The sequence below is a fragment of the Sciscionella marina DSM 45152 genome (genome assembly GCF_000379465.1).
In the GTDB taxonomy this organism is placed as follows: domain Bacteria; phylum Actinomycetota; class Actinomycetes; order Mycobacteriales; family Pseudonocardiaceae; genus Sciscionella; species Sciscionella marina.
Genome location: NZ_KB905386.1, coordinates 57,672 through 113,654, shown reverse-complemented (window position 1 = coordinate 113,654; position 55,983 = coordinate 57,672). Strand labels below are relative to the sequence as shown.

The 55,983-nt window shown below is 68.9% G+C and carries 56 protein-coding genes and 1 tRNA gene (2 of these 57 running past the window's edge); 27 read left to right on the top strand and 30 right to left on the bottom strand.

Annotated features, from left to right (window positions below; translation table 11 throughout):
• The 4 genes from A37U_RS0113980 to otsB all read left to right on the top strand — a co-directional run.
• A protein-coding gene (locus tag A37U_RS0113980) for a glycosyltransferase family 39 protein (RefSeq protein ID WP_051111636.1) crosses the window boundary here: on the top strand, window positions 1-125 show its 3' portion. 1,321 nt of this gene lie to the left of the window's left edge; the window shows 125 of its 1,446 coding nt (coding positions 1,322-1,446); the start codon falls outside the window, past its left edge; the stop codon is at window positions 123-125.
• Window positions 126-549: 424 nt separating this feature from the next.
• Window positions 550-1,086, top strand: coding sequence for a GNAT family N-acetyltransferase (locus A37U_RS0113975; RefSeq protein WP_020497266.1), 537 nt, complete (start codon window positions 550-552; stop codon window positions 1,084-1,086).
• 138 nt (window positions 1,087-1,224) lie between these two features.
• Complete coding sequence (gene edd / locus A37U_RS0113970) at window positions 1,225-3,075, top strand: phosphogluconate dehydratase (RefSeq protein ID WP_026197210.1); 1,851 nt, start codon at window positions 1,225-1,227, stop codon at window positions 3,073-3,075.
• Window positions 3,072-3,827: a trehalose-phosphatase gene (gene otsB, locus A37U_RS43650; protein WP_020497264.1), complete on the top strand. Its 756-nt coding sequence runs from the start codon at window positions 3,072-3,074 to the stop codon at window positions 3,825-3,827. The genes edd and otsB overlap by 4 nt, the downstream gene beginning before the upstream one ends.
• Before the next feature lie 3 nt (window positions 3,828-3,830).
• Here the strand turns inward: otsB and A37U_RS0113960 are convergent, their stop codons facing one another.
• Entirely contained in the window at window positions 3,831-4,493 is a 663-nt protein-coding gene (locus A37U_RS0113960) for a TetR/AcrR family transcriptional regulator (protein WP_020497263.1), read from the bottom strand.
• A 131-nt stretch (window positions 4,494-4,624) separates the two neighbouring features.
• Here A37U_RS0113960 and A37U_RS0113955 point away from each other — a divergent pair, with 131 nt between their 5' ends.
• Entirely contained in the window at window positions 4,625-6,652 is a 2,028-nt protein-coding gene (locus tag A37U_RS0113955) for a CocE/NonD family hydrolase (protein WP_020497262.1), read from the top strand.
• A gap of 1 nt (window position 6,653) precedes the next feature.
• Here A37U_RS0113955 and A37U_RS0113950 read toward each other — a convergent pair whose 3' ends face one another.
• Window positions 6,654-8,267, bottom strand: coding sequence for a peptide chain release factor 3 (locus A37U_RS0113950; RefSeq protein ID WP_020497261.1), 1,614 nt, complete (start codon window positions 8,265-8,267; stop codon window positions 6,654-6,656).
• Between the two features lie 184 nt (window positions 8,268-8,451).
• On the opposite strand from A37U_RS0113950, the gene A37U_RS0113945 reads away from it, so the two are divergent.
• From A37U_RS0113945 to A37U_RS0113935, 3 genes are all read left to right on the top strand, one after another.
• Entirely contained in the window at window positions 8,452-9,138 is a 687-nt protein-coding gene (locus A37U_RS0113945; protein ID WP_020497260.1) for a hypothetical protein, read from the top strand.
• A gap of 64 nt (window positions 9,139-9,202) precedes the next feature.
• Window positions 9,203-10,147: an esterase/lipase family protein gene (locus A37U_RS0113940; RefSeq protein WP_020497259.1), complete on the top strand. Its 945-nt coding sequence runs from the start codon at window positions 9,203-9,205 to the stop codon at window positions 10,145-10,147.
• A gap of 58 nt (window positions 10,148-10,205) precedes the next feature.
• Entirely contained in the window at window positions 10,206-10,682 is a 477-nt protein-coding gene (locus A37U_RS0113935) for a GNAT family N-acetyltransferase (protein WP_020497258.1), read from the top strand.
• A gap of 71 nt (window positions 10,683-10,753) precedes the next feature.
• Here the strand turns inward: A37U_RS0113935 and A37U_RS0113930 are convergent, their stop codons facing one another.
• On the bottom strand, window positions 10,754-11,383 hold the full coding sequence (locus A37U_RS0113930; RefSeq protein WP_020497257.1) for a DUF4232 domain-containing protein: 630 nt from the start codon (window positions 11,381-11,383) through the stop codon (window positions 10,754-10,756).
• Window positions 11,384-11,628: 245 nt separating this feature from the next.
• Between A37U_RS0113930 and A37U_RS0113925 the strand changes: the two genes are divergently transcribed.
• Genes A37U_RS0113925 through A37U_RS0113915 form a run of 3 tightly spaced genes read left to right on the top strand, consistent with a single transcriptional unit; the run spans window position 11,629 to window position 16,678 of the window.
• A complete protein-coding gene (locus tag A37U_RS0113925) occupies window positions 11,629-13,002 on the top strand; it encodes a hypothetical protein (RefSeq protein WP_020497256.1) in 1,374 nt (457 codons plus the stop codon).
• A complete protein-coding gene (locus A37U_RS0113920; RefSeq protein WP_020497255.1) occupies window positions 12,999-14,021 on the top strand; it encodes a glutamate ABC transporter substrate-binding protein in 1,023 nt (340 codons plus the stop codon). Before A37U_RS0113925 ends, A37U_RS0113920 begins: the two co-directional genes overlap by 4 nt.
• Complete coding sequence (locus tag A37U_RS0113915; RefSeq protein WP_020497254.1) at window positions 14,021-16,678, top strand: serine/threonine-protein kinase; 2,658 nt, start codon at window positions 14,021-14,023, stop codon at window positions 16,676-16,678. Before A37U_RS0113920 ends, A37U_RS0113915 begins: the two co-directional genes overlap by 1 nt.
• Before the next feature lie 123 nt (window positions 16,679-16,801).
• Here A37U_RS0113915 and A37U_RS0113910 read toward each other — a convergent pair whose 3' ends face one another.
• From A37U_RS0113910 to A37U_RS0113870, 9 genes are all read right to left on the bottom strand, one after another.
• Window positions 16,802-17,077, bottom strand: coding sequence for a DUF2277 domain-containing protein (locus A37U_RS0113910; protein WP_020497253.1), 276 nt, complete (start codon window positions 17,075-17,077; stop codon window positions 16,802-16,804).
• Between the two features lie 7 nt (window positions 17,078-17,084).
• On the bottom strand, window positions 17,085-18,026 hold the full coding sequence (locus A37U_RS43645) for an ROK family protein (RefSeq protein ID WP_020497252.1): 942 nt from the start codon (window positions 18,024-18,026) through the stop codon (window positions 17,085-17,087).
• The gene (locus A37U_RS0113900; protein ID WP_020497251.1) at window positions 18,001-19,437 is read right to left on the bottom strand and encodes an APC family permease; all 1,437 of its coding nucleotides are present in this window, start codon (window positions 19,435-19,437) and stop codon (window positions 18,001-18,003) included. Before A37U_RS0113900 ends, A37U_RS43645 begins: the two co-directional genes overlap by 26 nt.
• 22 nt (window positions 19,438-19,459) lie before the next feature.
• Complete coding sequence (locus A37U_RS0113895) at window positions 19,460-20,656, bottom strand: alanine racemase (RefSeq protein WP_020497250.1); 1,197 nt, start codon at window positions 20,654-20,656, stop codon at window positions 19,460-19,462.
• Entirely contained in the window at window positions 20,647-21,846 is a 1,200-nt protein-coding gene (locus A37U_RS43640) for an ROK family protein (protein WP_040587620.1), read from the bottom strand. The genes A37U_RS0113895 and A37U_RS43640 overlap by 10 nt, the downstream gene beginning before the upstream one ends.
• 83 nt (window positions 21,847-21,929) lie before the next feature.
• Window positions 21,930-23,117, bottom strand: a complete 1,188-nt coding sequence (locus A37U_RS0113885) for a macrolide family glycosyltransferase (protein WP_020497248.1) — start codon at window positions 23,115-23,117, stop codon at window positions 21,930-21,932.
• A 116-nt stretch (window positions 23,118-23,233) separates the two neighbouring features.
• Entirely contained in the window at window positions 23,234-24,790 is a 1,557-nt protein-coding gene (locus tag A37U_RS0113880; RefSeq protein ID WP_020497247.1) for an alkaline phosphatase D family protein, read from the bottom strand.
• 104 nt (window positions 24,791-24,894) lie between these two features.
• The gene (locus tag A37U_RS0113875; RefSeq protein ID WP_020497246.1) at window positions 24,895-26,058 is read right to left on the bottom strand and encodes a glutathionylspermidine synthase family protein; all 1,164 of its coding nucleotides are present in this window, start codon (window positions 26,056-26,058) and stop codon (window positions 24,895-24,897) included.
• Window positions 26,059-26,682, bottom strand: coding sequence for a hypothetical protein (locus A37U_RS0113870; protein ID WP_020497245.1), 624 nt, complete (start codon window positions 26,680-26,682; stop codon window positions 26,059-26,061).
• Between the two features lie 84 nt (window positions 26,683-26,766).
• Here A37U_RS0113870 and A37U_RS43635 point away from each other — a divergent pair, with 84 nt between their 5' ends.
• Together A37U_RS43635 and A37U_RS0113860 are read left to right on the top strand one after the other, a co-directional pair.
• On the top strand, window positions 26,767-27,645 hold the full coding sequence (locus tag A37U_RS43635) for a septum formation family protein (RefSeq protein WP_020497244.1): 879 nt from the start codon (window positions 26,767-26,769) through the stop codon (window positions 27,643-27,645).
• Window positions 27,646-27,650: 5 nt separating this feature from the next.
• Window positions 27,651-27,995: a metallopeptidase family protein gene (locus A37U_RS0113860; protein ID WP_026197206.1), complete on the top strand. Its 345-nt coding sequence runs from the start codon at window positions 27,651-27,653 to the stop codon at window positions 27,993-27,995.
• A gap of 55 nt (window positions 27,996-28,050) precedes the next feature.
• On the opposite strand, the gene A37U_RS0113855 is transcribed toward A37U_RS0113860, so the two are convergent.
• Complete coding sequence (locus tag A37U_RS0113855; protein ID WP_020497242.1) at window positions 28,051-29,469, bottom strand: alpha/beta hydrolase fold domain-containing protein; 1,419 nt, start codon at window positions 29,467-29,469, stop codon at window positions 28,051-28,053.
• Window positions 29,470-29,540: 71 nt separating this feature from the next.
• On the opposite strand from A37U_RS0113855, the gene A37U_RS0113850 reads away from it, so the two are divergent.
• Both A37U_RS0113850 and A37U_RS0113845 read left to right on the top strand, forming a co-directional pair.
• Window positions 29,541-30,101 carry an NADPH-dependent FMN reductase gene (locus A37U_RS0113850; RefSeq protein WP_020497241.1) on the top strand — a complete coding sequence of 187 codons (561 nt, stop codon included), beginning with the start codon at window positions 29,541-29,543 and terminating at the stop codon, window positions 30,099-30,101.
• 52 nt (window positions 30,102-30,153) lie between these two features.
• Window positions 30,154-30,597: an organic hydroperoxide resistance protein gene (locus A37U_RS0113845; RefSeq protein WP_020497240.1), complete on the top strand. Its 444-nt coding sequence runs from the start codon at window positions 30,154-30,156 to the stop codon at window positions 30,595-30,597.
• 3 nt (window positions 30,598-30,600) lie between these two features.
• On the opposite strand, the gene A37U_RS0113840 is transcribed toward A37U_RS0113845, so the two are convergent.
• Entirely contained in the window at window positions 30,601-32,442 is a 1,842-nt protein-coding gene (locus A37U_RS0113840) for a prolyl oligopeptidase family serine peptidase (RefSeq protein WP_020497239.1), read from the bottom strand.
• A 25-nt stretch (window positions 32,443-32,467) separates the two neighbouring features.
• On the opposite strand from A37U_RS0113840, the gene A37U_RS0113835 reads away from it, so the two are divergent.
• Complete coding sequence (locus tag A37U_RS0113835; protein WP_020497238.1) at window positions 32,468-33,121, top strand: vitamin K epoxide reductase family protein; 654 nt, start codon at window positions 32,468-32,470, stop codon at window positions 33,119-33,121.
• Here the strand turns inward: A37U_RS0113835 and A37U_RS0113830 are convergent.
• The 5 genes from A37U_RS0113830 to A37U_RS43630 form a co-directional block, all read right to left on the bottom strand.
• Window positions 33,118-33,444: a hypothetical protein gene (locus A37U_RS0113830; protein ID WP_020497237.1), complete on the bottom strand. Its 327-nt coding sequence runs from the start codon at window positions 33,442-33,444 to the stop codon at window positions 33,118-33,120. The two genes, A37U_RS0113835 and A37U_RS0113830, sit on opposite strands and share 4 nt — an antisense overlap.
• A 9-nt stretch (window positions 33,445-33,453) precedes the next feature.
• Complete coding sequence (locus A37U_RS0113825) at window positions 33,454-33,927, bottom strand: GNAT family N-acetyltransferase (protein WP_020497236.1); 474 nt, start codon at window positions 33,925-33,927, stop codon at window positions 33,454-33,456.
• Window positions 33,928-34,065: 138 nt separating this feature from the next.
• Window positions 34,066-34,139, bottom strand: a tRNA-Pro gene (locus tag A37U_RS0113820).
• A gap of 19 nt (window positions 34,140-34,158) precedes the next feature.
• Complete coding sequence (locus A37U_RS0113815; protein WP_020497235.1) at window positions 34,159-35,109, bottom strand: metallophosphoesterase; 951 nt, start codon at window positions 35,107-35,109, stop codon at window positions 34,159-34,161.
• Window positions 35,110-35,199: 90 nt separating this feature from the next.
• Complete coding sequence (locus tag A37U_RS43630) at window positions 35,200-37,524, bottom strand: transglycosylase domain-containing protein (protein WP_020497234.1); 2,325 nt, start codon at window positions 37,522-37,524, stop codon at window positions 35,200-35,202.
• Between the two features lie 279 nt (window positions 37,525-37,803).
• On the opposite strand from A37U_RS43630, the gene A37U_RS0113805 reads away from it, so the two are divergent.
• Complete coding sequence (locus A37U_RS0113805) at window positions 37,804-38,103, top strand: WhiB family transcriptional regulator (RefSeq protein WP_020497233.1); 300 nt, start codon at window positions 37,804-37,806, stop codon at window positions 38,101-38,103.
• 14 nt (window positions 38,104-38,117) lie between these two features.
• Here A37U_RS0113805 and bagB read toward each other — a convergent pair whose 3' ends face one another.
• The gene (bagB, locus tag A37U_RS0113800; protein WP_026197203.1) at window positions 38,118-39,248 is read right to left on the bottom strand and encodes an ATPase BagB; all 1,131 of its coding nucleotides are present in this window, start codon (window positions 39,246-39,248) and stop codon (window positions 38,118-38,120) included.
• Window positions 39,238-40,254 (bottom strand): ATPase BagA, encoded by a 1,017-nt coding sequence (gene bagA / locus A37U_RS0113795; RefSeq protein ID WP_040587658.1) that lies wholly within the window; start codon window positions 40,252-40,254, stop codon window positions 39,238-39,240. The genes bagB and bagA overlap by 11 nt, the downstream gene beginning before the upstream one ends.
• 128 nt (window positions 40,255-40,382) lie before the next feature.
• On the opposite strand from bagA, the gene A37U_RS49655 reads away from it, so the two are divergent.
• Both A37U_RS49655 and A37U_RS0113785 read left to right on the top strand, forming a co-directional pair.
• Window positions 40,383-40,538, top strand: coding sequence for a Sp36 family protein (locus tag A37U_RS49655; RefSeq protein WP_020497230.1), 156 nt, complete (start codon window positions 40,383-40,385; stop codon window positions 40,536-40,538).
• Window positions 40,539-40,608: 70 nt separating this feature from the next.
• Entirely contained in the window at window positions 40,609-41,067 is a 459-nt protein-coding gene (locus A37U_RS0113785) for a RidA family protein (RefSeq protein WP_020497229.1), read from the top strand.
• A gap of 21 nt (window positions 41,068-41,088) precedes the next feature.
• Here A37U_RS0113785 and A37U_RS0113780 read toward each other — a convergent pair whose 3' ends face one another.
• Window positions 41,089-41,976, bottom strand: a complete 888-nt coding sequence (locus A37U_RS0113780; RefSeq protein WP_020497228.1) for a Gfo/Idh/MocA family protein — start codon at window positions 41,974-41,976, stop codon at window positions 41,089-41,091.
• Window positions 41,977-42,026: 50 nt separating this feature from the next.
• Between A37U_RS0113780 and A37U_RS0113775 the strand changes: the two genes are divergently transcribed.
• Both A37U_RS0113775 and A37U_RS0113770 read left to right on the top strand, forming a co-directional pair.
• The gene (locus A37U_RS0113775; RefSeq protein ID WP_240437585.1) at window positions 42,027-42,908 is read left to right on the top strand and encodes an NUDIX hydrolase; all 882 of its coding nucleotides are present in this window, start codon (window positions 42,027-42,029) and stop codon (window positions 42,906-42,908) included.
• Complete coding sequence (locus tag A37U_RS0113770; RefSeq protein ID WP_020497226.1) at window positions 42,905-43,702, top strand: MBL fold metallo-hydrolase; 798 nt, start codon at window positions 42,905-42,907, stop codon at window positions 43,700-43,702. The genes A37U_RS0113775 and A37U_RS0113770 overlap by 4 nt, the downstream gene beginning before the upstream one ends.
• Here A37U_RS0113770 and dnaN read toward each other — a convergent pair whose 3' ends face one another.
• Window positions 43,703-44,803, bottom strand: a complete 1,101-nt coding sequence (gene dnaN, locus A37U_RS0113765) for a DNA polymerase III subunit beta (RefSeq protein WP_020497225.1) — start codon at window positions 44,801-44,803, stop codon at window positions 43,703-43,705.
• 102 nt (window positions 44,804-44,905) lie between these two features.
• Here dnaN and A37U_RS0113760 point away from each other — a divergent pair, with 102 nt between their 5' ends.
• The gene (locus A37U_RS0113760; RefSeq protein WP_020497224.1) at window positions 44,906-46,333 is read left to right on the top strand and encodes a CehA/McbA family metallohydrolase; all 1,428 of its coding nucleotides are present in this window, start codon (window positions 44,906-44,908) and stop codon (window positions 46,331-46,333) included.
• Here A37U_RS0113760 and A37U_RS43625 read toward each other — a convergent pair.
• The 3 genes from A37U_RS43625 to A37U_RS0113745 all read right to left on the bottom strand — a co-directional run bounded on the left by A37U_RS43625 (window position 46,249) and on the right by A37U_RS0113745 (window position 49,091).
• Window positions 46,249-47,565: an MFS transporter gene (locus tag A37U_RS43625; RefSeq protein ID WP_338055011.1), complete on the bottom strand. Its 1,317-nt coding sequence runs from the start codon at window positions 47,563-47,565 to the stop codon at window positions 46,249-46,251. The genes A37U_RS0113760 and A37U_RS43625 overlap by 85 nt on opposite strands.
• Window positions 47,566-48,101: 536 nt before the next feature.
• Complete coding sequence (locus tag A37U_RS0113750) at window positions 48,102-48,776, bottom strand: Crp/Fnr family transcriptional regulator (RefSeq protein ID WP_020497223.1); 675 nt, start codon at window positions 48,774-48,776, stop codon at window positions 48,102-48,104.
• A gap of 63 nt (window positions 48,777-48,839) precedes the next feature.
• A complete protein-coding gene (locus A37U_RS0113745; RefSeq protein WP_026197202.1) occupies window positions 48,840-49,091 on the bottom strand; it encodes a hypothetical protein in 252 nt (83 codons plus the stop codon).
• A gap of 284 nt (window positions 49,092-49,375) precedes the next feature.
• Here A37U_RS0113745 and nth point away from each other — a divergent pair, with 284 nt between their 5' ends.
• From nth to A37U_RS0113725, 4 genes are read left to right on the top strand one after another with little or no spacing between them, the layout of a single operon-like run.
• Window positions 49,376-50,062 (top strand): endonuclease III, encoded by a 687-nt coding sequence (nth, locus tag A37U_RS0113740; RefSeq protein WP_083933491.1) that lies wholly within the window; start codon window positions 49,376-49,378, stop codon window positions 50,060-50,062.
• The gene (locus A37U_RS0113735; protein ID WP_020497220.1) at window positions 50,062-50,682 is read left to right on the top strand and encodes a TlpA family protein disulfide reductase; all 621 of its coding nucleotides are present in this window, start codon (window positions 50,062-50,064) and stop codon (window positions 50,680-50,682) included. The genes nth and A37U_RS0113735 overlap by 1 nt, the downstream gene beginning before the upstream one ends.
• Window positions 50,683-51,426, top strand: coding sequence for an NUDIX hydrolase (locus tag A37U_RS0113730; RefSeq protein ID WP_020497219.1), 744 nt, complete (start codon window positions 50,683-50,685; stop codon window positions 51,424-51,426).
• Entirely contained in the window at window positions 51,423-52,607 is a 1,185-nt protein-coding gene (locus A37U_RS0113725; protein ID WP_020497218.1) for a MarP family serine protease, read from the top strand. The genes A37U_RS0113730 and A37U_RS0113725 overlap by 4 nt, the downstream gene beginning before the upstream one ends.
• Window positions 52,608-52,611: 4 nt before the next feature.
• Here the strand turns inward: A37U_RS0113725 and A37U_RS43620 are convergent, their stop codons facing one another.
• The 3 genes from A37U_RS43620 to A37U_RS0113710 are packed head-to-tail and all read right to left on the bottom strand — an operon-like array spanning window position 52,612 to window position 54,911.
• The gene (locus A37U_RS43620) at window positions 52,612-53,142 is read right to left on the bottom strand and encodes a phage holin family protein (protein WP_040587613.1); all 531 of its coding nucleotides are present in this window, start codon (window positions 53,140-53,142) and stop codon (window positions 52,612-52,614) included.
• Window positions 53,143-53,172: 30 nt separating this feature from the next.
• Window positions 53,173-54,375, bottom strand: coding sequence for a Na+/H+ antiporter NhaA (gene nhaA, locus A37U_RS0113715; RefSeq protein WP_020497216.1), 1,203 nt, complete (start codon window positions 54,373-54,375; stop codon window positions 53,173-53,175).
• Window positions 54,376-54,425: 50 nt separating this feature from the next.
• The gene (locus tag A37U_RS0113710) at window positions 54,426-54,911 is read right to left on the bottom strand and encodes a DUF6319 family protein (protein ID WP_020497215.1); all 486 of its coding nucleotides are present in this window, start codon (window positions 54,909-54,911) and stop codon (window positions 54,426-54,428) included.
• 116 nt (window positions 54,912-55,027) lie between these two features.
• Here A37U_RS0113710 and A37U_RS0113705 point away from each other — a divergent pair, with 116 nt between their 5' ends.
• Window positions 55,028-55,339, top strand: a complete 312-nt coding sequence (locus A37U_RS0113705) for a hypothetical protein (protein ID WP_020497214.1) — start codon at window positions 55,028-55,030, stop codon at window positions 55,337-55,339.
• A 51-nt stretch (window positions 55,340-55,390) separates the two neighbouring features.
• Here the strand turns inward: A37U_RS0113705 and acs are convergent, their stop codons facing one another.
• Window positions 55,391-55,983 carry the final stretch of an acetate--CoA ligase gene (acs, locus tag A37U_RS0113700; RefSeq protein ID WP_020497213.1) on the bottom strand. 1,396 nt of this gene lie beyond the right edge of the window, so 593 of the gene's 1,989 nt are visible here — the last part of the coding sequence; the start codon falls outside the window, past its right edge — the gene reads right to left on this strand; it ends in the stop codon at window positions 55,391-55,393.

The window sequence follows — 55,983 nt, the reverse complement described above, 5'->3', positions numbered from 1 at the left end:
GGCCGGAGGCACTGCGGCCCTACTTCGGCCAGGTGCGCCGGCTGGGCCCGGATCTGTGGCTGTGCACCGAAAAGCGGGACAGCTGGGCCTCGATCTGGCCGAAGATTCGCACCCTGGAGGTGTGACCCGGGGTGGCAGGACAGCGCGGAATCGGGCTCATCGCCCCGATCCGCACACATATCCTGCCGGGCTTCCCGTGAATGTGCGCGGCTACCGGCCCGCCGGGACCGCACTACGGCCTCTCGGGATCGGGGCGGTCCGGCTCCTGCCTAGCAACCGGACAAGGGCACGGCACCGGCCACCGCGGGCAGCACGGTGACCGGACGGGTGCCGTTGCTCATCGCGGCGAACGACGGGAATCTCGCCTGTCTGCAATCTCGCCTTTCTGCGCGCCGAACGTGACCGGCTCGGCCACGATCTGCCGCAACTCCGGCTGTGTCGGTAGATACCAATCCGGTCGAAAGGTGTTTCCGCTACCGAATGCCGTTTCGAGGCCGCTCTTTTCGGCCTTCCTGGTAATTCGTTCGACACCGGTGCTTGAGTGGGAGCATGCCGCCACCCGAACGTATCGAACTGCCCGGGCGCGTGCTGCTGCGCGCCCGTCCCGCCCACGCCGAACAGACCGCCCAGGCGGTGGCCGCGAGCATGGACGAGCTCATGGAATGGATGCCGTGGGCCGGTCCCGAGGCCGCGAAGCCGGAGAACCAACGCGTCCGGTTCACCGAGGCGGACGCCACCTGGGACAGTGGGGAGGTACTGGAGTTCGTCCTGTTCGACGCGGAGGAACGGGCCCTGCTCGGGGTGCTCGGCCTGCACCGGCGGATCGGGCCCGGCGCGATCGAGCTCGGCTACTGGTCGCACAGCGCGTACGCGGGCAAGGGCAACATCACTGCCGCGGCCGGGGCACTGACCGAGACCGCGCTCGCCATGCCGGACATCCAGCGCGTCGAGATCCACTGCGATGCGGCCAACCACGCGAGCGCGGCCATCCCGCGCAAGCTCGGGTACCGGCAGGTGCGTACCGAGGACCGCGCACCGCAGGCACGTGCGGAGACCGGCAAGCACCAGATCTGGGTGCGGCCCTGACCGGGTGCCCGAGTACACGCGGGGTATCAGCGGTCTTCATCAATCGATAAAGAAGTGATGCTGTCTTCAACCCCGCTGATTAGGTATACTTTTTCCCTGAATCGATCTCGTGACCGATCGAGGCAGAGGAGAGCTGACGTGACGGATCAGCCCGCAATACACCCCGTGGTCGCCCAGGTGACCGAACGGATCATCGCCAGGAGCGCGCCGGGCCGCGCTGCCTACCTCGACCGCATGGCCCGTGCGGCGAGTGACCGGCCGAGCAGGGCCAACCTCGGCTGCGGCAATCTCGCGCACGCCTTCGCCGCCTGCGCGGGCACCGACCGCAGCGCGTTGCGCGGCACGACGGTGCCCTGTGTCGGCATCGTGTCCGCCTACAACGACATGCTTTCCGCGCATCAGCCCTACGAGGAGTTCCCCGCCTGGATCAAGGACACCGTGCGCGAGCACGGCGGGGTCGCCCGGTTCGCCGGCGGGGTGCCCGCGATGTGCGACGGGATCACCCAGGGCCGGCCGGGGATGGAACTGTCGCTGTTCTCCCGCGAGGTGATCGCGATGGCCACCGGGGTGGCGCTGGCACACGAGGTGTTCGATGCCTCGCTGCTGCTCGGGGTGTGCGACAAGATCGTGCCCGGCTTGCTGATCGGCGCGCTGTCCTTCGGGCACCTGCCCGCGATGCTGGTCCCCGCTGGCCCGATGCCCTCCGGGATCCCGAACGATGAGAAAGCCACGGTGCGCCAGGCCTTCGCCGAAGGGCGTGCGGACCGCGAGGAGCTGCTCGCCGCGGAGTCCGCTTCCTACCACTCGCCGGGCACCTGCACCTTCTTCGGAACGGCGAACTCGAACCAGCTGGTCGTCGAAATGATGGGGCTGCACCTGCCGGGGTCGAGCTTCATCCCGCCGGGCACCCCGCTGCGCCGCGCGCTCACCGAATTCGCCGCGCGGCGGGTACTCGAAATCGGCGCGGGCCGACCGGAGCACACCCCGCTCGCCCGGATCATCGATGAGCGCGCCGTGGTCAACGGGCTGCTGGCGCTGCTGGCCACCGGCGGCTCGACCAATCACACGCTGCACCTCGTGGCGATCGCCGCCGCCGCGGGCATCCGGATCACCTGGGACGATTTCGCCGATCTCTCCGCGGTCACCCCGCTGCTGGCGAGCATCTACCCGAACGGGATCGCCGACATCAACCACTTCGCCGCCGCGGGCGGGGTGCCGTTCCTGGTCGGGGAACTGCTCGATGCGGGGCTGCTGCACCCGGATGTGCACACGGTGGCCGGGTACGGGCTGCATCGGTACCGCGAGGAGCCCTACCTGAGCGAGGGGGAGCTGTACTGGCGCCCGGTGGCCCGCGAGTCCGGGAACCCCGCGGTGCTGCGCCCGGTTGCCGAACCGTTCGCCGCGGAAGGCGGGCTGCGGATGCTGTCCGGGAACCTCGGGCGTGCGGTGATCAAGGTGTCCGCGGTCGCCGAACAGCACCGGGTGATCGCCGCGCCCGCGCGGGTGTTCACCACTCAGGAGGCGTTCACCGAGGCGTACCGGGCGGGCGAACTCGACCGGGATGTGGTCGTGGTGCTGCGCCATCAGGGCCCGCGCGCCAACGGGATGCCCGAACTGCACGGGCTCACCCCGGCGCTCGGTTCGCTGATGGGCAAGGGACACCGGGTCGCCCTGGTCACCGACGGCCGGATGTCCGGGGCCTCGGGCAAGGTGCCCGCGGCGATCCACTGCACCCCCGAAGCCGGTGACGCGGGCCCGATCTCGCTGGTGCGCGACGGCGATCTGGTCCGGCTGAACGCGGAGCTGGGCACCCTGGATGTGGCGGTGGACGCGGAAACGCTCGCCGCGCGCGTGCCGGAGGACGCGCCCGAGCAGGAGTGGACGGGATCCGGGCGCGAACTGTTCACCGCGCTGCGTGCCGCCGTCGGCCCGGCCGCCGAAGGGGCCAGCGTGTTCGGCGGAATCACGCACGAGATGATGCTGACATGAGTTCGGCGACAGTCACGCATCTCGGGCTCGACGGGGCCCTCAGGCGGGCCGCGCGGGTGGACCGGTTGCTCGTCGCGACGGCCTTCGACGGGACACTCACGCCGCACAAGGGCGCGGCTCCGGACCGGCGGGCACTCGAAGCCCTGTGCGCACTCGCGGATGTGCGGCACACCGCGGCCGCGGTGATCTCCGGGCGCGCGCTGCGGGATCTGGCGCTCGCCTCCCGGTTGCCGTTCCCGGTCGCGCTCATCGGCAGCCACGGCGCGGAGACCGGGCCGAATCTGGAGCGGGAACTCGCCCCGGCGAGCCGCGGCCGGCTCGAACGCCTCGCCGAGGAGGCGCGCTCGCTCGTCGCGGCCACCCCGGGCGCGGAGTTCGAGCGCAAACCCGCCGGGGTCGTCGTGCATCTGCGCGGGGTGGACGCCGCGGGTTCGCGCTGGGTCCGGGAACGGATGCGCGGCGGGCTCGGCCTGCGCGAGGGGGTCCGGGTCATCGACGGCGCCGAGGTGGTCGAGCTGACCGTGGCCACCCAGGACAAGGGCGACGCGCTCGAGGGACTGCGTACCGATTTCGGGGCCGACGCGGTGGTGTACTTCGGCGACGACGAGCCCGATGAGGCCGCCTTCGCCCGCTGCGGCGACCGGGATGTGACCGTCCGGGTCGGTGAAGGGGAGAGTGCGGCCGCCTACCGGGTTCCGGACGGTGCCGCGGTCACCGAGGCACTGCGCACCCTGCTCGTGGCCCGCGGTTAGCGCTCACCGGGCCGCTCGGTTCGCCGACAGCCCACGGTGGATCTTGTCGTGCAACGCGGTCATCCTGGCGATGAGCACGGTGATACCGGGCTCCCCGATGGACTCGTGCTCATGTGACCAGTCGAGCAGGATCTCGAAGAGTCCCCCGATCAGACCGAGTGCGATCGGCCGGGCGCATTCGTCCTCGAGCGGGATGCCCATGCGCTGCCAGGCGGTCACCACCAAGGCTGCGGCGTCGCGCCGGTTGTGGCGGCGTCGTTGCTCGTCCGCCGTGGAGATGGCGGCGGCCTCCTCGAACACCACCCGCAGCACCCGTGGATCGGTCACCACCTGCCTGGCGAACGCCTCGATCACCACCGCGGGCTCGAGGTCACCGGCTTCGAACGAGTCGAGCGAAGCGGCGACGGCGTCGAGCAGATCCGCGCTCAGCTGTTCGAACAGATCGAGGTAACAAGCTTCCTTGTTGTCGAAAAGCTCGTAGAACCCTTTGGTGCCGACACAAGCGGCCTGGCAGAGCTCCTCGACCGAGGTGCGGTGATAGCCCTTGCGCGCGAACAGTTCCAGCGCCGCCCCATGCAGCTCGCGACGACGTCGCTCCTGCCGTTGCGCGGCATCCAGCCCACGCACCTTCCTGCCGCGCGCCGGTTTCTCCTGCTGTGTCGGCACGACACGATATGAGAGGGGCCCTCCCCGCTCTGGAGCATCTTCCGACAAGAACTCTTGTTGAAAGTGTGCGCCCGTGTTTGACTCGCGAGTAGCAACACCCGTGCGACGAGGAGGTCCCGGTGGGTTCGAGGATGCGGACGATTCTGGCGGCGCCGCTCGTGGCGGTCCTCATCGCCCCGATGCTGGTCGCCCCGAGTGCCGCGGCGCTGCCACCGGACGGCGGTGCGCAGGGCGCGCAGTGGACGGCGACGGCCGATGGACCGCAGAAATATCCACGCATGCACGAGCAGTCGAACCTCTCGATCCGGATGAGCGACGGGGTGGTGCTCAAGGCCGATGTCTACCGGCCTGCCGATGCGTCCGGTCATCCGGTGGACACCCGCACCCCGGTCATCCTGAATTTGACGCCGTATTCCAAGTTCCTTTCCACGATCGCCTCCGCTGCCGGGGCGAACCCCGGGCTGGGAAAACTGGCCGACAAGGTCGCCGATGGGCTCGACAAGACCCCGCTCAGTGGGCTCGGTGATCAGCTCAGGATCGTCAGCGGCGGGGCGGCGTCCGCGTTCGGCCCGGATCCGAAACTCATCGGAAGCGGCTACACGCAGGTCGTCGTCGATGTGCGGGGAACCGGTGGCTCCCAAGGAAAGTGGAACCTGCTGCAGAAGCGCGAACAGCAGGACACCATCGAGACCATCGACTGGGTCAGCAAACAACCCTGGTCGAATGGCAAAGTCGGCATGACCGGTGTCTCGTATTCGGGCATCAACCAGCTCCAGGCTGCGAGCAAGCGTCCCCCGGCGCTGAAGGCGATCTTCCCCGTGGTGCCGAGTTCGGATGTGATTCGCGATGTGGTGATTCCCGGCGGTGGAATCGGTGTCGGTTTCCTGCCGTTCTGGCTGGCCGCGGTCAATGCCATCAAATGGGCGCCCAATATCGAAGATATTCTGCGCGGCAAATTCGACGTGCGCTGGTTGCTCGATCGCCTCGCCGATCCGGCCAGCTTCATGGATTCCATCATCGACGACATCACCTGGCCGGGCGGTGATCCGAACAATCCGCCGGGGTTGCTCAAACAGGTCGTCGATCCGAACAGCTCGCTGCGCAAGGACCTGGCCACTCCGGTGGACAAGATCAACGTTCCGACCATGATCTCCGGTGGCTGGCACGACCTGTTCGTCGGCAGCCAAACCCGGACCTACAACAGGATTCCGCTGCGGCCCGGCGCGAAACAACTCGTCATGGGCGATGTCTACCACGGAACCATCAGTTCCGGACTCGGCCAGAAAAACACCCCGCCGCGCCTGGATGTGTTGCAACGCGCCTGGTTCGATCACTGGCTCAAGGGAATCGACAACGGAATCGACGAATACGGACCGATCACCCTGAAGGAACAGGGTGGCAACTGGTCGACCACGCCGACGTTCCCCCGCCAGGACATGACCTATCGGCGCATGTATCTGAGCGACCGGGCCAGTGGCACCACCAACGGCAGCGTGCACGACGGCGGCCTTGCCGCGAACAAACCGGCCACGGCACGCGAACTCACCGTCGGGCCGACCCCGCTGACCCTGTGTTCCCGTGACTCGGCACAGGAACTGGCCGGTGTGCTCGGGGTGATCGACGCGTGTGGCAAGGATTCCCGGATCGCCGAACACGCCGCGTTGACCTTCACCGGCGACAAAGCCACGGCGCCGACCCGGCTGTCCGGTCCGGTCAATCTGCACCTCAACACCGTGCAGGACGCCCGCGATGGCTACTGGACCGCGACCGTCAACGATGTCGCGCCCGATGGCACCTCCCGGGTACTGACCACCGGCCAGCTCACCGCGGCACTGCGGAAGATCGACGATTCGAAGAGCCGGAAATCACCGAACGGCGATTACACGGATCCGTACTACACGCTCGATCTGGCCGACCGCCAGCCGACGAAACCGGGTGAACCGACCAGCCTCGATGTCGGGCTGAACGCCACCGATGCCGTCATCCAGCCCGGGCACCGGATCCGCATCGACGTCTTCGCGGGGAATTTCCCGAAGGGGCAGATGTTCGGGCCGCTGTTCAACCCCGATTCGAAACCGCAGCACCTGCGGCTCGACCCGAACGAGCCCAGTTTCGTCAATCTCCCGCTCGACCGGGGACGGGAGAACGCCGCCCGGTGATCTAGGAACCCGCGCCGACCAATGGTTCCACCGCGAGTTCCGGATGCTGACGGCGCAGCACGTTGATCGCGATGTCGTCGTTGAACAGGGCGAGCTCGGTCCCGTCGATGCGGGTGAGCACCTCGCCGCGGCCACTGGAATCGATCAGCGAGCGCTGTTTCGGGTCGGTCAGGCGGCACACCGCGCTGTAGGAGAGCCGGGACAGTTCGATCTCCACGTTGAACTCGGCCGCCATCCGCGCGGAGGCCACCTCGAACTGCATGGGCCCGACCGCGGCGAACACCGGGGCGGCGTCCCCGCGCTTGTCCGAGCGGAGTACCTGCACCACGCCCTCGGAGGCGAGCTGCTCGACCCCGGAGCGGAACTGTTTGGCGCGGCCCAGATCGCGCACCCTGGCCACGGCGAAGAAACCGGGCGCGAAGCTCGGCAGGCCGGGAAACCGAACGCCTGGCTTACCCGAGTAGAGGGTGTCCCCGACGCGCAGCGCGCTCGCGTTCACCAGCCCGATCACGTCTCCCGGATAGGCGATGTCCACGGTTTCCCTGCGCTGGCCGAACATCTGCTGCGCGTATTTGGTGGCGAACGGGCGCCCGGTGGTGGCATTGGTGACCACCATGCCGCGTTCGAAGCGTCCCGAGCAGACCCGTGCGAAGGCCATCTGGTCGCGGTGCGCGCGGTCCATTCCGGTCTGCACCTTGAACACGAACGCGGAGAACGGCGCATCGAGCTCGCGGGCCTTCTCCTTCTCGTCCACCCGCTCCACCGGTTCCGGGGCGAGCTCCACGAGCAGGTCCAGCAGGTGGCGGACGCCGAAGTTGGCGAGCGCGGCACCGAAGAGCACCGGGGTCGCCGAACCGTCCAGGAAGCGCTCGATCTCGAACTGCCCGCCGGATTCGAGCAGCAGCTCGGCCTCCTCGACCGCGCGGGTCCACTCCTCGCCTTCCTCGGCGAGTGCGGTCTCCGCGTCCAGCCGTTCCTCGCTCGCCGCCTCACTGGCCGCGCGGGCGCGCCGGAATCGCACCATCTCGTCGGTACGCAGATCGCGTACCCCCTTGAACTGGCCCGCGACCCCGACCGGCCAGGTCAGCGGCATCGGCTGCAGGTCGATCCGCTCGCTGAGCTCATCGCACAGTGCCAGGGCCTCCTGGCCCGGCTGGTCCCACTTGTTGATGAAGGTGATCACCGGAATACCCCGGTAGCGGCACACATCGAAGAGCTTCAGCGTCTGCGGTTCCAGGCCCTTGGCCGAGTCCAGCAGCATCACCGCCGAGTCCACCGCGGCCAGTACCCGGTAGGTGTCCTCGGAGAAATCCGCGTGGCCGGGGGTGTCCAGCAGGTTGATCACCTTCTCGGCATAGGAGAACTGCAGCACCGCCGAGGTGATCGAGATCCCCCTGGTGCGCTCCATCTCCAGCCAGTCCGAGACCACCCCGCCCCGGTTGCCCTTGCCGTGCACCGCGCCCGCCTCGGAGATCATCCGCGCGTGCAGCGCCAGCGCCTCGGTGAGTGTGGACTTGCCTGCGTCCGGGTGGCTGATCACGGCGAACGTCCTGCGCCGGTGCGCCTCGTCGCGTACCTCGACCTTGGATACGACAACGTCCTGACTCGCCGACAAACCGACACATCCCTTCGCGAAAAGACAGAGCCCAAAAGACAGAGCCCCGAACACAGAGCCCCTTGTCGAATCTACCGGCATGCCCGAGTTGATCCGTGTCACACCAGGGCGGACCGTACGGCGTGGCGACTGGCCCGTTGGCTAGGGTCGGGTCAAGGACACGAGTACGAGGACAGGAGCCCTGTTGACGATCAGCGAATCCCCGGTCATGGCAAGTGCTTCCGCCGACCGGTTCGTCGAGGATTTCGTCGGCGCCGTCGCCGGGTTGTTCACCGGTGCGCGGTCGAGCGCCATCGCACCGTTCGATCCCGGCTCCCGGATCGCGATCGTGCGCGGCTTCGACAAGGGCAGCCGCGCGGTGCGTGCCGCGCTGACCGAGCTCGCCCGCGCCGAAGCGGGTGGCCTCGTCGATATCGCGCCGCTTCCGCCGTTCGGCCAGATCCCGGCCGCGGAGAACGTCGGCCTGGTCGTGGTCACCAGGGACTCGCTGCTCGCCGGTGCCGAACGCTGCGCGGCGCACTGGGGCGCGCGGGTGATCGCCCCGACCGTGCTCATGGGCGGCGGTGAACTCGCCGAGGAGCAGTGCTCCGCGTTGCGGGTGCGCCGCGAGGACAGCACCGACACCGTCACCCGGCGGCTGTACCTGGATGGCGAACTGCGCCTGGACGGCCAGGACGAGGCGCTCAGCCACGTCACCGCGACCCCTTCGGCCGAAGGCCTGGTGTTCGAAGGCCAGCAGCGTACCGAGCCGGTCGCGCTCGAAGCGCGCACCTCGACCATGGGCAGCCTCGACGGCGAACCGCAGATGTTCGCGAAGGGCCACTACGAACTCAGCGCCGCCGCTCCCTTCCGCCGGATCGTGGCCGCGTAGCGGCTCCGCGTAACCACAGAGCCGACCTACTCGTTGGTTAACCACCTGACGAGGAGGTCGGCTCATGCGCATGCGTGGATGGATGGTGCGCGCCGGGGTGGTCGCCGCGGCGCTCGGACTGACACTCGGCACCGGGGCGGTGGCGAACGCGGCGGAACGCGAACCGACCGGTCCGCCACAGCCGAACATCCTCGCGGCCGGTGCGTACGCGCTGCCCAATCCACGGATCATGCCGCCGGGCACCAACGACTGGAACTGCAAGCCGAGCCCGGCGCATCCGAACCCGGTGCTGCTGTCCAACGGCACCATCGCGAACTCCTACGACGACTGGGCCGGTCTCTCCCAGCGGCTCGTCGATGCCGGGTACTGCGTGTTCAGCACGAACATCGGCGGCTCGCCGGGCGCGTTCATCCAGACCGTGGGCCCGGTCGCGGGCAACGCGAGCCAGCTCGCCGAGTTCGGGGACACGGTTCTGCGGGCGACGGGCGCCAAGAAACTCGACGTCGTCGGGCATTCCCAGGGTGGAATGAGCCCCCGGTACTGGATCAAGAACCTCGGCGGGGCGGACAAGATCGGCAAGCTCATCGGGCTCTCCCCGTCGAACCACGGGACCACCTTCTTCGGCCTGCTCAGCCTGGTGCAGAAGTTCCCGCTGGCCAGGGACCTGGTGGGGCTGCCGCTCCCTTCCTTCAACGATCAGGAGACGAACTCGCAGTTCCTCGCGGACTTGAACAAGGGCGGGGAAACCGTTCCCGGTATCGACTACACGGTGCTCCAGACCAAGTACGACGATGTGGTCACCCCGCCGCGGAGCGCGTTCCTCGCCCCCGCGCCGAACGTGCGCAACGTATGGCTCCAGGACGTGTGCGCGAAGGACTTCACCGACCACCTCGGGATCACTTACGACCCGATCGCGCAGCAGCTCGTGCTCAACGCGCTCGATCCCGCGCACGCCCGCACCCCGGACTGCCGGTTCGTGCCGCCGGTGATCTCCTCACCGGGTAACTGACGTCGCTGCGCAACCAATCCGGTGGCGGGCCACTCCCCGGACCTGACACGGTGCCCGGATGACGGTGTTTGTTACGGACGGGGTGAACTTCCGCGGGGCCTGCGCGGACGAAGCGGAACAGCTCGGTGCGCTCGCGCTACGGTCGAAGGCACACTGGGGATACAGCCAGGAGCAACTCGACGCGTTCGCGGTCGAGCTCAGCTTCGCTCCCGAAGAACTCGGACCGCGGCGGGTGACCGTCGCCCAGGCCGGTGGCGAGATCCTCGGTTTCTACAACCTCGACGGCGCACCGCCCGAGGGGGAACTCGGCAACCTGTGGCTGGAACCGGCGCGGATCGGTGCCGGGCTCGGCCGGATGCTGTGGCAGCACGCCGCCGGCACGGCGCGGGAGCACGGTTTCCAGAGCCTGGTGGTGACCGCGGATCCGAACGCCGCGGGCTTCTACCGGGCGATGGGCGCCGAACCCGCGGGCAGTACCCCATCGGGTTCGATCCCGGGCCGGATGCTGCCGGTGTTCCGGATCCGGTTGTCCTGAAGGCGCTGAGCAGGGGCCGGCGGGGTGACCACGAAAGCGAGGGCAGGAACGTGGCCACCCCACCGGGGTTTCTAGCGCTGCACCGTGGCGACGGTGAGCTGCGGGTCAGGGGTGTTGCCGGCGCAGCCGGTGCCCTCGGTGGGCACGAACATGGCCGCGGTGTCGTGCGGCGGGTAGACGCGCAGCCCGCGCACCGGGGTGGGCTTGCATGCGCTCGCGTCGAAGTTGTGCACCTGGACGAAGCCGATGTTGGCCGAGGCCGAGGCACCGGGCTGCAGGGTGATCGGCCCGCCCTTGCCGCCGACGCGTTTGGCGTCCTGACCGATCTGGGCCCCGTTGTTCCCGCCGACATAGGAGATGCCCGGGTAGCCCTGGATCGTGCACGGCTTGGTGCTCTTGTTGGTGAAGGTCAGCGGGCGGTAGGCGGTACCGGCCGCTGCGTCCCCGGTACCGAGCGCGAGCTTCAGGTCGGGGGCCTTGCAGGTGTTCGGGGAGCTGGGGTCCTGCGTGACGTCGCTCGAGCTGCTCGAGGTGCTCGGCGCGGGCGACTCGGTGGACATGCTCGGTGGTGCCGGCGGTGATGACGGCGCCTGGGACGACGATGACGGCGACGACGCGGTGTTGTTCTCGAGCTGGCCGCAGCCGATGAGCCCGAGCAGGGCGGCCGCGGCGCCACCAGCGAGCAGTACCCGGTACCGCATGGTGACCTCCTCCTGTTTGTCTTACCCACCCCAAAGGACGCCTGGCCCCATGGTGAGGTTGCCTCGATTTGGATACAGTGCGTGCTCAATCTGATACCTCGATGTCGCGAAGGCGCACGTCCGCACCACGCGAGTCGAAGCATCGACTAGTTTGTCCAGAGCCAGGTTTGTCGAAGAACGGGACCATACGCGTAGGGGTGGGGTTGAAGCGTGGCCAGCACAGCGAGCAGGCAATGGTGACAGGGATGTCCCAGCCCGGATCCTCGGCCGAGGCGCAGCCGGAGGAGGAACCGACCGCCGGAGAACGCGCGAAGCTGATCAGCCTCCCCGTCGAGCTCGTGCGCGCGGTGCGGGCCTGGGCGGCGACCAGCCCCGGCAAGCTCGGCACGATGCTGATCGGGCTCGTCGTGGGTTCGCTGGTGGTCGGCGTGGTCGGCAGCCTGATGGTGTTCGGCAAGCAGTCCTCGCTGGAAGACCTGGTCAAGCACCGGGAGCCGATGAGCGAGGCGAGCCAGGTGATCTACCACTCGCTGACCGAGTCCGAGGCGAGCGCGGCGGCGGCCTTCCTCTCCGGTGACGCGGACGCCGGGAAGATGCACGACGACTACGCCCACGCGCTCGAGGTCGCCGGTGGCGCGCTCGCGATCGCGGCCGGGGACGCCACCAAGACCCCGGGCGTGGATGACCCGGCGCGCAAGCTGGCCAGCCTGCTGCCGCGGTACGCGGGTCAGCTCGCCACGGCGTACGCGAACAACCGCCAGGGCCTCCCGGTCGGCGCCTCCTATCTGGTGCAGGCGAGCAATCTGCTGCACGAGTCGATGATCGAACCGGCGCAGATCCTCTACGGCCAGCAGATGACCCAGCTCAGCGGCGAGGAGGACGATGCGGGCGCGGTGCCCTGGGTCGTCGCGGCGCTCACCGTACTGCTGCTGATCGCGCTGATCCTGGTGCAGCGCCACCTGCGCAGCCGGACCAACCGCACCTTCAACGTCGGGCTGGTCGTCTCCACCGTCGCCGTGCTCGCGATGTTGCTGTGGTCGGCGGCCGCGCTGACCATTTCCGGGCTGCACGTGGCCGCGGGCAAGGAACAGGGGTCCGGGCAGATGCTGGACCTGTCCCGGGTGCGGCTGCTCGCCGTGCAGGCGCGCGGCAGCGAGAACCTGGCCCTGGTCGCGAAGGACGCGGACAAGTACGAGAAGGAGTTCAACGACCTGATCGCCAAGCTGCAGGCCGAGGGCGGCAACGGCGGGCTGATCGGCGCGGCGGAACGCAAGGCGGCGGGTACTCCCATCGAACGGGATGTGCGCACCGCTGGGGAGTCGCTGAACAGCTGGCTGAAAGCGCACAAGTCGTTGCGGGACAAGGATTCCTCCGGTCAGGGCAAGCAGGCCGTCCAGCAGGCGGTCGGCACCGCTGCGGACAGCGCGGCCACCCAGTTCGGCAAGGTCGACGCCGCGCTCGACTCGGCGATCAAGAAGGCCCGCCAGGAGTTCGTCAGCAGTACCGATTCCGCGCACAACTCCTTGCTGCTGCTCGATATCGGGGTGATCGTGCTCTGCGTGGTCGCCGCGGCCGGTGCCGCGGGCGGGCTGTGGCAACGCATCCGGGAATACCGGTGAGGGCGCGGCCGTTCGCCAGCGTGGTCATGTGCCGAGCGTTCGCGTGCGGGCTGCTGCTCACCGTCACCGGATGCGCCGGGATGGACCGGCCGGTGGACATCAGCGCGGTGCCACCGGCCAAGGATCCGCTCGGCCAGCTCGTCGGTGCGAAGGCGGTGCCCGCGGACAATGGCACCGACACCAGCTGCGGGGATCCCACGCTGAGCCAGCGGCCGCCGGACAAGTTGCCCGAACCGGGCAAGATGCCGCACGGTTCCACCATGGCCACGATCCTCCAGCGTGGGTATCTGACCGCGGGCGTGGACCAGACCACCTATCTGTTCGGGTACCGCAATCCCCGCTCCGGGGTGATCGAGGGCTTCGACATCGATGTCGTGCACGCGATCGCGAAGGCCCTGTTCGGGGACCGCGACCGGGTGCGGTTCGTGGTGATCAACTCCGAGCAGCGGGTGCCCGCGCTGGGCAGTGGCAAAGTGGATGTCGTGGTGCGCACCATGACGACCAACTGCGCGCGCAAGAAGCAGATCGGGCTTTCCTCGGTGTACTACACGGCCGCGCAGCGCCTGCTCGTGGACAAGGCGAGCGGCGCGAGATCGCTCGCCGACCTCGGCGGGCGCAAGGTGTGCGCGGCCAAGGGATCCACCTCGCTGCGCACCATCGCGGACACCCCGGGCAAACCGATTCCGGTCGCGGTGAACGACTGGGCGGACTGCCTGGTGTTGCTGCAGCAGGGCGATGTCTCGGGAATCTCCACCGATGACTCCATCCTCGCCGGGATGGCCGCGCAGGACCCGAAGACCGCGATCGTCGGCCCGAAACAGGAGCTCGAGCCCTACGCTGTCGGTGTCGGCGAGCAGAATGGGGACATGGTTCGGTTCGTCAACGGCGTGCTCGACCAGTTCCGGGACAAGGCCTGGTCGACGAGCTACGCCCGCTGGATCGGCGACCGGCTCGGCCCGCAACCCAAACCACCGGCGCCGCACTACCCGGGTGCCGGGAAACCGCCGAAGGAGACCTGATGGCCCGCTGTGTCCGTGCCGAATGCTTCGGTGAGATCGTCGGCGGGGTGTGCAATTCCTGCGGCACCCCGGAAACCGGCCCGCAGCAGGGGACCGGCAGCCCGGCGATCGCCGAGCCGACCCCGACCTCGATGGTGCGCCCGACCTCGGTCGTGCGCCCGCAGCAGCCCCGCCAGGCGCCGCTGTCTCCCGAGTCGACCGCGTTCGCGCCGCCGGTGCGCTCCGACGTGCCCCAGCAGGAGGCCCCGGCGCCGCAACAGCCTCCGGCGCCGCAACAGCCTCCGACTCCGCAGCAAGCGCCGACCCCGCCGCCCTGGCAGCAGCCGCAGCCCCCGGACGCGACCACGGTCATCCGCCCGGACCAGGGCCGTGGCAAACACGAACGGGGCAGTGAATCCCAAAGCCGCGAATCCCAAAGCCGCGAATCCCAGAGCCGCGAATCCCAGAGCCGTGGTTCGCAGGGCCCGCAGTCGCGCGGATCCCAGTCGCGGCGCGGCAGCGAGTCGCAGTCCGAATCCTCCTCCCGCGGTTCCACCGGCAGCCGGGCCAGGGCGCGGCGTGGCAGCGGAACCCGCACCTCGAAGCGGATGCGCATCGGTGCCGGGCTCGTCGAGGTCGCACGGCTGCCCTACCGGGACCCGTCCTCGGCGATCATGTCCAACCCGGTGGTCGCCGAACGCAAGCGCTACTGCGGCAACTGCGGTAAGCCGGTCGCCCGTTCCGAAGGGGAGACCAGGGCCAGCGCGCGCGGCACCTGCCCGAACTGCGGGACCGCCTACTCCTTCCTGCCCAAGCTGCGCCCGAGTGAAGTGGTCGGCGGGCAGTACGAGGTGCTCGGCTGCCTTGCCTACGGCGGTCTCGGCTGGATCTACCTGGCCAAGGACCGCAATGTCTCCGAGCGCTGGGTGGTGCTCAAGGGACTGATCGACACCGGCGACCCCTCCGCGCTCGCCGCGGCCGTCGCCGAACAGCAGTTCCTCGCCGAGGTCGAGCACCCGAACATCGTCAAGATCTACAACTTCGTGCGCCACCCCGATCCGGACACCGGGCGCGAGGTCGGCTACATCGTCATGGAGTACGTCGGCGGTCAGTCGCTGCGCGAGCTCGCCCTCGCGCACACCGACGAGAGCGGCAAGACCGTTCCGCTGCCGCCCGCGCAGGCGATCGCCTACGCGCTCGAGGTGCTTCCGGCGCTCGGTTATCTGCACAACGTGGGGCTGCTCTACAGCGACCTCAAGCCGGACAACGTGCTGCAGACCCACGACCAGCTCAAGCTGATCGATCTCGGTGCCGTGCGCCGCATCGACGACATGACCAGCCCGATCTTCTTCACCACCGGCTACTCCGCCCCCGAGCTCGCCTCGGACGGGCCATCCGTGCAGTCCGATATCTACACGGTCGGCCGGATGCTCGCGGTGCTCTCCTTCGATTTCTCCGGCTACACCAAGCGGTACCAGTACAGCCTTCCCTCGCCGAAGGAAGTGCCGCTGTTCTCCCTGTTCGAGTCCTACTACCGGCTGCTGCGCCGGGCGACCCACCAGCACGCGAACGATCGGTTCGCCTCCGCCGAGGAGATGTCCGACCAGCTCGTCGGCGTGCTGCGCGAGGTGCTGGCGCTCTCCTCGGGACAGGAACGGCCCGGCCGCTCCACCCAGTTCGGCCCCGAACTGCGCACCTTCGGTTCCGAGGAGATGCTGCACGGCTGGGACGGGGAACGCCCCGCGCCGCCGGAGTGGTCCGATGTGCTCGCCGCGCTCCCGGTCCCGCAGTCGGACACCTCCGATCCCGCGGCGGGCCTGGTGTCCTCGGCCGCGGGCAGCGAGCCGCGCGAACTGCTCGACGTGCTGCGCGGTGCCCCGGAGGACTCCGTCGAGGCCCCGCTGTGGCGCGCGCGGGCCCGTATCGAACTCGGTGAGCTCTACTCGGCGGCGCAGGAACTCGCCGCGGCCGAGGCGAACAACGTGGACGAGGACGGCAACCAGCTGCCCCCGGATTGGCGGATCAACTGGAACCGCGGCCTGCTCGCACTTGCCAGCAGGCGCCCGAGGGACGCGCGGCAGTTCTTCGACCAAGTCTACGATCTCGTCCCCGGTGAGCTCGCGCCCAAGCTCGCGCTCGCGGTGAGCGTGGAGTACTGCGGGGACTTCTTCGCCGCGGCACGGCTGTACGAGCTCGTGTGGCGCACCGATCGCAACTACGTCTCCGCTGCCTTCGGACTCGCCCGCGTCTACCTCGCCCAGGGCGACCGCTCCGGGGCACTGGACGTGCTCGAATCCGTACCCGACCGGTCCAGCCACTACGTCATCGCGCAGCTGGTCGCGATCACCACCCGCACCAAGGCGTCCTCCGCCGACCGGTTGCGCGAGGCCGACCTGGTGGCCGCCGGGCAACGCCTCGAACGGCTGCGTATCGACGCCGAACGCAGGCACCGGATCAGCGCGGATGTGCTCACCGCCGCGCGGGACTGGGTCGCCGCGGGCAAACCCAATGCGGGCAACGGCGCGGCGACGGTGCTCGGTTGCGTGCTCGATGACCGGGACCTGCGGTTCGGACTGGAGCGGCACTACCGCTCGCTGGCCCGGCTGGCCGGCACCGCACAGGAACGCATCGCCCTGGTGGACAAGGCGAACGCGGTTCGCCCGCGCACCAGGACCTGACCGCGGCGGTTCCGTCCCGACCGGCGCGCTCGGTCTCGGCGTGGCGAACCGGATCGACTACCGGTTCCACAGCGTGGCGCACCGGGCACTCGTGCTGTTCTGTCGCCGCGCTTGCTCCGAAGGCTAAGAGGCCGTCCCGAAGCGTTTCGCCGCGCGCTCGCGGGCCTTGGCGGCCTCCTCCTCGCGATCGCGCGGCGGGGCCTTGGTCACCAGCTGGTCGAGCAGCGTCTGGGTGGCCTCGGCGACCGCGCGCACCGCGGTGTCGAAGGCTTCCTGGTTCGCGGCGGAGGGGCGGGTCGTTCCGCTGACCTTGCGCACGTACTGCAGCGCGGCTGCGTCGACCTCATCGGTGGTCGCGGGCGGGGCGAAGTTGTGCAGGACGCGAATGTTTCGGCACATGGGTCCACTATGACCGATCTGCCGGGTGCTGGCCATCGGTGCGGACCGCCCAGCCGGGCAGCCGCCCGGTGCGCGCCTCCTCGGCAAGGGTGAAGGCGCCGCGCAGCGCCGCGTCCTGGGTGTAGGCGGCGGCGCGCAGCTCGCACCGGTCGGCGCCGAGCGCGGCGAGGCGGGTGCGCAGGGCCTCGAGCAGCGCGGGTCCGGTCGACATGAGCCCGCCGCCGACCGCGATCACGGCGGGGTCGAGCACGAGTACGAGCTGCGCGAGCGTTTCGGCGAGCCGGTCGAGCGCCTCGCCGGCGATCGCGGCGAGCCGGGGCTCGGCGGAGGTGAGGATCGCGCTCGCGGTCAGTTCCCTGTCCTCGGTGTCCCGCCCGGCCGCTGCCACGAGCGCGCCACCGCCCACGATCTCCTCCAGCATCCGCGGGTCGCCGAGGATCCTGGCGTAGCCGATCTCCCCGGCGAAGCCGTTGGCCCCGGTCAGGATCCGCCCGTCCAGGATCGGCGCGGCGAACACCCCGGTGCCGAGGTTCAGGTACACCCCGGGATCCACCCCGCGCAGCGCCCCGGTGCGCAGTTCGGCGAGTGCCGCGGCGCGCACATCGTGGCCGAGCACGACGGTGTGCCCGGGAAGTTCCGCGCGGATCGCACCCGGAAGGTCGAACCGCTCGAGACCGGGCAGGTTCGGGGAGAGCGCGATGCCTTCGGCGGTGACATGCCCCGGGCACACGATCCCGATGTGCGCGTGGCCGGTTCCGTTGTCGTTCCCGATGTCGCAGAGCAGTTTGGCCGCGATCCGCAGGATCCTGCGCAGCGCGCCCGGTCCGTCCTCGCCCGCCTCCAGAGTGGGCAGCCGTTCGGTGCCGAAAGGTTCGCACGCGATCACCGTTTTCGTGCCGCCGATGTCCACGGCGACGAGTGGATCAGGTGCGGGTCGGGGTTCGTTCATCGCTTGGTTTTTCCTCGGTTTCCTCGAACACCCGCCCCATCGCGGAGAGCACTTCCGGTTGTTTGCGTTTGGCGATCGCCAGATAGATACCGCCGACGATCATCCAGGATACCAACAATATGGGGGCGAGCCCGTCCGGAAATCCGGGGAACGGAATGAGCTGGCCGTAAATCGGGAGCAGCATGAGCGCCACCGTGAGAACGGGGAGCACCGCGTGCCGGAAAACAGAGAATTCGTTCCGGTGTTTGCGATAGTAGAACCGGATGAGCCCGATACTCATCAGCATGTAGATGAGCACCATGCCGAGTCCGAGCAGGGTTCCCGCGAAGCTGTACACACCGAGCGCCCCGATCGCGCTGCCCACCCCGATGGTGAACACCAGCGCGAATCCGAGGTACGCGGTGATCGCGAACTGCGGCACCCCGCGTTTGCTCACCCTGCCGAGCAGCCGCGGGAGCACGTGTTCACGGCCCATCGAGAACAGCACCCGCACGATCGCGTTCGAACCGGAGACCACGTTCGCGAACTGGCTGATCAGCACGGTGAGCGTGAAAATCCAGGTGATTCCCCAATAGCGGTGCACGAGCGCGCTCCATGGGGAATCCGCGGCGATCGCGTGCGCGTTTTCCGGGCCGAAACCGATCGATGCGGTGTAGGTCATGAAAACGTAGAAAACACCGATCACGAGCACCGCGCTGAACAGGGCAAGCGGAATACTTCGTTTCGCGCTCTTGGCTTCCTCGCCGAGCGTGGAAACCGATTCGAAACCGATGAACATCAGGATTCCCCACAGCATCCCGGTCCCGATTCCGCCGATTCCGTTCGTCGAATGCATCGGGTCGAACGGGGCGAGCGAGATGCCCGCGTCCCCGCCCTTGGCCAGGATGGTAGCGGCGAGCCCGAGCAGCACCCCGACCTCGAGGACGAGGAAAACCAGTGCGGTGCGCGCGGAACTGGAGACCCCCAGCGAGTTCACGATCCACACGATCAGCACGAAAACCACAGAGAACAGCTGCCAGGGCAGTTCGGACCCGGAGAGCTCCTTGACGAACATCGCGCTGTAGTTGCCGAGCGCGGCGAACAGCATCGGGCCGACCATGCCGTAGGTGAGCAACAACAGCCAGCCGGACAGGAATCCGCCGCTCGGCCCGAATCCGTGGCTGTTGTAGGTATAGGCGAATCCGGCGGTCGGCAGTTTGCGCGCGAATCCGGCGATGGTGTTCGCCACCAGCAGGCAGGCGATCATGGCCAGCAGGATGGAAAGCGGGACCGCGTATCCCGCCCCGCTCGCGGCCTGGCCGGTGTTGAACGCGACGCTGGTCGCCGGTCCCATGAACGCCATGCACATAGCGACCGCGCTGAACACCGAGAGGGTGTTCCCGCGCAGTGTTGTCGGATCTTTTCCGGACATTTCTCGGCTCCTCGGGTATCGCTCAGACCGGCTCGGCGACCAGGTTCGCTTCCTGGTCGTAGCGCGGGCGCAGCACGGGGGCGCCGTCGCGCAGTCCGGCCATGGCGAGGGTGCGCCCGCGCGTGACGAAGCTCTGCGGGCGGAAACAGAACACCACGGAATCGCCCTCGCGGATTCCGGCTTTGCGCGCCCCGCGCAACACGTTGTAGTAGTGGATCGCGCCGGCGCCCGCGGTGTCCACGTTCAGCACGGTGTCCAATGCGGACTCATCGCGCCCGGCGATCGCGGTCAGCTGGAATTCCCCGAGCACCTTGTCGATGTAATAGCCGGCGCCGAATGCATACGCGTCCTCACCGTCCACATGCGACACTTCGCTGAGCAGGACGATCGCGGGCAGTTCCGGGGCGGAATCCTCGAACAGGTGCAGCGGTGTGGTGCCGAGTACCGCGTTGCCCGGTTCGACGTGGGTCGCCCCGGCCGTGGCGAGCTCGGTGAGGGTCCGCGTCGAGGTGGTGCCCGGCATGTTGACCTGTTCGATCGGGAAACCGGCCGTGCGCAGGCGATCCGCGGCCTCGGCCACGGTGCCCGCGTTCGGGGTCGCCACGATGTGCCTGGCCTCGGCATCCGCGAGCAGGCAGGGGAAGCTGGTCACTCCGGCGACCCGGACTCCCTCGATCGCCTGCACCGCCTTGGCTTCGCGCTCGATGTCCGCGAGGGCGAATCCGCCGCCGTGGCCGAAGTAGAACCGGTCCCCGGGTGCTCGTACTCGCAGCAGCACGGCCTGCTCGATGCCGCGAACCCGCGCGGCCGCACCGATCCGTTCCGCGACGGACACGGAGAACACGGTCACCACCTCGGGGTGCGCGCCGAGCAGGAACCCCTCACTTCCCCGGTGCGGCTGTACGAGATGGCCGACGTGGCCGACGGGGACATCGTGCCGGTGCGCCGCGTAGGCGCACACCGGATCCACCGAGACGACCGGGCCGAGACCCGCCGCGATGGCCGCCTTGCTCGCGTCCGGATTGCGGCCGTACTGCTTGGCCATCAGATAGGTGCGCAGGCCGTTAGCCCGCGCCGCCTCGGCGAGCACGGCCGCGTTGCGCGCGATCGTGTCGGTGTCCAGCACATAGGTGTTCGCCGGGAGCTCGCCACGCTGATGCGCCTCGATCGCCGCGCTCGCCAGCCGGGGATTCTTCTCGAGGAGACGGTTCAGGAACATGGCTCGCCTTCTTCGCCGAGTGTGGTGTTGTTCAGCAACAGCCCGATATCGAGCGTGGTGCCGAGCGCGAGCGCGGTGTCCGTCTCGACCCCGAACCGGGTGTGCAATACGGCGAGCGCCCGGGCCACGGCACCGATCGCGCCCGCACGGTCGCCGAGTTCCGGGGCGACCAGCCGCGGACATTCGGGGAGCCCGTCCTGCGCGCGGGCGCGGATCCGCTCGCGCATGTCCGCGCCGATGGATTCGGAGACCCGCCCGCCGAGCACGACGAGTTCCGGTTCGTAGGCCATGGTCACCGCGGTGAGCACGAAGCCGAGCGCTCGCTCGAACCGTTCGAGGACCGGGCGGTGCGCGTATTTCCGGCTGCGGAACAGCCCCTCGGCGGTGGTGACCGGGTACCTGGTTTCCCTGCTGCTCTCGATCAGCCCCTCCGCGGAGACCAGTCGTTCGACCGATTCCCCCTCGAACGGCAGGAACCCGAACTCGCCGACGAGCCCGGTACGTCCGCCGAGTACCCGTCTGCCGAGCGCGACACCGGCGCCGAAACCGTGGCCGATGGTGAACATGACCGCGTCCTGCGCCCCGCTCGCCGCGCCGTGGCGCAGTTCTCCTTCGAGTGCGAGGTTCGCGTCGTTGTCGAAGGTGACGGTGCCGCCGAGTCGCTCGCGCAGCCGGGAGGTGAATTCGGTGCCGTTGATCTGCGGGAGGTTCGTCGCGCCGCGCACCGTGCGCCCGTCCGCGGCGACCGCGCCGGGCAGGCCGAGCACGGTCACCCGCTCGGTATGGGCGGCCTGCGCGGCGAGTCCGCCGATCCGCTCGGCGAGCCAGTCCGCGAGTTCGCCCGCGGTGCTGCCCTGCGGGGTGGCAGCGGTGGTGTAGCGCGGTGTTCCGCCGACCAGATCGGTGCCGAGCAGCCGGCAGGTGGTGCCGCCGAGGTCCACCCCGCAGGCGACGCCGCGCTCGGTCGCCGCCTCGAGCGCCACGGCCTGCCTGCCGCGCTTGCCCGTTTCGACCGGTGCGCCCTCCCGGATGAGGCCTTCCTCGAGCAGGTCCTCGACGACCCGGGACACGGTCGCCGGGCTCAGTTCGGTCGCCCGGCCGAGCTCAGGCCGGCTGCGCCGCCCGGAGGCGAGCAGCACGGCGAGCACGCTGGACCTGTTCGCCACTCGGGTATCCGCTGTCTCGACCATTTCGACTCACAGTGAAATATTTTCAGAGTGATTGAAATGTATGCCCGATCGAGCGCGGTGTCAAGATATGGTGAAAGACCAGGTCAGGACGTGAAGGCGAGCAGCGCATCCGCTCCGGCCGCCGCGGCCGGGTGTGCCTGGAGCGTGCCGCTGATCTCGGCGAGCCGTGTCCGGATGCCGGGATCGCCTGCGGTGCGATTCACCGTCTCGCGCAGGCTCTCGGCGGTGAGCCCTTCCTGGTCCAGGACCGTGCCGTAGCCGAGTTCGGCTGCCCGCCGCCCATTCGCCGCCTGCTCCGGCTGCTGCGGACAGGAGATCAGCGGAACCCCGAAGTAGAGCGCTTCCATGGTCGAGTTCATCCCGGTGTGCGAGACGAAGGCGCGCGCCGAACGGAGCACATCGAGCTGCGGGAACCGATCGCGCACCTCGACGTTCGCCGGGATCGCGCCGAGCTCGGACTTGTCGACCTGTTCCCCGATGGACATGGCCACCCGCCATTCGGTGTCGCCGAACGCTTCCAGGCAGGTGCGGTAGAACTTTTCCTGAGCGTTGAACACCGTGCCGAGCGAGATGAACAGCAGCGGATCACCCGGCGAGCGCCAGGTTCCCGAGTCCACTCGGTCCTCGACGGCCGGGCCGAGGAACACGAACCGCTCATCGAAGGTCTCGCCGGAGAACTGGAACTCCCGGGGCACGAAGACCAGGTTCAGCTCCGCGATCTGGTTCAGGAAATCGACGTCTCCGGTGATGCCCTGACTCTCGGCGAACGCGCGCACCTGATCGGTGACCTTCTCGAAAGCCTCGCGCATCTTCTCGAATCCGCCGGTGTCGGCGTTCTCCATGAAAGACTGCCGCACATTGAACTGCTCATTGCTCGCATGGCTCGGGTGCAGATAGACGAACGGCAGCTCCAGCTTCCGAGCCACCAGCGGGGCCACACTGGTCATGGCGTCCGCGCAGATCACATCCGGGCGGTCGGCCGCATAGTGCTCGAGCAGCACCGGAAACGTGTCGGTGACCGAATCGACGAACGCACCGATCCGCTCCAGGAATTCCTCCGTGTCGAACTGGATACCGCCCTTCGGTACATCGGGCAGGGTGAACGGGGCCGCGACCGGTTCCGCGCCCGCCGCACGCACCTGCGCATGGAACTCCTCCCCGGTCGCATAACTGACCCGGTGGCCACGGCGCACCAGTTCCGCGACAAGGGGAAGGGTCGGGTTGACGTGTCCATGCGCCGGCATGCTGAAGAACGCGAAATGCTTGGCCATACTCACTCCCTTGGTCGGTACACACCGATTGTGCCCGAACGGACACGGTCACGGTGCACTGCGAATGGGCGTGAGAGCCGACACATCACGGCCTCTGGACATTTCACCGATCGGGCTCACTTCGGATGCGCGGGCAGCTCGGTGTGCCAGAGCTCGGTTCCGCTGTTGTCCCGCAGTCGCACGGTGAGCGCCTTGCTGACGGCGTCGATGCGGACCTGGCCGAAGAACTGGTACTCGGTGGCGGGTGAGGCGTTCTCGACCGGCGGCGCCTTGACGAACACCTGCTGCGCGCCGAAGGTCGTGTCCACGGCGTCCGGCGGATAGGAGCCGGCGTGCAGCGGTCCGGAGGTGAACTGCCAGAACGGGTCGAATTCGGTGAACGCGGCCTTGCCCGGGTCGAAGTGATGTGCGGCGGTGTAGTGCACATCGGTGGTCAGCCACACGACGTTGCGGATTCCGTTGTGCTGCAAGAACCGGAGTATGTCGGCGATCTGGCGTTCCCTGCCGAGCGGTGCCCCGTTGTCGCCCTGGGCGACGCCCTCGAATTTCCCGCCGTCGTCGGGAACCACCTCGCACAGCGGCATGTCGTTGGAGATGATCTTCCAGGTCGCGGTGGACGCGGCCAGTTCGCGCTTGAGCCATTCGGCTTGGCGGCGCCCGAGGATTCCACCGTTGTTGTACCGCTGTTTGTTCGCCGAATTGGCGTCCCGGTACCAGCGCATATCGAGCACGAAGACGTCGAGCAACGGGCCGTGGCGCAGCACTCGGTAGACGCGTCCTTCGGCGTCATAGCGTGGATGCGTCGGCACGTATTCGTGGAATGCCTTGCGGGCACGGTATTTCAGGACGTCGACGCGCTTTTCCCGATAGGCCGGATCGTCCAGGATCTCGCCCGGATACCAGTTGTTGTGGGTTTCGTGGTCGTCCCACTGCTGGATCTGGGCGACCTCGGCGTAGAACCTGCGAAGCGGCTCGTCGAGCAGGTTGTACTTGTAGTTGCCCCGGTACTCGGCGAGGGTTTCGGCCACTTTGGACTTCTCCTCGGTGACCAGATTGCGCCAGATCGAACCGTCGGGCAGCGTGATGCTCGGTTCGATCGGATCATCGGCGTAGATGTTGTCCCCGTTGCACAGGTAGAAATCCGGGTCGAGTTCGCGCATCCGGTCGAAGATGCGGTACCCGCCGCGCGCGGTGTCGATACCGAATCCCTGCCCTGCCAGGTCGCCGGACCAGACGAAGGAGATGTCCCTGGCGCCGTCCGATGCGGTGCGCAGGTGGCCGGTGCGGGATTGCCCGGCCAGTGTCGGATCGGCGAGATCGTAGGGGGTGATCCGGTAGTAGACATCGCGTCCCGAAGGCAGCCCGGGGAGCACGGCCTTGCCGGTGAAGTCGGTCTCGCCGAGCAGCGGCGGCCCGGAAAACCTGCGCGCATCCCGGAAATCCGGCCGGGTGGCGTACTCCACGACCATCCGGGAGGGGCGATCGGCGCGCGCCCACACCGTGGCCGTGTGCGCACCGGCATCCCCGCTCTGCAGTCCGTGCGGCAGGTTCGGGCGCCCGCTCCGGATCAGTGCCGGGGCCGGTGCTGCGGTGAGAGCCGCCGCGCCACCGGCGAGGGCACCGGAGAACAGGGTTCGCCGGGAGAACTGAGCTCGAGTGGAGAACGCAGACACGCGCGCATCGCCTTTCGGTCGGAGGAATCAACAATGATTCCTATCCGGCCGCGGCGAATTCCAGGTGTGCGCGCGGTGAACTGTTGCCGTGTGTGGCTTTCCGCTCATTCCTCGATACGGTGCGGAATGAAGGCGGCCCCATCGTCGGTGACCAGTCCCGCGGATTCGCGGATGCCGAGCCCGGCGGCGTCGTCCCCGACGATCCACGCGCCGAGCGCGGGCCGGTACCCGTCGAATTCGGGCAGTGGGTTGAACATCTGGTAGACGTAGCCCTCTTCGCCGTAGACTCCGCCGGTCTCGGTCTCGTAGCCGGGCGCGACGATCTGCATGTTCGCGCCTTCGCGGCCCAGCCGTGGCTTGCGGATGTACTCGGTGAGGAATCCGGGCTGGTCGAGGAAAGCGGGCAGCAGATTGGGGTGGTCGGGGTACATCTCCCACAGGATCGCGAGCAGCGCCTTGTTGGAGAGCAGCATCTTCCACATCGGCTCGACCCACATGGTCTGCGGAAGTTTGGCGGCCGCGTGCTTGCCGAAGTCGTCGTCGACGAGCCATTCCCAGGGGTAGAGCTTGAAGATGGAGTTCATCGCGGACTCTTCGAGGTCGACGAACTGTTCCATGAGTTCGTCCCAGCCGATGTCCTCGATCGCGAGCCCGACCGTGTCGACCCCGGCCTCGGCCGCGGTCTCCTGCATGTACGCGGTCGTGACATGGTCCTCGCCGGTCGGGTCCCCGCTGGACCAGGTGAAGTGCACCTGGTTCGAGGGCAGCAGTCCGCGCACTTCCTTCCACCGCTCCACGAGCCGCTCATGGATGGAGTTCCACTGGTCGCTGTCCGGGAACATCTCGGTCTTCCACTGCCACTGCACGACGGAGGCCTCGAGCAGGGTGGTCGGGGTGTCCGCGTTGTACTCGAGCAATTTCGCCGGGCCGGTTCCGTCGTAGCGCAGGTCGAAGCGGCCGAAGATGTGCGGATCGCGGCGCCGCCAGGATTCGGCGATCGCGGGCCAGGCCCATTCCGGGATGCCGAACTCGGCGAACCGTTCGGTGGTGACCACGGAATCGACCGCTTCCAGGCACATCGAGTGCAGCAGTTCCACATCCGCCTCGATGGACAGGATCTCGTCGAGGGAGAACACGTAGTGCACCGACTCGTCCCAGTACGGCCGGGGCGCGCCTGCCGCGTCCTTGGCGGGAGTGCCGTAGACGAGGCCGAGGTCCTCGACGATGCTGAGCCAGTTCTTCCGGACCTTCGAAGTTGCCTTGCGCACTCAGGAACCGCCGCTCTTGCCGCCGAAACCGCCCTTGCCGAAGCCGCCCTTGCCGGTGCCGAGACCGCCGCGCTGGACGGTCTTGCCGCTCTTGGTCTTGATGTTCGCGCCGTCGGGTTTGGTGAACGAACCGCCGGTGACGCGGCCGTTCTGCACGGTCCCGCCGTAGTTGTAGTGGTACTGCCCGCCGCCCATGAAGATCGGCAGGAACATCATCCCGCCCGCGCCCGGATGCCCGCCGTGCTGCTCCACGTACTGCTGGTCGCACACGCGCTCGTCTTTGGCGACGTTGCCGTTCTTGTCGGTGCAGGTCGCGGTGACCTCATCCGGGGTGGAGGTGATGTACCAGGCGCCGATGAGCGCGGCGATCCCGACGGTGACCCCGCCGCCGAGCATCAGCTTGCGCCTGCGCTCGGCCTTCTCCAGCTGTTCCTGCGCGGCCTGTGCCTCGGCCTGGGCGCGGGCCTGCTCGCGTTCCTCGGCCTTGCGGCGGGCGCGCTGTTCGGCGACTGAGGGCTCACGTGGAGTAGTGGACTCCGGATCCTGGTAGCGCATCGAGCCACGGGGCGTCGGCTCCTGCTCCTCCGGCTCGGGAGTTCTCTCGTCGTTCTGGTGCTCGGTCACGATCGTTCCTTGATTCGGCGCCCGGTTTGTACCTACGACGCTACCCCAGCCGTGCCTGCCTCGTGTGCTGGCATGATAGAGCCGATGGCGCGCTACTCCAGGATGAACCGATCCCGTCCCTTCGCGCTGCTCGCCGCGGTCGCGCTGGGCGCGGTCATCGTGCTCGTCGTGGCGGGTGCCTTCTCCTGGCATCCGACCCGGTCCGCGGCCGCCGCACAGCAGGAGCAGCGGGCGAGCGCGCTCGCCGCCCCGCCCGGGACCTGTCTGAGCTGGCAGCAGCCGGGGCAGCGGCAGATCGGCACGGTGGACTGCGCCCGGCCGCATCTGTTCGAGACCATCGGGAAGGTGACCCTGCCCGCGGGCGATCGGCCCCCGGCCGGTGCCGCGCTCCAGCAGCTCAGCGCGCAGCGATGCACCGCGCAGGCCGCGTCCTATCTCGGCGGGCCGCTCGATTCCCAAGGCAAGTACAGCGTCGGCGCCCTCGCCCCGGACGCGGAGCAGTGGAGCTCGGGGGAACACACGCTCGTGTGCGGGCTGCGGGCCGCGGCGCCCTCGGGGAAGCAGCTGTTCGAGGTGACCGGATCGGTGCGCGGCCAGGATCAGTCGAACGTCTATGAGCCGGGCACCTGCGTCGGCCTGACGGACAAGGGTGCTCCGGGGGACCCGACCGAGTGCGCGAAGGCGCACGCCTACGAGATCGTCGGCACCGTGGACGAGAAGGAATCGTTCGGAAACGGTTATCCGAGCGAGAGCAAACAGCGCCACGGTCTCGTGGACCGGTGTACCGCGCTGGCCAAGCAGTACACCAAGCTCGACTACAGCGGCCTCGGCCTGCAACTGACCTGGGACACCATCGGCAAGGACAGCTGGGCGGCCGGTTCGCACAAGATCAACTGCAAGGTGGCCGCGCTGAAGAAGGACGGATCCGGGCTCAAGACGACGACCGGGACCATCCGCGGGTGAGTGGCATGCACCTGTCCGAGGAGGAGTTCATCGAACTGGTCGGCGAGGCACTGGACGGAATCCCGGAACGGTTCACCGCGGCCATGGACAACGTGGTCGTGCTCGTGGAGGACGAGCACCCGGGCGAGCCCGGGCTGCTCGGCCTCTACCACGGCATCGCGCTGACCGAACGCACCATCGAGTACGGCGGGGCGCTACCGGATCGCATCACCATCTACCGGCTGCCGATCCTGGCCCGCTGTGCCACCCCCGAGGAGGTGGTGCGGGAGGTCCGGATCACCGTGGTGCACGAGATCGCGCACCATTTCGGCATCGATGACGACACCCTCCACGACTACGGCTGGGCTTGAACATGGTTCTCGGGTCGGCTTGCGGCTTCCCCGCGCCGAAAGACGGTGGGGCGGCTCAACTGGTGGGCATGGCGAAGGCACTGCGCAGAGTGCCCGCCGCTTCGGCGAGTGCCTGTGCCGGGCGCGGGCCGACGCCGAGCATGTTGATGTAGCCGTGGATCAGGTCGCGATGCCGGCGCAGCACGACCGGAACCCCGGCCTCGGCGAGCTTGGCCGCGAAGGCCTCGCCGTCATCACGCAGCGGGTCGAAGCCCGCGGTCGCGATGTAGGTCGGCGGCATCCCGGAGAGGTCCTCGGCGAGCGCGGGCGCGAACCGGATGTCCGTGCGCTGTTTGGGCGGGCAGTAGTAATCCGCGAAGTAGTCCATGTCCTTGTCGGTGATGAAGAAACCGGATGGGAACAGTTCCTTGCGGCTGCGCGTCGGTTCGGGCGAGGTGGAGGGGTAGAAAGCGAGCACGAAATCCGGATCGGCGAGCAGCCCGGTGACGATCGCGAGGTTGCCGCCCGCGCTGTCCCCGCCGACCGCGATCATCCGCGGATCGGCGCCGAGTTCGGCCGCGTGCGCGCGGGCGTAGTGGTAGGCGGTGAGCGCGTCGTCCACCGCCGCGGGGAAGGGGAATTCCGGGGCGACCCGGTAGTCGACGGAGAGCACCCGAACCCCGGCATTCTGGGCGAGGAACCGGCAGGCGTTGTCGTGGGTGTCCAGATCCCCGATGACCCAGCCGCCGCCGTGGAAGAACACCAGCAGCGGCGAGCCGTCCGCCAGCCCGGCCGGGGTGTAGAGCCGGGAACGCAGTTCCCCGATCTGCATGGTGCTCGCGTAGACCGGCTCGATGCGTGGCACATCCGCGGCAGGGGTGCTCTCCACCAGGTGCTTGCGGGCCAGGGGCGGTCCGCCCGGTGCGCTGAGCCCGTCGATGCCCTGGAGTTCGAGCAGCCGCAGCAGCAGCCGCATGTCCGGATCGAGGGTCTGGCCGTCGATGCGGACCGGGCGCCCGGAGAGGGCTTTGCGTATCGGTGCGGGCAGGTTGAACAGCGTGCGCGCGAACTTGATGTTCGCACTCGGCGGGAGCTTGCTGACGAGCTTTGTCGCATCGACCACGGTTGACCTCCTCGAGAACCTGGTTGTGAGGCTACCCAACCTGCCCCGGTGTTCGGCGACCCAGCGGTAGGTACGGTCCTGGAGCTGCCGGATCACCGGCAATCGGTACAGGGTCACCGGCAGACCACTGCCGGTCACCGCGGCGAGGGCGGCGTTGACCGCCTCGGCCCCGCTCGCCCGCTTCCCGTCCGCGCCGACCCAGTGCAGCGATTCGGCGAGCCGAGCCCGGTCCACCCCGCTGAGTTCGGTGGCGTCCGAATCCTGCAGCGGCAGCAGTGCGACCCGTCCGTGGCGGTCCAGCCGGGCGAGCAGATCTTTGCTCTGCAAGCAGAATCCGCAGTCGCCGTCATAGATCAGTGTGCCCAGGATCATGCTCGACCTCTACTTAGGTTGAGGTGCCAGACTGGTTGCGGGGTACTCCACGCATGGGAAGGATCGTAGGCATGACGGTCAGCATTGTCGGGATCGGCGGCTCCACGAGGCCGGATTCACAGTCCGGGCGCGCGCTGCGGCTCGTGCTCGCCGGGGCCGAACAGGCCGGTGCCAAGGTCAGCGCGATCACCGGCGCCGATCTCGAGCTGCCGTTCTACGATCCCTCGATCGCCGAACGGCCCGCCGCGGCTGCCTCGATGATCGAACTGCTGCGCGCCGCCGACGGAGTGGTGTTCGTCTCGCCCGGCTATCACGGCACCGTCTCCGGCCTGGTGAAGAACGCGCTGGACTACATCGAGGAACTGCGCACCGATGAACGGCCCTATCTCGACGGCCGCGCGATCGGCTGCGTCGCCGTGGCCGCGGGCTGGCAGGCCTCGGTGAATACACTCAACGCGCTGCGCTCGATCGCGCACGCCACCCGGGGCTGGCCGACCCCGCTCGGTGCCGCGGTGAACTCCATCGAGGTCGGCTTCGACGCCTCCGGAGGCTGCACCGACGACCGGGTCGCGGCGAACCTCGCGATGATCGGCGCGCAGGTCACCGAGTTCGCCACCCGCCGGACGGCATAGCCGGCGCCGCTCGGCGGTTGTACGAGTGGACCGCTACGAAAGGACGAATGACATGACAGCCGCACACATCGACCCGGTGTACACCGCGACCGCGATCGCCAGCGGGGACGGCCGCAATGGGGAGGTCCGCTCCTCCGACGGGGTGATCGACGAGAAACTCGTGGCACCGAAGGAGATGGGTGGCCCCGGCGGCCTGCACACCAACCCGGAGCAGCTGTTCGCCGCCGGGTACGCGGCCTGTTTCCACGGTGCGCTGCGCGTGGTCGCGAAGCAGGCGGGGGAACAGCTCGGCGAGGACACCGAGGTGACCGCGAACGTGGGCATCGGCAAGACCGAATCGGGTGGTTTCGGGCTCACCGTCGCCATCCAGGTCAAGCTGCCCGGTCTGGAACAGGGCAAGGCCGAGCAGCTGGCCGCGAACGCGCACCAGGTGTGCCCCTACTCGAACGCGACCCGAGGCAACATCGAGGTGCAGGTCAGCGCCGTCACGCACTGAGTGTTATCGACTGGGCCTGCCGCTACCGGCGAGGGCACGGCGCGCGAAGTCGATCTCGATGGCCGTCTGCTTGATGGTCTCGGCGACGACCAGCGAGCCGTGCCCGGCGTCGTAGCGGTACACCTCGTAGGGTGAGCCGCGCTCGGCGAGCCGGTCCAGGTAGTTCTCGATCTGGCGGATCGGGCAGCGCGGATCGTTCTCGCCCGCGATCACGAGCACGGGCGCGCGCACCTGGTCGACATAGGTCAGCGGGGAACACCGGGTGTAGAGCTCGGGAAGTTCCTCGGGGGAGCCGCCGAACAGGGCCCGGTCGAAGGCGCGCAGCTGCTCCATCTCGTCGGCGTAGGCGGCCAGGTAGTCGGCGACCGGGACCACGGCGAGCCCGGCCGCCCAGCGCTCCGGCTGGATGCCGATACCGAGCAGGGTCAGGTAGCCGCCCCAGGACGCGCCGCCGAGCACACACCGCTGCGGATCGGCGAGCCCGGTCTGCACGGCCCAGTCCATCACCGCCGCGATGTCCTCGAGCTCGGTCAGGCCGGGGCGGCCCTCGATCGCGTCCCGCCAGGTGGAGCCGTATCCGGTGGAACCGCGGTAGTTGACCTCCACGACCGCGAACCCGGCGTCCACCCAGGCCGCGCGGTAGGCGGAGAACCGGTCCTCATCGCTGGCGTGCGGGCCGCCGTGCACGGAGAACACCGTCGGAAGGCGCTCGCCGCCCGGGGAGGCCACGAGCGCGTGCACCGTGCCACCGGGACCGTCCACGAACGCATCGGTCACCGGGACCGACTCCGGGGCGATCGGCCCGGGCGGCTCGAGCAGCACCCGCTCGGTGCCCTCCGCACCGAGGGTGCGGATCTTGCCCGGGGTGGACGCGGCGGACCAGGAGTACTCCACCGATCCGTCCGGGCGCGCGCTCGCCGAGCCGATGGTGCCCTTCGGGGTGTCCAGGGCGGTCAGCCGCATGGTGCGCAGGTCGAAGCGGTGCACGGTGTTGCGGCTCTCGTGGGTGTGCAGGATCAGCAGCGCCGATCCGTCCGGGTACCAGTCCGCGACCACCTCGCCGGGCAGATCGAGCAGGATCTCGGTCTCGGCGTCCCGCACCGGGTCCCAGACGAGCAGTTCCTCCCGGCCGCGCCGTTCGTGCACCACCAGCAGCCGGTTGTCCCCCTCGGTGGGGCCGAAGGCGATCGCCTCGAGTCCCTTGCCCGGTCCGTCGGATTTCTCCGCGACCACCGAGCCGTCCGCGACCGCGTACACGCGCAGCGCGGGGTGGCGGTTGTCGCCGTGCTCGGAGTGCCCGATCGCAAGCAGGCTTTCGTCCTCGGACAGCGCGGACACCCCGGCATCGGTCTCGTGCCGGTAGACCACCCTGGCCGGGTCCGTGCCGGTGGCCAGCCAGACGGTGCTGCCCTCGTCGGTGGAGACGCCGACCGCGCGGGTGGTGCGGCCGATGGCGAGCCCTCCCGGGTAGCCGTCGGCCGCCTCGGGAACGGCGGGTGCTCCGGGGCCGCCGGTGAACGGTTCGCGTACCCAGTGCCCGAACTCGTCGCCATCGGTGTCGTCGAACCACCAGATCGACTCGCCGTCGGCGGACATCGCCCCGTGAATGGTGCCGTTCGGCCGGTCCGTGACCTGGCGGTGCTCGCCGTTCTCCCGGTCCCACGCGTACAGTTCCCACACCCCGGAGGCGTTGGATACATACAGTGAACGGGCGGGCGCGTGCTCTGCCCAGTCGGGCAGGGACATGCGCGCGGCGGTGAACCGGGCCCGCCAGCGCGACTCCGCGCTCGCGTCGTCGAACAGCTGTCCAGGAGCGGGGGCTTGCGGATGCGCGGTGCCAGTCACGGCGCGATCATCCCACGGTTCTACTATGACCGACGTGATGGCACAGGTCGAACACGGCGAGCTACCTGAGGACGAATTCGAGGAAGAGCAGACCGGCGTCGAACGGGTCTTTCCCTGGATTCTGCTCATCGGCGGGCTGATCGGGGCCGCCTCGGCGATCATGCTCACGATCGAGAAGATCAACAGCCTCGCCGACCCGGGCTATGTGCCCAGCTGCAATTTCAATCCGCTGATCAGTTGCGGTTCGGTGATGAACACCCCGCAGGGCTCGGCTTTCGGGTTCGCGAACCCGGTCATCGGCACCTTCGGCTTCGCGGTGGTCATCACCATCGGCGTCGCGCTGCTCTGCCGGGCCAGTTTCCCCGACTGGTTCTGGATGGGCCTGCTGTTCGGCTGCCTTTTCGGGGTCGGCTTCATCCACTGGCTGTTCATCGAGAGTGTCTTCGTCATCCACAAGCTGTGCCCATATTGCATGGCGGTCTGGATCGTGATGATCGCGATCTTCAGCTACACCGTGCTCGTGCTGTTCTCCACCGACCGGGTCGGGGCACCGGAAGCCGTCAAACGCCCGATGCGCGCGATCGCCCGATTCCACCCGGTCGTGCCGATCGTGTGGCTGCTGATCATCTTCGGGATCATCGTCGGATACTTCTGGGACCAGTGGGCGGTGGTCTTCTAATCGAGCTCGGGCAGGGCGGAACGCTGATAGCGGTTCGCCGTCTGCATGAGTTCGGTCGCTTTCGCGAAATTCCCGCGGGCCGAGGCACGCAGGGAATAGGAAAGGAAAGCGACGCTCGTCAGGAAATCGGCCGATGAGTCGCTGCCGTCCGATTTCCGGAGCATCGATTCGAGCATTTCCTCGATCGACTCCGCCGCGCTGAGGTGCGCCACCCGCAGGGCATTCGCCGAATCCGCGATCGCGTGCCGCTTTTCCGGGGGAAGGGAATCGAGCCACTCCTGCTGTTCTTGACCGACCTGCCAGTCCTTGGGGAACCCGCTCACCGGGGCATTTTACCCCATGGTGTGTTCGGTCAGCCGCTTCTCGAAGGAGTGGTCGGTGTACGGATCGTGACCGTAGCCGGGGATCTCGGTGTAGCCGAGCTCCGCGTAGAGCCGCCGCGCCTCGACCAGATCCGCCCGTGTCTCCAAGCGGATCACCGAGGCGCCGCGTTCGGCCGCATGCCGTTCCGCCTCGGCGACCAGGAGCTTGGCCAGCCCGGTCCCGCGCTGTGCGGGCCGCACGTACAGCCGCTTCAGCTCCAGATAGCCGTCCGCCTCGCGCAGCCCGGCACAGCCCGCCGGTTCCCCATCGGCGTAGGCGATCAGGGTGACCGCGAGGTGGTAGGGGCGTTCGGTGAGTTCCTCGTCGATCTCCGCTTCGGTCGCGGGCCTTCCGTAGTAGCGCCCGATCACCTCGGCGAGGTATTCGCGGAGCAGCAGCTGGTCGTCGGGGTCGGTCGGCGGCACGGCGCGGATATCGGTCACCCCATCAGTTTCGGCGCCCCCGCAACCGAAATAGCCGTGTCTTCCTGAAACCGTGTCTTCCTAAATCGTGTCTTCCTAAATCGTGTCTTCATAAAACAAGGCCCGGGTCCGTATGGACCCGGGCCTTGCGGCTATTTGTCGGGGTGGCGGGATTTGAACCCACGACCTCCTCGACCCGAACGAGGCACGCTTCCAAGCTGCGCCACACCCCGAGGTGAGCCGCGTAAGAGTCTAGCCGATGGCTTCACCGCGGCCGAAACCGGCCCCACTCAGGCTGTCCGAGTTCGCGGTCGGCACCGGGACCAGCGTCAACAGGTTCGCCTCCGGCGGACAGGCGAACCGGACGGGGGCATACGGCGAGGTGCCGAGGCCCGCGGAGACATGCAGCCACATGTGCGCGCCCCAGCGGGAGGCGCCGCGAGCCCGGGAGCGGTCGAGTTCACAGTTCGTGACGATCGCGCCGTAACCGGGAATGCGCAGCTGCCCACCGTGGGTGTGCCCGGCGAGCACCAGGTTGTACCCGTCGTTGGCGAAGGAGTCGAGCACGCGTGGCTCCGGCGAGTGGGTGAGTCCGAGGCGCACCGCCGCGCGCACATCCGCGGCACCCGAGATGCGGTCGTAGCGGTCCCGGCGCAGATGCGGATCGTCGACTCCGGCGAGGAACACATCCCTGCCGTGCACATCCAGATGGCCACGGGTGTGCGTGGCGTCCATCCAGCCCCGTTCGAGCAGTGCGGCCCGCAGATCCCGCCAGGGCAGCCGGACACCGTGGATGCGCTTCTTGTTCGCCCGCGGCATCAGGTAGCGCGCCGGGTTCTTCGGCTTGGGCGCGTAGTAGTCGTTGCTGCCGAACACGAACGCACCCGGAAAGTTCAGCAACGGGCCGAGCGCACGCATCACGGCGGGCACCGCCTTGCGGTGGGCGAGGTTGTCCCCGGTGTTGATCACCAGATCGGGCTGCAGTTCGGCCAGCTCGGCGACCCAGCGCTGTTTGGAACGCTGGCCGGGCATCATGTGCAGATCCGAGACGTGCAGCAGCCGCAGCGGCTCCGCGCCCGGCGGAAGCACCGGGAGCGTCGCTTCGCGCAGGGTCCATCGCCGCCGCTCGTAGATCCCGGCATAGGCCAGTGTCGCTGCACCGGCCGCCAATACGGACAAAGCGGAGCGCTGGATACGGTTCATACCCTCGATGCTACGTATTCGCGGGCAGGATGGGTAATGGTCCTTACCTATGCTTAACGCTGCTCGCGGCGCAGGGTGCGGGGCCTTCGGCTACCGCTGCTTGCCATCCGAGGTGTAGAGGGTGATCTGCTGCCCCTGCACCACATTTCCCTGCGGGGTCTCGGCGATGACGGTGCCCTGCTTGGCCTTCCCGGTCGTTTTCTTGACCACGACATTGCCGTACCCGGCCTTGCGGAGCGCTTCCTTCGCGGAGTCGGCATCCTGGTCGAGCACATAGGGCACGAGCGGGGCGCGGCCACCGCTGGTGAGCATGGAGTCGGGCGCCTGTGGCACGGGTTTGACCTTCTTGTCTCCGAGGATGGCGTTGAACGCGTCGAAGTAGGGCGGACCGGCCGCGGAACCACCGAAGGCGCCGCCCTTGTCGCCGCCCGAGCAGCCCGCGACGATGGGTTTCCCACCGCAGAGCGGGGCCGGGTTGGAGCCGTCGGAGTAGACCATGGAGGCGACGCCGTAGTTGTCCACGCCCGCGGTGAAGGCGACCGATTCGTTGGAGTTGGTGGTACCGGTCTTGGCGAAGTCGGGCCGGTTCCAGTTGGCCGCGCGGGCCGCCGCCGCGGACGTACCGCCGATGGTGTCCTCGGACATACCCTGGGCCAGCGCCTTGGCCACATCCGGGGAGATGACCTGCTCACAGGGCTTGCTCGGCACCGGAACCGGCTTGCCGTCCCGGTCGGTGATGGACAGCACCGGGTTCGGCGGGCACCAGGTGCCGCCGGAGTTGATCGTGGACATCACGTTCGACATCTCGAGCGGGCTGACCGCGCTGACGCCGAGCGTGAACGAGAGCTTGGTCTGGTAGAACTTCGACTGCGGCTGGTTGAGGCGGTCGTCCTTGGAACGCTGATCGTCCGGATCGGTGATCGGCGGATTGCCGATGGTGTTGGACTGCATCGTGTGCCGCAGCCCGAGCCGCTGCGCCATCTGCAGCACCTTGGACAGCCCCACCTTGTTCTCCAGCAGGAAGAACGCGGTGTTCGGGGACTTCTCCAGGGCGGACCGCAGTGAGATGGTCGCCCCGGTCCCGTTCAGGTTCGAGGTGTGCTGGGGTTGTTCGAACCTGGGTGCGCCGGCGCGTTTGACCGAGACGCTCTTCGGGTTCGGCAGCACCGTGTTCAGGCCCGCGTCGCCGTTCTCCAGCGCCGCGGCCGAGGTGAAGATCTTGAACGTGGACCCGCCGCCGAAGGTCACCGAGGGATCCGAGACGACGTTGTAACTGCGCCCGCCCTCATCGGCATCGGTGCCATAGGTGCGGTTGGCGACCATGGCCTGCACCTGGTGTGCCTGCGGGCCGGAACCGACCACCGCGAAGGAGTTCGTGACGTTCGGGGAGCCCGGTGGCACGGATTTCTTCACCGAATCGCGGGCGGCCTTCGACATCTTCGGATCCAGCGAGGTCTTGATGGTGTAGCCGCCGGACTCGATCTGGTCCTTGGTGAACCCGTTCTCCTCGAGGTATTGCTTGACGTAGTCGCAGAAGAATCCGGCGTAGTCCGGCGCGCCGACGCAGCTGGGCGAGGGCAGCTTGCGCTCGGGCACGATGCCGAGCTCTTCCTTCTTCAGGTCCTGTGCCTGCTGCGTGGTGATCGCCTTGGACTCCGCCATCTTGTCCAGCACGAAATTGCGCCGCTGCAGGGCCTTGTCCGGGTTCTTCCACGGATCGAGCACGATCGGGTTGTTCACCATGCCGGCCAGCAGCGCGGACTGGGGGATGGTGAGTTTGTCCGGAGTGGTGTCGAAGAAGGTCTTGGCCGCGGCCCCGACCCCGTACACGTTCGACGAGAAGGTCACCACGTTCAGGTAACCGGCGAGGATCTGATCCTTGCTCATCCGCTGCTCGAGCTGCATCGAGATCCGTGCCTCACGCAGCTTCCGCGCGATGTTCGCTTCCTGATCGCGCAGCTGCTCGGCCTTGTTGTTCCGGTGCACGACGTTGACCAGGAAGTTCTTCACGTACTGCTGGGTGATGGAGGAGGCGCCCTGGGTGCTTCCGCCGCCGACGTCGTTGATCGCCGCGCGCAGTGTGCCCTTCAGGTCCACCCCGCCGTGGTCGAAGAACCGCCGGTCCTCGACCGCGACCATGGCGGCCTTCATGTTCTGCGAGATCTGCTCGGGCGCGGCGGGCAGCCGGTACTGGTCGTACAGCGAGGCGACCTGGTTGCCGTCCTTGTCCAGCACCCTGGTCACCAAGGGGGACTGGTTGGAGGTGAGGTCGGCAGAGAGATCGTCCACCGTGCTGCTCATCTGATTGGAGAGGATTCCGGCGCCCCCAGCTGCGGGAAACAGCAGTCCGGCGACGAGCACCCCGGCGACAAGGCACAACCCGATCAGCTTGAAAAGACCATCTCGCACACGCACCCGGCCAGCATACGTGCGCGACGTAAAGCCGAGCTTGCCTCCACGCCGTGTAATCGCGCTCTCTCTCCAGGTATGTCGCGTTCACTCGATCGGATTACCCATCTCCGGGTGGTCAGGAAATCGATTTCTGGACGCATGGAACCGATCGCTATTACAGTGCGTCGCAATCCACGAATTGAGCCGACCGCGCGGCATGGATGGAGGCCGTCGCCGCTCGCGGTATCCGGATTCGAAGGGGAAGCCGGATGTGGATTGTTGATAACCGATAGGGGGTTCTCGATGGGGAACGATCGGAACGGGTGGCGCAGCCTGGCCTCGTGCCGCGACACCGATCCCGATGAACTGTTCGTGCGCGGTGGAGCCGAGCAGCGCAAGGCGAAGATGGTGTGCATGAGCTGCCCGGTGCGCACCGAATGCCTCGCCGAGGCGCTGGACCGCAGGATCAACTTCGGCGTGTGGGGCGGGATGACCGAACGCGAACGCCGTGCGCTGCTGCGCCGTCGTCCGGAGGTCGGCTCCTGGCAGGAGCTGCTCAGCTCGGCGCGCGAGGAGTTCGTTCAGGAGAGCAAGGCGGGCTAGCGCGGATCAGGGGCTCAGACCCCGACGAGGCGCAGCCCGATCTCCCGCAGCCCGTCCAGATCGTGCACGTCTCCGGCGAGCGCGGGCACCCCGATGGTCGCGATGCCCGGGTGCGCCTTCGCGAAGCGGGCCAGCAGCCGCTCTTCCTTGTGCGCGAGCGCGGCGCGATCGGCGTGCAGCCGCAGGACCGCGGCGGCCAACGGTGCCCGCCCGAGTTCCTCCAGATGTTCGGCGGCGGCGATCGCCCGCGGCTGGGCCAGCTCGGTCAGCAGTGGATGGGTGCGGTTCACGACCAGCCCGGCCAGCGGCATCCGTTCGGTGGCCAGCCGCTCGACGAAGAAGGTCGCCTCACGCAGCGCGTCCGGTTCCGGGGTGGCCACGACCAGGAACGCGGTGCCCGGTGAGCGCAGCAGCTCGTAGGTCTTCTTGGCGCGCTCCCGGAATCCGCCGAAGATCGAGTCGAAGGCCTGCACGAAGGTCGAGGCGTCGGTCAGCAGCTGCCCGCCGATGATCGTGGACACGGCCTTGGCGAAGATGCCGAACCCGCCCGCCACGATCTTGCGCAACCCGGAGCCACCCGCCCGCGCGGGCCCGGCGAGCAGTTTGAGCACCCGCCCGTCGAGCACCGTGGAGAGCCGCTGCGGGGCGTCGAGGAAATCCAGCGCGGAGCGTGAGGGCGGGGTGTCCACCACGATCAGGTCCCACTGCCCGGTGTGCGCGAGCTGGCCGAGCTTCTCCATCGCCATGTACTCCTGCGTTCCGGAGAAGTTCGCCGAGATCGTCTGGTAGAAGGGATTCGCCAGGATCTCGTCGGCGCGCTCTTTCGTGGCGTGCGCGAGCACCATGTCGTCGAAGGTGCGCCGCATGTCCAGCATCATCGCGGCGAGCTCGCCCTTGGGATCGAATCCCTCGATCTGCACGGGGCGCGGGTGGTTGCCCAGCTCCGCGAGCCCGAGTGCCTGTGCGAGCCTGCGCGCCGGGTCGATGGTGAGCACCACGGTCTTGCGGCCACGCTCGGCCGCGCGCACCGCGATCGCGGCCGCCGTGGTGGTCTTGCCGACCCCGCCGGAACCACAGCACACGATCACCTTCGTGTCCCGGTCATCGATGAGGCGGTCGATATCCACCGCTTGCTCAGCTGACACGGCTTCCCCCGGCTCCCTGTGCGTTCAGTGCTTCGGCGAGCTCGTAGAGGGCGGCCACATCCACCCCTTCGGTCAGCTCGGGCAGTTCGAGCACCGGGAGGTCGGTGCCGTCGAGCCGGGCCCGCGCGCGAGCCTCGGCGTCGACGCGGACCGCGTGCTCCACGGTCTCCTCCACGAGCCCTTCCAGTTCCTCGAGCCGCAGATCCAGTCCCGCGCTGGAGAGACCATCGCGGATCCGGTTCTTGTCCACCCGCCCATCGGCGGCCGAGGAGATCGAGCGCGCGGGCAGCCGCGGCGGGCGCACCCGGTTCAGGATCACCGCGCCAGGACGCAGATCGGCGGCGTCCAGATCGCGGATCGCCTCCAGCGTCTCGGTCACCGGCATCTCCTCGAGCAGCGTCACCAGGTGCACCCGGGTGTCCTGGGAGTGCACCAGGTTGATCACGCCGTCCGAATGCCCGCGCACCGGGCCGACCTTGGCCAGATCGGAGAGCGCGCGGGTGACATCCAGGAAGGGCACGATCCGCCCGGTCGGTGGCGCGTCGAGCACCACGTGGTCGTAGAGGTGGCGCCCGCGTGCCTCGGTACGGGTGACCGTCTCCTTCACCTTCCCGGTGAGAATCACATCGCGGAGCCCGGGGGCCAGCGTGGTCGCGAACTCGATCGCGCCCATCCGGCGCAGGGTGCGGCCCGCGAACCCGAGGTTGTAGAACATGTCCAGGTATTCGAGCATCGCGGCCTCGGTGTCCACCGCGAGCGCGCGCACCTCGCCCTCGCCGGCTGCGGCCGCCACGTGCTCCTCCGCGTAGGGCAGCGGGGGAATGTCGAACAGCTGCGCGATGCCCTGGCGGCCCTCGACCTCGACCAGCAGCACCCGCTTGCCGCCGGTCGCGAGCGCGAGTGCCAGGGAGGTGGCGACCGTGGTCTTGCCTGTGCCGCCCTTGCCCGTGACGACGTGCAGCCGAGCGCGGGCGAGTTCGGCGTCCCACGGTTGGTCGGTGGGCATCATCAGTTCAGCCTATGCGTTCTCGAATGGTCGCCGGGGGTGAGCCCGGCGACACTGGGTGCTGGCACCTACTTCCGCGTAGGAAACCCGATGCCGTCGCCGACGTCAAACCTCCGTAGGCTCGGGGCATGACGAAGTGGGAGTACTCAACGGTTCCGTTGCTCACGCACGCCACCAAGCAGATCCTCGACCAGTGGGGCGAGGACGGCTGGGAACTGGTCACCGTCCTTCCCGGCCCGACCGGCGAGCAGCACGTGGCCTACCTCAAGCGCGAGAAGTCATGAGCGAGCCTGCGAGCGAATCATCGATACAGCGCCCTCGCGAAGCGCCGAGCTCGCGCAGGGAGGGAGGGCGATGAGCACGCCGGCGCAGCGGCTCGCCGAGCTGGGGATCACGCTTCCCGAGGTGGCCGTCCCGGTCGCGGCGTACGTGCCCGCGGTGCGCAGCGGCTCGCACGTGTACACCTCCGGCCAGCTGCCGTTCGTGAACGGGGAACTCGCCGCGACCGGCAAGGTCGGCGCCGAGGTCAGCGCGGAGGACGCGAAGGCCTACGCCCGCACCTGTGCGCTCAACGCGCTCGCCGCGGTGCACGCGCTCGCCGGGGTCGATGCGATCACCCGGATCGTGAAGGTCGTCGGGTTCGTCGCCTCCGCTCCCGGTTTCGGCGGCCAGCCCGGGGTGATCAACGGTGCCTCGGAGCTGTTCGGTGAGGTCTTCGAGCAGGCGGGTACGCACGCCAGGTCCGCGGTCGGAGTCGCCGAGCTGCCGCTCGGTGCCCCGGTGGAAGTCGAGCTGATCGCCGAGGTCGGCTGAGCGCGCGCCCGAGGGCCCGTTTCAGCTTCCGGCACGATCCCTGGCCTCGGCCAGCAGGCGCTGTAGGTGGAGACCGCGGCGTGCGTCGCAGGCATGCCTGGTCTCGCCCGCGTCCAGCATCGTGGTGAACTCGTCGAGCAGCATCGCGAAGCTGTCCGGGGCCGGGGTCTCCCTGCCTTCGAGCGAGCTCGCGCCCGCGGGCCCGATGGCGGTGAACTTCAGCCTGCTCGGTCGCACCGGGACGTGCAGCGAGAGCGTCACCGTGCTGGTGCGCCCGCCGCGATGGCCGAGCAGCAGCTGCCACAGCCCGTCGGCGGTGTGCTGGGCGGCGCGCACCTCGGTGATCGGGCCGAGTGCGGCGTCGACCAGATCGAGTACGTGCGGGCCGATATCGTCCAGGGCTCCCCGCTCGTGCCGCCACGCGGAATCGCGGTACTCCCCGCCGAGCAGCGCGCCGGAGAGCCAGGTCGCGGTACCGCCCTGCCAGTCCTCGCGTTCGCCGATCGCGGCGAGCCAGTTCCGGGTCTCGTCCGCGAACCGGCGGGTCAGCATCACCAGTGAGGCCACCCCGGCCGCTTCGATGGCCTTCACCAGTCGTTCGGCGTTCTCGAGACTGGCCGCGATGGGCTTTTCCAGGATCACGTGCCGCCCGGCGCGTACCGCGGCGAGCGCGTGTTCGGCCTGCACCTGCGGCGGAACAGCGAAGGTCACCGCGTCCACCGAGGCGTACAGCTCCTCGAGGCTGCCGAACACCTGCCCGCCGTTCGCCTCGGCCACCCACTGCGCGGCCTCGTCCCGGCGCGCCCAGACTCCGGCCAGCTCGGTGCGCGGGTGCGCGGCGATCGACGGCGCGTGTACCCGGTTCGCCCACGGGCCCGCTCCGACCAGTCCGATTTTGATCCTGCTCACGGCAGGGACCCTAACGACAGGCTCATCGTTAGGGTGTCCGGGTGGATGAGGTGCCGGAACAGATCAAGTTGCCGGACGGGTTCGTACCGGATGAGGAACCGGCCGAACCGGTCACGCCGCGTGATGCGGCGACCGTCGTACTGCTGCGGGCCGCGCCCGAGGCGGGAACCGAGGTGTTCCTGCAGCGCAGGGTCACCCAGATGGCCTTCGCGGGTGGGATGACCGTGTTCCCCGGCGGGGGCGTCGACTCCCGGGACGCGGATGCCGGTATCGCCTGGGCGGGTGAGCCCGCCATGTGGTGGGCCGAACGGTTCGGCTGCAGCTCCGCGCTCGCCGGTGCGCTGGTGTGCGCCGCCGTCCGGGAGACCTTCGAGGAGTCCGGGGTGCTGCTCGCGGGTCCCTCGGCGGACACCGTGGTCGCGGACGCGGGCAAGTTCGCCGAGGCCCGCGGTGCCCTGGTGCGCAGGGAGCTGTCCTTCGCTGAGTTCCTCGCCACGAACGAGCTCGTGCTGCGCGCGGATCTGCTGCGGCCGTGGTCGCACTGGATCACCCCGGTCGGTGAACCGCGCCGGTACGACACCCGGTTCTTCGTGGCCGCCCTGCCGGATGGCCAGCGCGCCGATGGGGACACCAGCGAGGCCGATCACACGTCCTGGCGCCGTCCCGCCGAAGCCCTCGAGGACCACGAGCGCGGGCACAGCGTGCTGCTGCCGCCGACCAGGGTCACGTTGAGCGAGCTCGCCGCGCATCCGAGCGTCGGAGCCGCGATGACCGCGGAACGCGAGATCGAACCGTTGCTGCCGCGGCTGGTCCGGGAGAACGGGCACGCGTTCCTCGTGCTCCCCGAGAAGGCCCGGCGCGCCCTGGCCAGCGGAACTCGGCCTGACGGAATTCGGCCTGACGGAATTCGGCGTGGAGGAGGAGCACAATGACCGGACACCCGGCTTATGCGGAGCCGCGCGAGGTCACCGAGTTCGCGACCGTCGTGCTGCAACACAATCCCGGCGTAATGACGCTCGACGGCACCAATTCGCTCGTGCTGCGCGCCCCGGGCAGTGCCATTTCGGTGGTCGTCGATCCCGGGGAACGTGAATCCCAAGGACAGGATCCCGCCCATCTCGACGTGCTCGCCGCCGCGGCGGGTGCGGTGGAGCTGGTGCTGATCACCCACCACCATCCGGACCACTACGGCGCGGCCGCGGAGTTCGCCGAGCGGGTCGGTGCCCCGGTGCGGGCCTTCGACGCGAAGCTGTGCCTCGGCGGGGGAACCGCGCTCAGCGACGGCGAACGGGTGGACGCGGCCGGGCTCGACATCGAGGTCCTGCACACCCCCGGGCACACGCACGACTCGGTGAGCTTCGTCGTGCACCGCGCCTCGGGACCGGTCGTGCTCACCGGGGACACGATCCTCGGCAAGGGGACCACCGTGATCGACAGCCTCGGCGACTACCTCGGCTCGCTGCGCAGGCTGGCCGATACCCCCAGTGCGGCGATCGGCCTGCCCGGCCACGGCCCGGAGCTCGGCGATATCGCCGAGACCGCGCGCGAATACCTCGAGCACCGCCAGCAGCGGCTCGACCAGGTGCGTGGGGCGCTGGCGGCGCTCGGCCCCGAGGCGAGTGCCCGGCAGGTGGTCGAGCACGTCTACGTCGATGTGGACCGTTCGTTGTGGCCCGCCGCGGAACACTCGGTCCGCGCGCAATTGGAGTACCTGCGCGGCGCATGATCACCTCCCCACGATCGGCATGATCACGTAACGCAGCTCGGGCACATCCGGGGAGCTCAGCAGGGTTCGCCGCATGCCGTCGAGCACCCGCATCCGCACCGTGGCCGAGCCGAATCCACGCAGCGCCCCGAGCAGGTACGCGCTGCGGAAGTGCTGGGCGAGCTGACCGGTCACCGAGGCCTTCACGGTTTCGCTCGCCGTGCCGAACCCGGCGCCCTCCTCCGCGGTCGCGCGCACCCGCACCTCGTCTTCACCGAGATCGAGCAACACCGCCCCGCGCCCGTCGGCGAACAGGCCAGCCCTGCGCACCGCACCGGCGAGCGCCTCGGCCTCGAGCTCCACGACCGCATCGGCCGCCTCGTCCAGATAGCGCTGCTCGTCGATGAACGGGGTGGCCAGCAGCGCGGTGCTGACCACGCCGCCGGACCAGCCGAGCGCGAACCGATCCATCGCACCACCGGGCTGCACAGTGCCGTGCAGCCGCACTGTTCCGGTGGCCCTGCGGGTGACCTCGCCGAGCACCTTGCCCGGGACGAGCACATCGAAATCCGCCCCGTCCCATGGCAGATCGGCCACCGCGAGCTGGTAGCGATCGGTCGCGGTCATCCGCAGCGTCCCCGCCTGGCCGCGCAACCGCACCCCGGTGAACATCGGCAGCGCGAGATCCCCTGAGCAGGCACCGGCCACCACGGCGAGCGGTTCGGCGAGCCGGGCGGCGTCGAGCTCGCCGAGCACGGGCGGTGGTTCGCGCACCCCGGGATGCAGCCCGAGGCTCATCAGCGGAAGGGAGAACCGTGCCCCCGGGGTGCGCAGCACGAGCGCCTGCTGTTCGAGGCGTACCTGGACCTGTTCGGCCTCGAGGGCGTGCACGGTCTCCGCGAACGGTTTCCCGGGCACCAGGGCCGAGCCCTCGGTGTGCACCATCGCCTCGATGTCGTTGACCAGCGCGCGCTCCTGGTCCACGGCGGCCAGGCGTAGCCCGGCAGGACCCGCGTGCAGCAGCAGCCCGGAAAGCACCGGATCCGTTCGCCGTGCGGGAAGCAGGCGGACAGCGGCCGAACACGCGGCGTCGAGCTCGGTGCGGCTCGTGGTGAATTCCATGGCCCGGACGCTAGCGAGGGGGTCTGACAAGAACGGACAGAATCGGGTGCCCGCCGGGTTCCGTTCACCCGGGCGTGGCCGTGTCCTTCTAGGGTGCTCGCCATGGACCGACGCACCCTGCTGTGCACGACCGGCACCGCGGCAGCGGCATTCCTTCCCACACTGAGCTTCGCGGCGAGCGGGGAACGGACCCGAACGAATGCGAGCACGAAGACCATCGACGGGACGTTCACCCCGGGTGCACCGGACTGGTACTACCTGCCCGTCGAGGTCCCGGAGGGGGCGAACCGGATCGAGGTCGGTTATTCCTACGACAAGCCGCAGGCTCCGGCCGGTCAGTACGGAAACGCCTGCGATATCGGGATCTTCGGCCCGGAAGGAGAATTCCGCGGATACTCGGGAGGGGCCCGCGAGCAGTTCTCGATCCGGGCCGGGGACGCGACATCCGGCTATATCCCGGGACCGATCACCCCGGGACTCTGGCACGTCTGCCTCGGTCCGTACACCGTCGCCCCGCAGGGGATGCACTACCGCGTCACCGTGACCATCGGCTTCGGCGATCCGGGCGAGCCGCGCCGTCCGGTTCCCGCCCCGGTCACCGCGCCGGGGCGGGAGCGCGGCCATTCCTGGTACCGCGGGGACAACCATCTGCACACCGTGTACTCGGACGGCAAGCGCACCCTGGACCAGCTCGTCGCGGATGCGCGCGCGGCCGGTCTGGACTTCATCACCTCGACCGAGCACAACACGCACAGCGCGCAGCTGGTGCTCGGCGAGCACGCCCGCCCGGACCTGCTGATGCTCAACGGGGAGGAGGTCACCACGCGCAGCGGGCACTGGCCGGCGATCGGGTTGCCCGCGGGGACCTGGATCGACTGGCGCTACCGCGCGGGTGATCCTGGCGCGTTCGCGACGTTCACCCGGCAGGTGCACGCGGCCGGTGGACTGGTCATCGCCGCGCACCCGTTCGCGGACTGCTTCGGCTGCACCTACGAGTTCTCCTACGAGCTCGCCGATCTGGTCGAGGTGTGGAACGGGCCGTGGACGCCGGACGACGAGGCCGCGGTGACCACCTGGGACGGGCTGCTGCGCACCGGAAGGTTCATCCCGGCGATCGGTGACTCGGACGCGCACAAACCCACCGATGTGGTCGGGCTGCCGCAGACCGTGGTGCGCGCGGCGAGCCTGCGGAGCGAGGACCTGCTCGCCGGTCTGCATGGCGGGCATTCCTGGCTCGCCGAGTCCGCGAAGGTCGACCTGCGGTTCACCGCCTCCACCGCGAACGCCCGCGCGGAGATCGGTGAGCGGCTGCGGGCAGGACCCGGCGAGCAGGTGCGGGTGGAGCTCGAGGTCGCTCGGGTGCCCGGATGCACGACGCGGGTGCTCAGCCAGCTGGGCCCGGTCGCCACCGGGGCCGGGTCGCTGAGCTGGGAGACCCGGCCGCGCTACACCAAGTGGGTGCGCGCCGAGGTGCGCCGGGGTTCGGCCATGGTCGCGCTGACCAACCCGATCTTCATCGGCTCGCGGTAGCCAGTTCGAACTGCGCGGGAGCCGCCGTGTCCGGCGGCCGGATCGTACGGTGCAGCATCAGCAGCAGCGCGGCGATCACGACCGCGGCGGCACCCGCGACCACGAACGCCAGTGAGGGGCCCGAGGCGTCCACCAGCTGGCCGGAGATCGACTGGCCGACCGAGAAGCCCGAGGGTTACTGCGGTGATCACCCAGGCGAAGGCCTCGCCCGCCATCTGCCTGGGCGCGACCGTCTCGATCAGCACCGAGTGCGTCGCCGACTGCGGGGCCAGCATCGAACCGGCCACCAGCATCACCGCGCCGAGCCCGATCAGTTCGCCCGGCAGCGACATCAGGCCGATGAACACGCCGAAGAGGCCGAGCAGGGCGGGCAGCCGGAGCCCGAGCGGGCGCGGGACCGGGCGCAGGCTGTAGAACACCCCGACCAGCACTGAGGTGATCGCCCACAGGGAGAGCAGCAGACCGCCCGCCGAAGGCGCGCCCGAACGGATCGCGGCGGCCTGCACGGCGACCTCGACGAACCCGATCGCGAGCCCGAAGCCGAGCGCCCCGAGCGCCAGGGTGCGCATACCCGGTGCGGCCAGCGGGCCGAGCAGACTGGCCTTCGACTGTTCCCGTTCCGGTCCCCAGGCGCGCACGGTCGGGGTGAGCGCGAAGGCGACCGCACCGAAGGCCATCACGGCGACCGCGACCACGACACCGGTGCCGTGCCAGGGCAGCGCGATCAGTGCACCGGCGATCCCGGGGCCGAGGATGAAGAACACCTCCTGGCTGATCGCCTCGTAGGAGTAGGCGGCTTGGCGCTGGTGCGGATCGGTGAGTACCCGCGGCCAGAGCGCACGGGAGGCCGAGCCGACGTTCGGCTGGCTCAGTCCGATCCCGACCGAGAGCGCGACCAGCAGCACCGGTGTGGCTTGGGCGGACACCGCGAGGAGCTCGGCCGCGGTGAACACGATGAGCCCGGCCGAGGCGATCAGCAACGGTTTCGTCGGGCCGAGCCGGTCCTGCATCCGGCCCTGGGCGACCGCACCGAGCGCGACCCCGATCAGATTGCCCCCGGAGATCAGCGAGGCGACCCCGAACGCGCCGAGCTCCTGGCGGGCGAACAGCAGCAACGACATGCTGACCATGGCGATGGGCATGCGGCCGAGCAGAGATGCGAGCACGGACAGTCGCATCGAGGGCAGGGTGAGCGCGGCACGGTAGTCGGCGAGTTTGGCGTTGCTGGACACGAGTACCAGTCTGACGTGTTTTTGTACCTGCGTACCAGTAAATTCGTGGTGCGCCTGGTCACCACGACGGGTTGCTCCGGGGTTTGATATCGGTTCGATAACAGGGATGACTCAAACCGTGCAAGCTCGCAACGTTTTGGGGTTCCCGGGAGTCTTACCTAATGACAGACGCGCGAACCGGCGCGATCATCGGAAGTAGCCGCATTCGGGGCGGTGAGGTGATCGACCGCAAGACTCGGGTCTGTCACCGCGCGGCCGGTACTTTGCTCGGGACCGGCACGCAGCAATAAGTCAAACGCCGTAAAAGGCGCCCTCCCGGCTGAAGGTTCGGGGCCAGAGGCTGGAGGGTAGGGGAACGCGGGTTATCGGGGATAAACCGCGTACACAACAGGGGCCAGCGCGCCGCGTCGGGGGCGGCGCCTGGCCCCTGTTGTCTGCCCAGAACAGCGTTTGCCCAGAAGGGCCTGTATGCCTGGAAAGTCCACGAAAAAGGCGGCCGGTTCGTGAACCGGCCGCCTTTTTCGTGGATCAGGTGTTCAGCGTGCGCGACGGGCGAGCCGCTCCGGGTCCAGGATCAGCACGCTCTTGCCCTCGAGGCGCAGCCAGCCGCGGTGCGCGAAATCGGCGAGCGCCTTGTTCACGGTCTCCCGGGACGCACCGACGTACTGCGCGATCTCCTCCTGGGTCAGGTCGTGAGTGACCCGGAGCAGACCGGCTTCCTGGGAACCGAACCGCTGCGCGAAGGTCAGCAGTGCACGGGCCACCCGGCCGGGAACATCGGTGAAGATCAGGTCGGCGAGCATGTTGTTGGTGCGCCGCAGCCTGCGGGCGACCACACGGAGCAGCTGCTCGGCGATCTCCGGGCGCTTCGAGATCCAGTCACGGAGCTCGGGGCGTCCCATCGAGTAGGCACGCACATCGGTGACGGCGGTGACCGTCGAGGTACGCGGGCCCGGGTCGAAGATCGAGAGCTCACCGAACATGTCCGAGGGCCCCATGATGGACAGCAGGTTCTCCCGGCCGTCCGGCGACTTGCGGCCGATCTTGACCTTGCCCGACTGAATGATGAACAGGCGGTCGCCCGGCTCACCCTCGGCGAAGATGACGTGGCCGCGCGGGAACTCGACTGACTCCAGGGTCTGGACGAGAGCCTCTACGGCTGCGGGCTCAACACCCTGGAAGATGCCCGCTCGGGACAGGGCCTCATCCACCTCGTGCCTCCTTGACTACATCTACTGTGCGGTCGGTCACTACTGTCGCATACTAGGCGCACTTTACGCCGCAGGGCGCTGGGCCTTTGTCTGCGAGGTACGGCGTGGGGACCGGCGCAGCCGAAACATATCAAGCGCGCGGCCGATGCCATGCCCGTACAGCGCCCTGACCTCGTCCGGCCGGGCTTGCTCGAGGAACTCCTCGACCTCTTCCTCGCGGAGTGCGACATCCCGCAGCCGGTGCTCCACACGCTCCATGAACAGCGCAAAGAACATGATCACCAACGGCACGATGAGGATGAACCAGGCAGCCATGATGTCCTTATCTTGGCTCATGGCCGAACTCGCGTGACGCATGGGGTGCCCCTGGCGTGTCGGGTCCGGCGTTCGCCCCAGGTCACGCCACAGGGCGCGGCCGGGAGCTCTCGCCCGTCGCGAGCGGGAGGAGGAGAACACCGCGAGGCGCCGACAGGGCTCCGCGCGGCAGGGCATGGGGCTCCCAGATGTGCTCCCACGGATCCGGGCATGCGTAACCTGTTCTGGTGGCTGTCACCGCACGTTCGACCTCGCAGCTGGCCGTGGTACGCCGGGCACGTCGCATGCTGCGCGCGCTCTACCGCGGGTACCCGGAGGCCCACTGTGAGCTCGACTTCACCACCCCGCTGCAACTGCTCGTCGCCACCATCCTGTCCGCACAGTGCACCGATGTGCGGGTGAACAAGGTGACTCCCGCGCTGTTCGCCAGGTACCGCACCGCGGCCGACTACGCGGGCGCGGACCGGACCGAGCTCGAGGAGTACATCCGCAGCACCGGCTTCTACCGGAACAAGGCGAACTCGATCATCGGCCTCGGCGCCGCGCTCACCGAGAAGCACGGCGGCGAGGTCCCCGCACGGCTCGAGGACCTGGTCAAACTGCCCGGGATCGGGCGCAAGACCGCGAACGTGGTGCTCGGCAACGCCTTCGGCATCCCCGGGATCACCGTGGACACCCACTTCGGCAGGCTGGTGCGCCGCTGGGGCTGGACCGAGCTCGAGGATCCGGTCAAGGTGGAGCACGCGATCGGTGAGCTCATTCCGCGCAAGGACTGGACCCAGCTTTCGCACCTGGTGATCTTCCATGGCAGGCGGGTGTGTCACGCGCGCAAACCGGCCTGCGGGGCGTGCTTTCTCGCCAGGGAATGCCCCTCCTACGGTATCGGCCCTACCGGACGGGACGAGGCCGCCGCGCTGGTGAAAGGTCCGGAGGCAGAGCACCTGCTCGCGCTCGCGGATGAGCTGGGCTGATGGACCGGGGCAGGAAAACGGGACTGCGGTGGCTGCTGGTCGTCGTGGTGCTCGTGCTCGCCTGCGTCATCGCGCTGTGGCCACGTGGCGGTGACGAGGGCGAATCCGATCGGGCCGCCCCCGCCCCGGTGCGCACCTCCGCGGCAGCGCCACCGGCGCGGGTGAACCTGCCGGGTTGCCCCGGCGGCAGCGGCGGCCAGGTCGCCCAGCTGCGCGGGGTGCACGCGAACTGCCTCGCCGACGGCTCGGATGTGGACCTGGGGGCCGCGCTCGCCGGGAAGACCACCCTGGTCAACGTATGGGCGAGCTGGTGCGCCCCGTGCCGCCAGGAACTGCCGCGGCTCGCCGAGTACGCCAACCGCACGGGCGCGGCGAACGTGCTGCTCGTGCAGGTGCAGAGCGATCCCGAACAGGGCCGCAGGATGCTCGGCGAGCTCGGGGTCCGGTTGCCCGCGGTGCACGATTCCGGTGCGGCGCGCGCCGCGTTCGCGGTGCCGCCCGCCCTCCCCGCTTCCTATGTGGTGACCGCCGACGGCGCGGTGCACTTCGTCACCGAACCGCGGGTGTTCACCGAGACCGACTCGATCGCCGCGGCCGTCGACCGGTACAAGGAGCGTTGAATGGCTGACAACCCCGCCTACCCGGCCTGGTCCGGCGAACCCTTCGCGGGACCGCTCGTCGCCCCGGAGCTGGTGCCCTCCTGGCTGCGCACCCTGACCGGGGCGAGCGGCGAGCTGGACGGCGGGCTGCTGCAGCGGCTGGCGAAGCAGGGCGGCGGCGCGCGCGAGGCCGCGGTACTGGTGGTGTTCGGCGCGGACGGTGCCGAGGATGTGGTGCTCCAGCTGCGCGCGGACACCCTGGGCGCGCACGCCGGACAGGTCTCTTTCCCTGGTGGCGGGGCCGAGCCGGGGGACCACGGCCCGGTCGAGACGGCGCTGCGCGAGGCCCGCGAGGAGGTGGGCCTTCCCGCGGACGCGGTGCGCCCGATCGGGGTCCTTCCCCGGCTGATGATCCCGGTCTCCGGGTACACGGTCACCCCGGTGCTCGCGTACTGGACGCGGGATGTCCCGGTGAGTGCGATCGATCCGGGGGAGACGGCCGCGGTGGCCAGGGTCCCGATGCGGTACCTGCTCGACCCGGCCAACCGCGTGCAGGTGCGGGTGCGTGAGCGGTACACCGGCCCGGCCTTCCTGGTCCCCGGGATGCTCGTCTGGGGCTTCACCGGCCTCGTACTGACCGGTCTGCTCTCCTTGGGTGGTTGGGACACCGGTAGTGACCGCGGCCACGATAGAGTGCTCGAGCTCGACGAAGCCTGGCGGACCGTACGGGAGATGCCGCCGTTGCGGGGGAGGGTGCAAGCGTGAACTGGGTCGATGTGCTCGTGATCCTGCTGGCGATCTCGGTCGCGCTGATCGGGGCGAAGCAGGGCCTGGTGGTCACCCTGCCCGCGATCGTGCTGATGCTGGCCGGGGCCGTCGTCGGGATCAAGCTCGCACCGTCCCTGGTCTCCGGGATCGAATCACTGGGCCTGCGTGCCGCGCTCTCGGTCGGGATTCCCGTGCTGCTGGCCGCGGTGGGCGAGACGATCGGGGTTTATCTGGGGCGGCTGCTCAAGAAGCGGGTGACGAACCGGCACGTCGCGGGGGTGGACAACGCGCTCGGTGCGGTGCTGCAGGCGGCCGTGGTGCTCGTGGTGGCCTGGTTCGTGTTGCTCTCGCTGACCGGGATGCCGGGGATGCCCGGACTGGTCTCGGCGATCAACAGTTCCAAGGTGCTGGCCGGGGTGAACACGCTGATGCCCCAGGCCGCGAAGGACCTGCCCTCGGAGCTGCGCCGCCAGCTGAACTTCCCGGGCTTCCCGACCGTGGAGAGCCCGTTCACCCAGACCCCGGTCGGCGGTGAGGTCGGCCCGCCGAACACCGCGCTGCAGCGCTCGGCCGTGGTGCGCAAGGTCCGCCCGAGCGTGGTCAAGGTGCGCGGGCGGGCCCCGTCCTGTTCACGCGCGCTCGAGGGCAGCGGCTTCGTGGTCTCGCCCGGCAAGATCATGACCAACGCGCACGTGGTCGCGGGAACCACGAGCACGACCGTGGAGTCGGCGAACGGCACCTACACCGCGAGGGTGGTGTACTACGACCCCGAGGTGGACGTGGCCATCCTCTCGGCTCCCTCGCTGCACGCGCGGCCGCTGGAGTTCAGCTCGCAGGAGGCGAGCACCGGGCAGGACGCGATCGTGCTCGGCTATCCGCTGGACGGCCCGTACACCGCGGTGGCCGCGAAGGTGCGCGAGGATCAGGCGCTGCGGATCCCGGACATCTACGAATCGCAGCGGGTGACCCGCCAGGTCTACATCCTGCGCGCGACCGTGCGCAGCGGAAACTCCGGCGGGCCGCTGATCACGCCGGGCGGCAGCGTGCTCGGCGTGGTGTTCGGTGCCGGGGTGAACGACAGCGAGACCGGCTATGCCCTGACCAGGCGCCAGGTCACTGCCGCGCTGGAGAACGTGGACTCGACCAGCCGGGTCGCCACCGGGGCCTGCGCGGCGTGAGCGCTCAGCTCTGCTGTTCCTCGTCCGCCTTCTCGGAGTCGGCCGAACCGCGGTTGCGCAGCGCCGCGACCGTGTCCTTGGCCGAGTCGATCGTGCGCTGCGGAGCGCGCAGTTTGCGCACCTTGAGGAAGCCGAGCAGCCCGGCGAGCGCGGCGAGCACGAACATCGCGCCCCAGACGATCCCGTACGCGGCCGAGCGGTAGAGCCCGACATCGGCGAGCAGTTCGGCGATCGCCATGAAGAAGAAGAACGCGCTGAAGCCGAGCACCACGAGGGCGATGATGAAGAAGATGCTGCCGGTCAGCGCCTTCTTGATCTCCTTGGTGACCTCGGCTTTCGCCAGTTCGACCTCGGCGCGCACCAGCGTGGAGAGGTGGGTCGAGGCGTCCCGGACGAGCGCGCCGACGGACTGCTGCCCGTCACCGTTCGTCGGAATGCCGCTCGCGTAGGCGTTGTCCTCGGCCAGCGGGATAGACGGCACCGCCGGCTCGAAGCGGCCATGTGGTTGCTGCTCCTCGGTGCTCACGCGGCTCATCGTGCCACATGCCACCCGTCGCCTTACGCATCACTCACGCAGCTCGGTGTGTACGCGGCTGCGGTGCACCAGCATCGCGGCCGCGAGCAGGGAGGCCACCGCCGAGGCGATCAGCACCGCGGCCTTCGCGTGATCGGCCTGTGCTCCGGTCAGCGAGAGCTCCGCGATCAGCAGTGACACGGTGAAACCGACCCCGCCGAGCATCGCCACCGCGGCCACATCTCGCCAGCCCAGCCCCGTGGGTTTGGCGCCGAGACCGAGCTTGACCGCGGCGAACGAGAACCCGGTGATCCCGATGAACTTGCCCGCGATGAGCCCGGCGATCACCGCGAGCGGGACCGTATCGGCGAACACGGCGGACAGCGCCTCGCCGTTGACCGGCACCCCGGCCGCGACCAATGCGAACAGTGGCACGGCAAGGCCCGCCGACCATGGCTGCAGCAGGTGCTCCATCCGCACCGCCGGTGCCTCGTGCTCCTCCGGATCGGGGCGCACCCTGGTCAGCAGGCCGAGCAGCACCCCGGCGATGGTGGCGTGCACCCCGGCCTCGTGCACCGCGTACCAGGTCAGTAGCGCGATCGGCACGTAGACGAACGGGGTGCGGACGCGTTTGTGCTGACAGAACCAGTACAGCGCGAGCAGCAGGACGGCGCCCCCCGCGGCGAACCAGTTGATCGAGTCGGTGAACAGGATCGCGATCACCGTGATCGCACCGAGATCGTCCACCACCGCGAGGGAGAGCAGGAAGACCCGCGCGCTGCTGGGCATCTTGGAACCCGCGAGGGCGAGCACCCCGAGCGCGAAGGCGATGTCCGTGGCGACCGGGACCGACCAGGCGTCCCCGATCTCGCTGCCGCCGACGGCGAAGGCGAGCAGCGCGGGCACGATCATGCCGCCGATCGCGGCGATCGCGGGCAGGGTCGCCGCCTTCACCGTGGAGAGCTCGCCGACCACGAGCTCGCGTTTGAGTTCGAGCCCGGCAACGTAGAAGAACAGGGCCAGCAGCCCGTCCTTGACCCAGGCCTCCACGCTCAGGTTCAGGTGCAGCGCGGAAGGCCCGATCGTGAACTCGCGGATCGCGCGGTACACCTCGTCCAGCGGCGAGTTGGCCAGAATCAGCGCGAGCGCGGCCGCACCGAGCAGCACCATGCCACCGACGGTCTCGGTGCGCAGGAACCGGGCGAACTCGGCGACGGGGGTTCGCCTGTCCGTCGCCTCGTCACCGTCCGTCACGAGGCAAGCCTACTGGTTTTGTCGCCAAGCAACCCAGCCCCGAGACGTTCCTACTCGTCTTCCTCGTCTTCCTCGTCTTCGAGTTCGGCGAGGGCCTGCTTGACCTTGCTCATCTCCGCCTCGAGCTGCTCGAGGCGTTCCCGGTGCTGCTTGCGGGTCTCGTCGAGCACCGTCTCGATCCCGCCGGAGATCTCCGGGTGCAGCTCCTTGGCGGCGCGGGAGACCGCGGCAGCGGGAATGATCATCCCCTGCACGAGCCGTTCGGTGCCGTGCCGCAGGTCGGCCTGCCATTCGCCGTCCGCGCCGCCACTGATCGTCAGGGTCAGTTCCACGCTGCGGGTCTTGCGGGCCCCGCCCTTGGGGCGCCCGCGCTTCGGCTTGGGGGCCTCATCGGCACTGGCCTCGGCCGCCTCACCCGGTTCGGTGGACTGGCCGTTCGCCGGTGCGCCATCCGGCGTGACCGGGGTTGCCTGCGCGGCGAGTCCACCCGAAGGCGTCTGTGTTTCCTCTGCTGCGTTCTCGGCCGGTGCGGTCACCTGCGGTTTCCTCTCGCTCAGCTGCTCTCACGCGGACAACACTGTAGAACACGCGTTCGATGCCGCGGGTTTCGGGTCGGCCGGAACCCGCACCATCGTCACCTCGTTGACCGGTCATGGTGTCCCGAACCGGCGCGGCCTTCCTCGGTGGACTGATGCTCGCCAACGGGGTGCCGCATTTCCTGAGCGGGGTCCGTGGTGTCCGGTACTCGTGCGTGCTCGGGAACTCGGCGGAACGCAATGCGCTCGCTGGGGTTTCGGCCTTCGCTCTCGCCGGCGGATTGCTGTGCGCCGCGGGCCGTGGACGGTCGCAGCCGGTGGCAGCGGCGGCCGGTGCGCTGGCGATCAGCGTGTTCCACGCGCGTGGTGGCCCGCACTGGCTGAACACCGTGGCCGGGCGGCCGAATCCGGAGGACGAGCGTGCCTGAACACGAGCAGGGCCCACCGGTGGTTCCCGGTGGGCCCTGCTCGTCGGCTACTCAGTCCTCGCCGCCGGCCTGCAGGCCCTGGGTGATCTGGTCCATCACGCTGGAGTCGGCGAGCGTGGTGACATCGCCGACGGCCCGGTTCTCGGCCACATCACGCAGCAGGCGGCGCATGATCTTGCCGGAACGGGTCTTCGGCAGCTCCTGCACCACCATGATCTGGCGCGGCTTCGCGATCGGGCCGATCTCGCTGGCCACGTGGTTGCGCAGCGCGGTGATCGCCTCGGCGCCCTTGGCTGGATCGTCGCTCTCCGAGGCAGCCGCACTGCGCAGGATCACGAACGCCACGATGCCCTGACCGGTGGTCTCATCGGAGGCCCCGACGACGGCCGCCTCGGCCACGGTCGGGTGCGAGACGAGCGCGGACTCCACCTCGGTCGTCGAGATGCGGTGCCCGGAAATGTTCATCACGTCGTCGACCCGGCCGAGCAGCCAGATATCGCCGTCATCGTCGTACTTGGCCCCGTCACCGGCGAAGTAGTAGCCCTTGTCGGCGAACCGGGACCAGTAGGTGTCCTTGTAGCGCTCGTTGTCGCCCCAGATCCCGCGCAGCATCGCGGGCCAGGGCTTGTCGAGCACCAGATAAC

Excerpts from the sequence above, each read along its gene's own strand:
- A37U_RS0113975 (WP_020497266.1), top strand. The coding sequence starts at position 550 with ATGCCGCCACCCGAACGTATCGAACTGCCCGGGCGCGTGCTGCTGCGC.
- otsB (WP_020497264.1), top strand. The coding sequence starts at position 3,072 with ATGAGTTCGGCGACAGTCACGCATCTCGGGCTCGACGGGGCCCTCAGG.
- A37U_RS0113955 (WP_020497262.1), top strand. The coding sequence starts at position 4,625 with ATGCGGACGATTCTGGCGGCGCCGCTCGTGGCGGTCCTCATCGCCCCG.
- A37U_RS0113940 (WP_020497259.1), top strand. The coding sequence starts at position 9,203 with ATGCGCATGCGTGGATGGATGGTGCGCGCCGGGGTGGTCGCCGCGGCG.
- A37U_RS0113935 (WP_020497258.1), top strand. The coding sequence starts at position 10,206 with ATGACGGTGTTTGTTACGGACGGGGTGAACTTCCGCGGGGCCTGCGCG.
- A37U_RS0113930 (WP_020497257.1), bottom strand. The coding sequence starts at position 11,383 with ATGCGGTACCGGGTACTGCTCGCTGGTGGCGCCGCGGCCGCCCTGCTC.
- A37U_RS0113925 (WP_020497256.1), top strand. The coding sequence starts at position 11,629 with ATGTCCCAGCCCGGATCCTCGGCCGAGGCGCAGCCGGAGGAGGAACCG.
- A37U_RS0113915 (WP_020497254.1), top strand. The coding sequence starts at position 14,021 with ATGGCCCGCTGTGTCCGTGCCGAATGCTTCGGTGAGATCGTCGGCGGG.
- A37U_RS0113910 (WP_020497253.1), bottom strand. The coding sequence starts at position 17,077 with ATGTGCCGAAACATTCGCGTCCTGCACAACTTCGCCCCGCCCGCGACC.
- A37U_RS43645 (WP_020497252.1), bottom strand. The coding sequence starts at position 18,026 with ATGAACGAACCCCGACCCGCACCTGATCCACTCGTCGCCGTGGACATC.
- A37U_RS0113900 (WP_020497251.1), bottom strand. The coding sequence starts at position 19,437 with ATGTCCGGAAAAGATCCGACAACACTGCGCGGGAACACCCTCTCGGTG.
- A37U_RS0113895 (WP_020497250.1), bottom strand. The coding sequence starts at position 20,656 with ATGTTCCTGAACCGTCTCCTCGAGAAGAATCCCCGGCTGGCGAGCGCG.
- A37U_RS43640 (WP_040587620.1), bottom strand. The coding sequence starts at position 21,846 with ATGGTCGAGACAGCGGATACCCGAGTGGCGAACAGGTCCAGCGTGCTC.
- A37U_RS0113885 (WP_020497248.1), bottom strand. The coding sequence starts at position 23,117 with ATGGCCAAGCATTTCGCGTTCTTCAGCATGCCGGCGCATGGACACGTC.
- A37U_RS43635 (WP_020497244.1), top strand. The coding sequence starts at position 26,767 with ATGGCGCGCTACTCCAGGATGAACCGATCCCGTCCCTTCGCGCTGCTC.
- A37U_RS0113860 (WP_026197206.1), top strand. The coding sequence starts at position 27,651 with ATGCACCTGTCCGAGGAGGAGTTCATCGAACTGGTCGGCGAGGCACTG.
- A37U_RS0113855 (WP_020497242.1), bottom strand. The coding sequence starts at position 29,469 with ATGATCCTGGGCACACTGATCTATGACGGCGACTGCGGATTCTGCTTG.
- A37U_RS0113850 (WP_020497241.1), top strand. The coding sequence starts at position 29,541 with ATGACGGTCAGCATTGTCGGGATCGGCGGCTCCACGAGGCCGGATTCA.
- A37U_RS0113845 (WP_020497240.1), top strand. The coding sequence starts at position 30,154 with ATGACAGCCGCACACATCGACCCGGTGTACACCGCGACCGCGATCGCC.
- A37U_RS0113835 (WP_020497238.1), top strand. The coding sequence starts at position 32,468 with ATGACCGACGTGATGGCACAGGTCGAACACGGCGAGCTACCTGAGGAC.
- A37U_RS0113815 (WP_020497235.1), bottom strand. The coding sequence starts at position 35,109 with ATGAACCGTATCCAGCGCTCCGCTTTGTCCGTATTGGCGGCCGGTGCA.
- A37U_RS0113805 (WP_020497233.1), top strand. The coding sequence starts at position 37,804 with ATGGGGAACGATCGGAACGGGTGGCGCAGCCTGGCCTCGTGCCGCGAC.
- bagA (WP_040587658.1), bottom strand. The coding sequence starts at position 40,254 with ATGCCCACCGACCAACCGTGGGACGCCGAACTCGCCCGCGCTCGGCTG.
- A37U_RS49655 (WP_020497230.1), top strand. The coding sequence starts at position 40,383 with ATGACGAAGTGGGAGTACTCAACGGTTCCGTTGCTCACGCACGCCACC.
- A37U_RS0113785 (WP_020497229.1), top strand. The coding sequence starts at position 40,609 with ATGAGCACGCCGGCGCAGCGGCTCGCCGAGCTGGGGATCACGCTTCCC.
- A37U_RS0113770 (WP_020497226.1), top strand. The coding sequence starts at position 42,905 with ATGACCGGACACCCGGCTTATGCGGAGCCGCGCGAGGTCACCGAGTTC.
- dnaN (WP_020497225.1), bottom strand. The coding sequence starts at position 44,803 with ATGGAATTCACCACGAGCCGCACCGAGCTCGACGCCGCGTGTTCGGCC.
- A37U_RS0113760 (WP_020497224.1), top strand. The coding sequence starts at position 44,906 with ATGGACCGACGCACCCTGCTGTGCACGACCGGCACCGCGGCAGCGGCA.
- A37U_RS0113745 (WP_026197202.1), bottom strand. The coding sequence starts at position 49,091 with ATGGCTGCCTGGTTCATCCTCATCGTGCCGTTGGTGATCATGTTCTTT.
- nth (WP_083933491.1), top strand. The coding sequence starts at position 49,376 with ATGCTGCGCGCGCTCTACCGCGGGTACCCGGAGGCCCACTGTGAGCTC.
- A37U_RS0113735 (WP_020497220.1), top strand. The coding sequence starts at position 50,062 with ATGGACCGGGGCAGGAAAACGGGACTGCGGTGGCTGCTGGTCGTCGTG.
- A37U_RS0113730 (WP_020497219.1), top strand. The coding sequence starts at position 50,683 with ATGGCTGACAACCCCGCCTACCCGGCCTGGTCCGGCGAACCCTTCGCG.
- A37U_RS43620 (WP_040587613.1), bottom strand. The coding sequence starts at position 53,142 with ATGAGCCGCGTGAGCACCGAGGAGCAGCAACCACATGGCCGCTTCGAG.
- A37U_RS0113705 (WP_020497214.1), top strand. The coding sequence starts at position 55,028 with ATGGTGTCCCGAACCGGCGCGGCCTTCCTCGGTGGACTGATGCTCGCC.